The 51,449-nt window shown below is 35.1% G+C and carries 47 protein-coding genes and 1 rRNA gene (1 of these 48 cut by a window edge); 19 read left to right on the forward strand and 29 right to left on the reverse strand.

The annotated features are described in order from the left end of the window. The 10 genes from GOQ17_RS07000 to GOQ17_RS07045 all read right to left on the reverse strand — a co-directional run. Nucleotides 1-197: the start of an NADH-quinone oxidoreductase subunit B gene (locus tag GOQ17_RS07000; RefSeq protein WP_159636577.1), read on the reverse strand. 358 nt of this gene lie to the left of the window's left edge; the window shows 197 of its 555 coding nt (coding positions 1-197); its start codon is at nt 195-197; the stop codon falls past the left edge of the window. Between the two features lie 92 nt (nt 198-289). Then, nucleotides 290-670: an NADH-quinone oxidoreductase subunit A gene (locus GOQ17_RS07005; protein ID WP_159636578.1), complete on the reverse strand. Its 381-nt coding sequence runs from the start codon at nt 668-670 to the stop codon at nt 290-292. Nucleotides 671-778: 108 nt separating this feature from the next. After that, nucleotides 779-2,515, reverse strand: a complete 1,737-nt coding sequence (locus tag GOQ17_RS07010; RefSeq protein WP_236537087.1) for a tetratricopeptide repeat protein — start codon at nt 2,513-2,515, stop codon at nt 779-781. Between the two features lie 25 nt (nt 2,516-2,540). Beyond that, nucleotides 2,541-3,425: a PstS family phosphate ABC transporter substrate-binding protein gene (locus GOQ17_RS07015; protein WP_159636579.1), complete on the reverse strand. Its 885-nt coding sequence runs from the start codon at nt 3,423-3,425 to the stop codon at nt 2,541-2,543. Between the two features lie 311 nt (nt 3,426-3,736). Next, on the reverse strand, nt 3,737-4,618 hold the full coding sequence (locus GOQ17_RS07020; RefSeq protein WP_159636580.1) for an energy transducer TonB: 882 nt from the start codon (nt 4,616-4,618) through the stop codon (nt 3,737-3,739). A gap of 33 nt (nt 4,619-4,651) precedes the next feature. Continuing rightward, nucleotides 4,652-5,212: an ExbD/TolR family protein gene (locus GOQ17_RS07025; protein ID WP_159636581.1), complete on the reverse strand. Its 561-nt coding sequence runs from the start codon at nt 5,210-5,212 to the stop codon at nt 4,652-4,654. A 13-nt stretch (nt 5,213-5,225) separates the two neighbouring features. Further along, nucleotides 5,226-5,882, reverse strand: a complete 657-nt coding sequence (locus GOQ17_RS07030; RefSeq protein ID WP_159636582.1) for an ExbD/TolR family protein — start codon at nt 5,880-5,882, stop codon at nt 5,226-5,228. A 99-nt stretch (nt 5,883-5,981) separates the two neighbouring features. Then, nucleotides 5,982-6,812, reverse strand: a complete 831-nt coding sequence (locus tag GOQ17_RS07035; protein WP_159636583.1) for a MotA/TolQ/ExbB proton channel family protein — start codon at nt 6,810-6,812, stop codon at nt 5,982-5,984. Between the two features lie 402 nt (nt 6,813-7,214). Then, nucleotides 7,215-7,562: a translation initiation factor gene (locus GOQ17_RS07040; RefSeq protein WP_159636584.1), complete on the reverse strand. Its 348-nt coding sequence runs from the start codon at nt 7,560-7,562 to the stop codon at nt 7,215-7,217. Between the two features lie 10 nt (nt 7,563-7,572). Beyond that, on the reverse strand, nt 7,573-8,451 hold the full coding sequence (locus tag GOQ17_RS07045; protein ID WP_159636586.1) for a diacylglycerol/lipid kinase family protein: 879 nt from the start codon (nt 8,449-8,451) through the stop codon (nt 7,573-7,575). Between the two features lie 269 nt (nt 8,452-8,720). Between GOQ17_RS07045 and metK the strand changes: the two genes are divergently transcribed. After that, a complete protein-coding gene (gene metK, locus GOQ17_RS07050) occupies nt 8,721-9,974 on the forward strand; it encodes a methionine adenosyltransferase (RefSeq protein ID WP_159636587.1) in 1,254 nt (417 codons plus the stop codon). A 37-nt stretch (nt 9,975-10,011) separates the two neighbouring features. Here metK and GOQ17_RS07055 read toward each other — a convergent pair whose 3' ends face one another. Genes GOQ17_RS07055 through GOQ17_RS07080 form a run of 6 tightly spaced genes read right to left on the reverse strand, consistent with a single transcriptional unit; the run spans nt 10,012 to nt 16,200 of the window. Continuing rightward, nucleotides 10,012-11,340 carry a DUF58 domain-containing protein gene (locus tag GOQ17_RS07055; protein ID WP_159636588.1) on the reverse strand — a complete coding sequence of 443 codons (1,329 nt, stop codon included), beginning with the start codon at nt 11,338-11,340 and terminating at the stop codon, nt 10,012-10,014. After that, the gene (locus GOQ17_RS07060; RefSeq protein WP_236537088.1) at nt 11,340-12,341 is read right to left on the reverse strand and encodes an AAA family ATPase; all 1,002 of its coding nucleotides are present in this window, start codon (nt 12,339-12,341) and stop codon (nt 11,340-11,342) included. Before GOQ17_RS07060 ends, GOQ17_RS07055 begins: the two co-directional genes overlap by 1 nt. Next, complete coding sequence (locus tag GOQ17_RS07065) at nt 12,338-13,543, reverse strand: DUF4350 domain-containing protein (protein WP_159636589.1); 1,206 nt, start codon at nt 13,541-13,543, stop codon at nt 12,338-12,340. Before GOQ17_RS07065 ends, GOQ17_RS07060 begins: the two co-directional genes overlap by 4 nt. Then, complete coding sequence (locus tag GOQ17_RS07070; RefSeq protein ID WP_159636590.1) at nt 13,540-14,337, reverse strand: DUF4129 domain-containing protein; 798 nt, start codon at nt 14,335-14,337, stop codon at nt 13,540-13,542. Before GOQ17_RS07070 ends, GOQ17_RS07065 begins: the two co-directional genes overlap by 4 nt. Next, on the reverse strand, nt 14,330-15,247 hold the full coding sequence (locus tag GOQ17_RS07075) for an ABC transporter permease (RefSeq protein ID WP_159636592.1): 918 nt from the start codon (nt 15,245-15,247) through the stop codon (nt 14,330-14,332). Before GOQ17_RS07075 ends, GOQ17_RS07070 begins: the two co-directional genes overlap by 8 nt. Further along, nucleotides 15,235-16,200, reverse strand: coding sequence for a stage II sporulation protein M (locus GOQ17_RS07080; protein WP_159636593.1), 966 nt, complete (start codon nt 16,198-16,200; stop codon nt 15,235-15,237). Before GOQ17_RS07080 ends, GOQ17_RS07075 begins: the two co-directional genes overlap by 13 nt. Nucleotides 16,201-16,232: 32 nt before the next feature. On the opposite strand from GOQ17_RS07080, the gene GOQ17_RS07085 reads away from it, so the two are divergent. Further along, on the forward strand, nt 16,233-16,961 hold the full coding sequence (locus tag GOQ17_RS07085) for an RDD family protein (protein ID WP_159636594.1): 729 nt from the start codon (nt 16,233-16,235) through the stop codon (nt 16,959-16,961). A gap of 175 nt (nt 16,962-17,136) precedes the next feature. Here the strand turns inward: GOQ17_RS07085 and fabD are convergent, their stop codons facing one another. The 4 genes from fabD to GOQ17_RS07105 form a co-directional block, all read right to left on the reverse strand. Continuing rightward, nucleotides 17,137-18,027 (reverse strand): ACP S-malonyltransferase, encoded by an 891-nt coding sequence (gene fabD / locus GOQ17_RS07090; RefSeq protein ID WP_159636595.1) that lies wholly within the window; start codon nt 18,025-18,027, stop codon nt 17,137-17,139. Nucleotides 18,028-18,096: 69 nt separating this feature from the next. Then, nucleotides 18,097-19,332, reverse strand: coding sequence for a M16 family metallopeptidase (locus tag GOQ17_RS07095; protein ID WP_159636596.1), 1,236 nt, complete (start codon nt 19,330-19,332; stop codon nt 18,097-18,099). Nucleotides 19,333-19,425: 93 nt separating this feature from the next. After that, nucleotides 19,426-22,251: an outer membrane beta-barrel protein gene (locus GOQ17_RS07100; protein WP_159636598.1), complete on the reverse strand. Its 2,826-nt coding sequence runs from the start codon at nt 22,249-22,251 to the stop codon at nt 19,426-19,428. A gap of 12 nt (nt 22,252-22,263) precedes the next feature. Next, on the reverse strand, nt 22,264-23,007 hold the full coding sequence (locus GOQ17_RS07105) for a hypothetical protein (RefSeq protein ID WP_159636599.1): 744 nt from the start codon (nt 23,005-23,007) through the stop codon (nt 22,264-22,266). A gap of 140 nt (nt 23,008-23,147) precedes the next feature. On the opposite strand from GOQ17_RS07105, the gene rnhB reads away from it, so the two are divergent. Further along, nucleotides 23,148-23,744 carry a ribonuclease HII gene (gene rnhB / locus GOQ17_RS07110; protein ID WP_159636600.1) on the forward strand — a complete coding sequence of 199 codons (597 nt, stop codon included), beginning with the start codon at nt 23,148-23,150 and terminating at the stop codon, nt 23,742-23,744. Nucleotides 23,745-23,788: 44 nt separating this feature from the next. Here the strand turns inward: rnhB and GOQ17_RS07115 are convergent, their stop codons facing one another. From GOQ17_RS07115 to rsgA, 5 genes are all read right to left on the reverse strand, one after another. Further along, nucleotides 23,789-26,245: a YfhO family protein gene (locus tag GOQ17_RS07115; RefSeq protein WP_159636601.1), complete on the reverse strand. Its 2,457-nt coding sequence runs from the start codon at nt 26,243-26,245 to the stop codon at nt 23,789-23,791. A gap of 76 nt (nt 26,246-26,321) precedes the next feature. Continuing rightward, nucleotides 26,322-26,987: a potassium channel family protein gene (locus tag GOQ17_RS07120; protein WP_159636602.1), complete on the reverse strand. Its 666-nt coding sequence runs from the start codon at nt 26,985-26,987 to the stop codon at nt 26,322-26,324. Nucleotides 26,988-27,011: 24 nt separating this feature from the next. Beyond that, entirely contained in the window at nt 27,012-28,799 is a 1,788-nt protein-coding gene (locus GOQ17_RS07125; protein WP_236537089.1) for a TrkH family potassium uptake protein, read from the reverse strand. Nucleotides 28,800-28,836: 37 nt separating this feature from the next. After that, on the reverse strand, nt 28,837-30,663 hold the full coding sequence (locus GOQ17_RS07130; RefSeq protein ID WP_159636604.1) for a hypothetical protein: 1,827 nt from the start codon (nt 30,661-30,663) through the stop codon (nt 28,837-28,839). A 79-nt stretch (nt 30,664-30,742) separates the two neighbouring features. Next, nucleotides 30,743-31,663 carry a ribosome small subunit-dependent GTPase A gene (rsgA, locus tag GOQ17_RS07135; RefSeq protein WP_159636605.1) on the reverse strand — a complete coding sequence of 307 codons (921 nt, stop codon included), beginning with the start codon at nt 31,661-31,663 and terminating at the stop codon, nt 30,743-30,745. Between the two features lie 118 nt (nt 31,664-31,781). On the opposite strand from rsgA, the gene polA reads away from it, so the two are divergent. The 12 genes from polA (at nt 31,782) to GOQ17_RS07195 (ending at nt 45,697) form a co-directional block, all read left to right on the forward strand. Then, nucleotides 31,782-34,571, forward strand: a complete 2,790-nt coding sequence (gene polA / locus GOQ17_RS07140) for a DNA polymerase I (protein ID WP_159636606.1) — start codon at nt 31,782-31,784, stop codon at nt 34,569-34,571. An 11-nt stretch (nt 34,572-34,582) separates the two neighbouring features. After that, nucleotides 34,583-35,701, forward strand: a complete 1,119-nt coding sequence (locus GOQ17_RS07145; protein WP_159636607.1) for a toxin-antitoxin system YwqK family antitoxin — start codon at nt 34,583-34,585, stop codon at nt 35,699-35,701. A 53-nt stretch (nt 35,702-35,754) separates the two neighbouring features. Beyond that, nucleotides 35,755-36,408: a phosphatidylserine decarboxylase family protein gene (locus GOQ17_RS07150; RefSeq protein WP_159636608.1), complete on the forward strand. Its 654-nt coding sequence runs from the start codon at nt 35,755-35,757 to the stop codon at nt 36,406-36,408. A 276-nt stretch (nt 36,409-36,684) separates the two neighbouring features. Continuing rightward, nucleotides 36,685-37,497, forward strand: coding sequence for a sensor histidine kinase (locus GOQ17_RS07155; protein ID WP_317163264.1), 813 nt, complete (start codon nt 36,685-36,687; stop codon nt 37,495-37,497). 68 nt (nt 37,498-37,565) lie between these two features. Next, nucleotides 37,566-38,213: a DUF47 domain-containing protein gene (locus GOQ17_RS07160; RefSeq protein WP_159636610.1), complete on the forward strand. Its 648-nt coding sequence runs from the start codon at nt 37,566-37,568 to the stop codon at nt 38,211-38,213. Nucleotides 38,214-38,246: 33 nt separating this feature from the next. Next, the gene (locus GOQ17_RS07165; protein WP_159636611.1) at nt 38,247-39,257 is read left to right on the forward strand and encodes an inorganic phosphate transporter; all 1,011 of its coding nucleotides are present in this window, start codon (nt 38,247-38,249) and stop codon (nt 39,255-39,257) included. A 246-nt stretch (nt 39,258-39,503) separates the two neighbouring features. Then, the gene (locus GOQ17_RS07170) at nt 39,504-40,883 is read left to right on the forward strand and encodes an OmpA family protein (protein WP_159636612.1); all 1,380 of its coding nucleotides are present in this window, start codon (nt 39,504-39,506) and stop codon (nt 40,881-40,883) included. Nucleotides 40,884-41,048: 165 nt separating this feature from the next. Then, nucleotides 41,049-42,461 carry a tetratricopeptide repeat protein gene (locus GOQ17_RS07175; protein ID WP_159636613.1) on the forward strand — a complete coding sequence of 471 codons (1,413 nt, stop codon included), beginning with the start codon at nt 41,049-41,051 and terminating at the stop codon, nt 42,459-42,461. After that, nucleotides 42,454-43,203 carry a shikimate dehydrogenase family protein gene (locus GOQ17_RS07180; RefSeq protein ID WP_159636614.1) on the forward strand — a complete coding sequence of 250 codons (750 nt, stop codon included), beginning with the start codon at nt 42,454-42,456 and terminating at the stop codon, nt 43,201-43,203. The genes GOQ17_RS07175 and GOQ17_RS07180 overlap by 8 nt, the downstream gene beginning before the upstream one ends. Nucleotides 43,204-43,206: 3 nt before the next feature. Next, nucleotides 43,207-43,785, forward strand: a complete 579-nt coding sequence (gene gldD / locus GOQ17_RS07185) for a gliding motility lipoprotein GldD (protein ID WP_159636615.1) — start codon at nt 43,207-43,209, stop codon at nt 43,783-43,785. 17 nt (nt 43,786-43,802) lie between these two features. Next, nucleotides 43,803-44,447: an MBL fold metallo-hydrolase gene (locus GOQ17_RS07190; protein WP_159636616.1), complete on the forward strand. Its 645-nt coding sequence runs from the start codon at nt 43,803-43,805 to the stop codon at nt 44,445-44,447. After that, the gene (locus GOQ17_RS07195; RefSeq protein ID WP_236537090.1) at nt 44,444-45,697 is read left to right on the forward strand and encodes an ABC transporter permease; all 1,254 of its coding nucleotides are present in this window, start codon (nt 44,444-44,446) and stop codon (nt 45,695-45,697) included. The genes GOQ17_RS07190 and GOQ17_RS07195 overlap by 4 nt, the downstream gene beginning before the upstream one ends. A 2-nt stretch (nt 45,698-45,699) precedes the next feature. On the opposite strand, the gene GOQ17_RS07200 is transcribed toward GOQ17_RS07195, so the two are convergent. Together GOQ17_RS07200 and GOQ17_RS07205 are read right to left on the reverse strand one after the other, a co-directional pair. Next, complete coding sequence (locus GOQ17_RS07200) at nt 45,700-46,356, reverse strand: hypothetical protein (protein WP_159636617.1); 657 nt, start codon at nt 46,354-46,356, stop codon at nt 45,700-45,702. A 78-nt stretch (nt 46,357-46,434) separates the two neighbouring features. Beyond that, entirely contained in the window at nt 46,435-46,704 is a 270-nt protein-coding gene (locus GOQ17_RS07205; protein ID WP_159636619.1) for a NifU family protein, read from the reverse strand. A 208-nt stretch (nt 46,705-46,912) separates the two neighbouring features. Between GOQ17_RS07205 and GOQ17_RS07210 the strand changes: the two genes are divergently transcribed. From GOQ17_RS07210 to coaBC, 3 genes are read left to right on the forward strand one after another with little or no spacing between them, the layout of a single operon-like run. Continuing rightward, complete coding sequence (locus GOQ17_RS07210) at nt 46,913-47,836, forward strand: outer membrane protein assembly factor BamD (protein ID WP_159636620.1); 924 nt, start codon at nt 46,913-46,915, stop codon at nt 47,834-47,836. A 27-nt stretch (nt 47,837-47,863) separates the two neighbouring features. Beyond that, a complete protein-coding gene (locus GOQ17_RS07215; protein ID WP_159636621.1) occupies nt 47,864-48,193 on the forward strand; it encodes a DNA-directed RNA polymerase subunit omega in 330 nt (109 codons plus the stop codon). Between the two features lie 15 nt (nt 48,194-48,208). Next, a complete protein-coding gene (gene coaBC / locus GOQ17_RS07220) occupies nt 48,209-49,432 on the forward strand; it encodes a bifunctional phosphopantothenoylcysteine decarboxylase/phosphopantothenate--cysteine ligase CoaBC (protein ID WP_159636622.1) in 1,224 nt (407 codons plus the stop codon). Here the strand turns inward: coaBC and GOQ17_RS07225 are convergent. Beyond that, entirely contained in the window at nt 49,413-50,780 is a 1,368-nt protein-coding gene (locus tag GOQ17_RS07225; protein WP_159636623.1) for a methyltransferase RsmF C-terminal domain-like protein, read from the reverse strand. The genes coaBC and GOQ17_RS07225 overlap by 20 nt on opposite strands. A gap of 65 nt (nt 50,781-50,845) precedes the next feature. Between GOQ17_RS07225 and GOQ17_RS07230 the strand changes: the two genes are divergently transcribed. Further along, a complete protein-coding gene (locus GOQ17_RS07230; RefSeq protein WP_159636632.1) occupies nt 50,846-51,226 on the forward strand; it encodes an SRPBCC domain-containing protein in 381 nt (126 codons plus the stop codon). A 138-nt stretch (nt 51,227-51,364) separates the two neighbouring features. Here the strand turns inward: GOQ17_RS07230 and rrf are convergent. After that, nucleotides 51,365-51,449: ribosomal RNA gene (rrf, locus tag GOQ17_RS07235) — 5S ribosomal RNA — on the reverse strand; the annotation flags it as partial.

The following is a 51,449-nucleotide window of genomic DNA, read 5'->3' on the forward strand; positions in this document are numbered from 1 at the left end:
CGCTCGGCACCAAATCGCGCTAAATCATATGTCGAACCCATTGTCGCCATAAATTCAATCCCACAACAAGAAGTGGCAAAAGGTAATGGCCATAAGGAATTCGCACGAGCTAATCCAATTGCTTTATCTAAAGTAGTGGCAAAAAATCCGGCTCCTTCCACTCCTGGAGGCGCCTCCGCTAAGGTGACCTTGCTCATAATACAGTTTATTCTTTCCTCGGTTTATATAGTTCTCAATTTAATATTTTTATTCCTTAAATTGATTAAAGGAATGCTATTTAGAATGTTTCTTAATCCCAATTAAGTGCTTTTTTCTTAATCACATAGATAAAACCTAAAAGCAACAAACCCATGAAAATGAACATCTCTATAAGACCTTCAAATCCAAATTCTCTAAAATTAACTGCCCAAGGATACATGAAAATAACCTCCACGTCAAAAATGACAAATAAGATGGCAACAAGAAAATATTTAATAGAAAAGGGTTGTCTTGCATTACCTACGACTTCTACTCCAGATTCAAAAGCAGTTAGTTTACTTTCCGTACGGACTTTTGGACCTATAAGGTGAGTGCCAATAATCGTTGTTATCCCAAAACCTGCAGCAACAATTAATTGAATTAGTATCGGCAAATAATCAACAGGCATATTTTGCCCTTGTAGATTTTCCATAATTAACAGTTTAGTTCTTAGTTGTACTGACAAATATAAAACTTTTATTAAAAAATAAAAGGGCAAACTGAATTCAGTTTGCCCTTTTAAAAGAAAATCTTAAATTTTTTAGATAACGTCTTTCAACGCCTCTAAATATTGAGATGCAACTTCATCATTTGGTGATAATGCGATCGCCTTCTTAAATAAATCACCTGCTTGTTTGTAATCTTCTTTCAAGATATAGTAATATCCAATTACATTATAAACGTCAGTTAATTTAACAATATCATCTTCTGTTAATTGCTCTCCTGCAGCTTGTTTATCCGTAAGAACTTTCGCTAATTGATTGAAAGACTCTAAATATAAACCTTTGTGCAATTCTGGTTGCTCTGGATCGATAACATCTAAGTTATAGTTACTATATCCTTTGATATACAACGCAGGAACTTTGAAATCAGCTGCCGCAGAATCCGTAGAGTTAATAACAACATCTAAAGCTTTGATTGCATCATTGAATTCTTTTGTTGCATCTTCACCAGCTTCTTTTTTCTTATTACCTGCACGGAAGTTTGCGTCACCTACTAAGTAGTTCGCTTCGTAGTACCAAGGCTCGCCTTTTTGAGATGCTGGAACGTTGAAAATTGCTGCTGCTGCTTCAAAGTTTGAAGCATTGAACGCATTTCTACCGTAACCATCAACTTCATTAATTAATTCTTTATCCAATTCTAAAGCTTTACCTAAATATTGTAAACCCTTAGCTTTATCACCAGCTTCGATATTTGCAAAACCACCGAATAAATAGTCAATGGCGATCAAACGATTTTCGTCCGCATTGGCAAATAATTTATCGAAATAACCAACAGCTTTAGCAGCATCCTTATCTTGGTTGATAGAAATCAAACCTAAATAACGATATACTTTAGCATCAACACCTGGTACATTCTCTAATTGAAGAGCAACATTTTTCAACTCATCATATTTTTGACCAAATACCAAGAAATCCGCGTAACGTACTAATGCATCAGATGATTTATCTCCAGTTACTTCTAAGTACTTTTTGTAGCTATCCACTGCTTTCGCCACTTGTGCTTCGTATGCTGCTTTTTCCTCATCTGTATTATCAGGCATACGTTTTGCAATTTGCAACTCAGTTTCTGCTATCTCACGATATACTGGACCGTAAGTCGGATATTCTGCTGCAATTGAATTGTATGATTCCAAAGCTGCATCAAATGCAAATGCACGACGTGTAATTAATGCCTGTTGAACTTTAGCTTTAACTAAGTTTGGATCAATATTCAATGCATCACGGTAGCTAATATAAGATTGACTATTTTCGCCTAAGCCTAAGTAAGCATCACCTAAAGAAACAGGAACTAATGCGTCTTTCGCATTTTTAGCTTTCGCCTGAGATAAATAATCTACTGCTTTTGCATAATCAGGCTTAGGTGCTTCCACGTAAGCTTTACCAATATAATATAGCGGTAAATAATCCTTTTTACCTAATGCAGAAGTTGCTTGTGTAAATTTTTGTTCTGCAGCAGATACATTATTCTTTTGCAAATCAACTATTCCTAATCCAACAGTATTTAATGCTTCTTTAGGCGCATTTGTAAGACCATTATTAAATGCTAACGCTGCGGAATCCAATTTATCGTTAATTAAATACACTTGCCCTAAGTAGAAGTGATTAAGACCATCCTTAGGTTTTTTAGTTACTAAATTTTGCAAGATACCTTTAGCTTTGTCGTATTGCTCTGCATCAATAGCTGCTTGCGCATCTTTCAAACTTTGAGCACTAGCAGTGCTCGCTAAAGCTCCTGCTGCTAATAAACTCAAAAACAATTTACTTTTTGTCATCATTCTATTTATGTTTTTTAGTTATTTACTAATTAATTTTATCTCTTATAATAATTTCTCGTCCTGGCATCTTAGCAGGTAATAAACCTGATTTTAATACAATTCGTTGACCCCTATCTCCAGTTATGAAAGCGGAGAAGCCCAAACCTAAGCCCATATTAGGCTGATAATTCAAGACTTTAACCTCTCTACGCAAAGGATATTCTCCTGTAGCTAATGAGGCTTGTGTAGCTTTCACATACTTTGGAGTAGCCAGCGTGTCATTTAGCACGCTCAAGATACGAATTTTATCCTTTTTTGTAAAGGATCTTTGTAAAGATAAATATTGGTTCAAACTCATAACACCAATACGCTTCTCATCAGACGATACATCTTCAAGTATATACTTAACGCTATCTTTTACTTCTATATATGTATTGGCAATTTTATCCAATTTCCCTAATTCTCTAAAATATCTTATAGAACTAGAATTAGGATTATCTATTAGCAATTTCTCCCCAGAAGATTTTTTACCAGAGAGCAAGTCAATAACTTCTTGTGATTTAATTGTCGAATCACGGTTTGTATTACCAACTAAAACTACTGCATCGTAGGCAAATGAATAAATACGAGGATTGATAGATCGTTGCTCAAATGTTTTTTTCTCTTCATCTGTTAATTCTCTTGAGAGAATAATCATCCCAGCTTCACCCTTTATTAAATCATTCACAGCTTGAATCTCTGGCTTTCCAACCAAGTTTACTTTTGCATTATAATATGAACTTTCAAAGACCTCTTTTTGTTCTACAGCGATTGGTAATAAAGACTCATCGACCAACACTGTAATTTCCCCAGTCAATATATCATCTTTCGAGTTTTTCTTTTCGCCGTCCCTACAAGACACAAGAAAAAGAAAAGCTGAAAATACGTACATAATTTTATAGAACAAATTCATTACCAATATGATTAATTATAGAATAAAAGGATTAAGCCTTAACATTATTTAACGTATAAAATTATTTTGCCATAACCGCGCAAAACGCATGAAGGAATAAACTATTAATAGTATTCCAAACATATTTTTATATGTTTTATCGATTTCAATTGGAAAATCCTTCCAAAAGATTATCAATATGCCTATTATGAAATAAAACAAAAACATGCATAGGCCTAAAATAGACAGAAATCGCTTTGTTGGCGATTTCTGTCTAAATTTGTTTGTATTCATTTCTGAATTTCCACTCATTACATATTTGTTAAGTCCAAACGAATAGGTAGTGAATAAGCTACACGTACTGGACGACCATTTTGAATACCTGGACTCCATTTTTTAGCTTTCTTCAATACGTTAATCGCAGCCTGACCTGTACCGTATGATAAATCACGAGCTACTTTGATATCTGTCAAAGAACCATCTTTCTCTACTACGAAAGTAACTTGAACAGTTCCTTTTACACCAGCATCAATAGCTGATTGTGGATATTGGTAATTGTCTCCGATCCATTTACGGAAAGCGTTCAATCCACCTGGTGGTTCTGGTTGAATTTCTACGGATTGGAAGATCTCTTCTCCAGTACCCGTACCACCTTCAACTCCTTTAGTACTACCAGTTGCAGCACCAGCTACATCTTTTGTACCCCATTTACCTTCAGTAGTGATACTACCACCTTTCATACCTTTCATAGCTACAGGACCGATAAGTTTTTTCTTATCTGTAGCTTCTTCTACAGTTGCCACTTCTTCCTCTACAGCCTTTTCTTTAGGAACAGGCTTAATTTCTGGAAGAGCTACAACATCTAGAGCGGGCTTTGATTCTGCGATCTTTGGTGCCTCTTCTTGTACAGGTGGCTTCTCTTCTTCTGGTGGAAGTTGTTCTGCCAAATCCTCAAGCGTCACCTCTTCAGTAAATGCAATCTCTTCTGTAGGTTTATCAGAACCTTTGAAAAGATCTAAATTTAATGCTTTCGGCAAACTTAACACTGTCACTATTGAAACTACAATAGCTACTGCAGTATTGGTTGCTTTTGGACCTAACTTACGTAGCTCATATGCACCGTAAGCTTTGTTCCTATTTTCGAAGACAACATCAAGCCACTCACTTCTAAATATATTTAATTTTCCAAACATATTGTTATTAGTTTATGAGAACCTATTAAACAATTAATCGTTATATAAGTTTTCTTTTTTCAATAGCTCAATTTCTTCGCTCATGATACGGTTAGATATCATGTAACGTTTGATGTCTACAATCTTCATTTCGTCCAACGCATCGATAATGTTGCGTGTAACAGATTTTTCACTTGGTCGGATCACAACTATAATGTCTTTACCTCCAGCCTGTTGCGGAACAAGCTTTTGCATCCTCATTAATACGCTGCGTAACCCGTCTTCCGAGCTATAGTCAATCACTGTAGGACCCTGAAGAGGTTTTTTAACATCCCCTTGATACCACACTAGCTTGTCGTCAGACCCTAGTACTAGAGTCACACTTCGATGCTCATCTACGTCTACATCTGTTTGTTTATCAGTTTCAACGTTTTTGTCTGGCATCGCTACGTCCATAGCTTGTGGCTTATTCAAGGATGTAGTCAACATAAAGAATGTAATCAATAAGAACGCCAAATCTACCATGGCTGTCAGATCGACTTTACCGCCATCCTTTTTTGATCTTACTTTTCCACCTTTACCCTTATTACCGGAGTCTTGATTTAATTCTGCCATTTAAGTAATATTATTAATCAGTTTTAAGACCAGTCACGAAACTGAACTTATTTTGTTTCTGATTACGTAATGTCTCAATTATTAAATTCAAACTTGGGAACTTTTCATCAGCATCTGCTTTGATCGCAACAGTCATTAATTCAATGTCATCTGGATCTTTACCCTCTTCAATTGCTTTATCTTTCAAAATTTTAGCTGACGCTAAGCGCGCTTGTTTTACCCAAGAGAATAACTCATTCGATAGATTTTGTGTTGAATCTACCGGAATACCTCTTTGCTTTTCTGCTGTTCTTTCAGAATCGTTGGCAGCCAACAAAGTTTTCATTGTCTTTATAGAGACCCCAAAATCTTCTAGACCTTTAAATTTACCGTACTCTTCTGGAGTAAACTCTATGCCGTAAATTGCTGCCATTTGTTGCAATGTCTGCACACGTACGTTAGGGTCACTCATATTGAAGAAAACTTTACCTTCATCACCTACTGTAATCATAACCACGTTACCATCAGGTAATTTAGCTTGAGAGTATGAAGGCGCTGTATCTACGGTTAGAGTCTCAGGCTGTCTAGCAGTTGCTGTAAGAACGAAGAATGTAAGAAGCAAGAAAGACACGTCACACATCGCCGTCATGTCGATCGATGTACTGGCTCTTTTTACTTTTGCTTTACCCATTTCTTTACCTTTTTTATATTAACAACTCTATTCTTTAAACTAATGATGCTTTATTATTTCACTTTCCATAAAAAAAGTTGAAATAATTTTGCAATCATCTTATTTGTGGTTTGCAGCGTACGTTTGTACGATTGAGAAACCAGCCTCGTCGATAGAATAAGTTAATTTATCAATTTTAGCAGTTAAGATATTGTAGAATACAATCGCAAAAGTAGATGTACCAATACCTGTAGCTGTACACATAAGTGCCTCAGAAATACCGTTTGCTAATTTAGCTGAATCTGGTGCACCACCTGTTGCTAACGCAGAGAAAGCTCTAATCATACCTGTTACTGTACCTAATAGACCTGTTAATGTACCAATAGATACTAATGTTGCGATAACATTTAAGTTTTTCTCCAACATTGGCATTTCTAATGCTGTAGTTTCTTCGATTTCTTTTTGAATTGCTAAAGCTGATTTTTCAGCATCTAATCCTGGGTTAGCCTCAACATCTTTGTATTTTAACAAACCTGCTTTGATAACGTTTGCAACAGAACCTTTTTGTTTGTCACACTCAGAGATAGCTGTATCAATACTACCTGTTTTTAATAAAGTTTGTACTTTTCTTACAAAGTTACCTACATTACCTGTACCTGAAGCTTTACCAATCACGATGAAGCGCTCAAGAGCAAAAACAAATACCATTAAAAATAATGCAAGTAGTACAGGGATTACAGGACCACCATGGTACATCATACCCATATAGTTTCCTGGCAATGGTTGATTCGCAGGGTCATTGTCGATAAAATTTGAAGGATTTCCTAATACAAATTTATAAACCGCAATACCTACGATAAAACAAATTACGATTGCTAAACTCGCAAATAAATTACCTGAATTGCCGCTCTCTTGTTTCGCTGGGCTAGTAGTTTTTGGTGCGTTTGCCATTTTTACTAAGTTTTAGATTTTTACTGTTGTTTAATTATTATGTTTAATTCTATTGAAATAATGCAAAATTATTGACATCATTTTGACGTTAGTCAAAACAAATATACTATTTTGATATAAAATTCAAATTTTTCAATCTTTTTTTATCATTCTTTTTTATGGATTACGATAAGAACGATCATCGCGGCAATCCTATTCTTATGCGTGATTATAAATCAATATCCATCTACAGAATATTATGCAATAAAAACCATTTTTTTTTGCATATCCAAATTAATAAATAGTTAATTGCAAAAAATAAGTAACCAAACACTCACTTTAAAAATAGAATCAATATTCAAATTTCGAATGGTTGCTCTACTAAACAATCTTTATATAAACGTGTTAAACTATATTTTAGTATTATCCACCTACAAGTTTTACTTGATAATCAAGATTTTTCAACAGCTCGAATATCTTTTGTTTAAAATCTCCTTGTATCAGAATCTCTCCATCTTTAGCACTCCCACCAACACCACACTTCTGCTTTAATGCTTTGGCCAGGTTTTGTAAGTCTTCATCTGCACCTACAAATCCTTCCACTAATGTAACGATTTTCCCCTTCCTAGACTTTTTATCTAATAAAACTCTTAATTTTTGTTGCTTTGGCGGTAACGTCTCGATTATCTCATCTAATTCATAATCATATTCAAAATTAGAATCTGTTGAAAACACGATACCTTCAAATTTTTGTTTTTTTTGTTTAGCCATAAGTAATCTATTAGCAAATTATTTTTAATGCACTTGATTTAACATTTATTTGCAAATCACCATTCATATTTATTGGCTCCCCATCCACGTGAATAGGTCCATCATCCTTACGTTTGATCAGGATATCTCTACCTGGAATTATTTCAACATATTCTGATTGATCAGCTGAACGATTGAACAAATGAAAGACCATCATAGGCAAAATATAAAGCGGAAACTTATGTACAATACAAACATCCAATATACCATCATTTACCGAAGCATTTGGGGCTATATAGGCATTATTTCCATATTGCGGAGAGTTTGCGACAGAAATCATAAAAGCCTCACGCTCATATTCCACGCCATCTATTGTCAACTGATATTTACTGGGCTTATAATTACTAATTACATTTATAGCAGATCGCAAATAACCAATTGGTCCACGTATAGAATCACTTGCAAATCTATCCGAAACCGAAGCGTCAAATCCCAAGCCTGCAATGTTGAAAAATGGTTTATCATTAATCACACCACAATCTACTCCAACGGTCTCAAATCTATTCAAACGATTGATAGCTGAAGTTTCATTCATTGGAATACCTAAATAAAGCGCTAATCCATTTCCCGAACCTTCAGGAATAATTCCCATTGGTATATCCGAACCAATTAATGCTGAACCTAATTCATTTATTGTACCATCACCACCGACTGCGACGACCGCATCATATCCTTCTTCAATTGCCATTTTACCCAATTCATATGCATGATTGGGCTTAGTCGTCTGTTGGAAAGTTGGTTTAAACTTTTGCATATCCAACGCCTCTAAAACTTTTTTGTTAAAAGCAGTTTTTTTCTTGCCTCCTGATATTGGATTAATAACGAAAAGTATCTTTTTCTGTTCTTGCATAACTAAAATCAACTGAGTAAATATAGGCTAAATTTTCAATAGGCGTAAAAATTAATATAATACCTACCAATTTTTGGGATAATAATAAAAGTGTTGTAACTTTGCGCCAAATATAAATGTGGACTGATTTGCATTTTACAAATCTTAAGTAAAAAGGGAGATTGCAACCACGGAAAAAAAGTGCTAAAAACCATTCATTCATTCGTTTTTCCACTTCTATCTATTGATAGCACCTCCATTTTATTAGTGTTAAAAACAAAAAAATAAATATGGCATACTTATTTACATCCGAATCCGTATCGGAAGGCCATCCTGACAAAATTGCCGATCAAATTTCAGATGCATTAATTGACAATTTCTTAGCTTGGGACGAAGATTCACGCGTAGCAATAGAAACTTTAGTTACGACAGGACAAGTTGTATTAGCTGGAGAGGTTAAGTCTAAAATTTATCTTGATGTTCAAAAGATTACACGTTCTGTAATTGAAAAAATAGGCTATACCAAATCAGAATATATGTTTGAGGCGAACTCTTGTGGTGTCCTTTCGGCCATACATGAGCAATCCGCTGATATCAATCAAGGTGTGGATCGTAAAAGCAAACAAGAGCAAGGTGCTGGTGACCAGGGAATCATGTTCGGCTACGCGAGCAACGAGACTGAAAATTATATGCCTTTGGCTTTAGACCTTTCTCATCGTTTGCTATACGAATTGGCAGAATTGCGTCGTGAAAATAACCAAATCACCTACCTGCGCCCTGATGCAAAGTCGCAAGTAACTTTAGAATATAGCGACGACCATAAACCACAACGTATTGATACTATTGTAATTTCGACCCAGCACGATGAGTTCGACACGGAGCCAAATATGTTGGTCAAGATTACAGAAGATATCAAAAATATATTGATCCCCCGTGTAAAGGCGCAATTAAAGCCTGAATTACAAACTTTATTCAACGATGATATAAAATTCCATATCAATCCTACTGGAAAATTTGTAATCGGCGGTCCGCACGGTGATACGGGATTGACAGGGCGTAAAATCATTGTAGATACATATGGTGGCAAAGGTGCTCACGGTGGCGGTGCTTTCTCAGGAAAAGATCCATCAAAAGTTGACCGTTCAGCAGCTTATGCTACTCGTCATATTGCGAAGAATTTAGTTGCTGCTGGTGTAGCTGACGAAATATTAGTACAAATTTCTTACGCTATCGGAGTAAAAGATCCAATGGGGATTTATGTAAATACGTATGGCACAAGTAAGGTGAATTTTACTGATGGTGAAATTGCGCAAAAGATTTCAGACTTATTTGATATGACACCTTATGGTATCGAAACAAGACTAGGTTTACGTAATCCTATTTATGCCGAAACTGCAGCTTACGGTCATATGGGAAGAACAAATAAGAAAGTAACGAAGACTTTTGACAATACAAATGGCGAAACTAAAACCCTTGAAGTGGAATTATTCACATGGGAAAAATTAGATTACGTCGATAAAATAAAAGAAGCATTTGGCATCTAATACTAAACGCGGAATCTAAAGATTCCGCGTTTAGTATTTAAATCAATCCTCGAGCTTTAATTTCTAAGTATTTATTAATTGATTTAATACTCAAATCCTCAGGAGCCGTATAGATCGTTTGAAGACCGTGTCTATTTAATTCTTGAATGATTAGATTCTTTTCATACACAAATTTCTCCGCAATAATCTTATTATAAATCTCCACTGAAGTCTTTGCATTTTCCTTTGACAATTGGATTAATTCCGTATTCTTAAAAACCACAGCTACGATTATGTGACTCTTAGCCATCATTTTAAGATACGGTAGTTGACGATTCAGCGAATCTAACGTTTCAAAATTACTATACAAAAAGATTAAGCTACGCTTATTAATATGGCGGCGCATAAATGCATACAAATTTCCAAATTCGGATTCTTCAAAATTTGTCTTAATGCCATATAACTTATCTGAAATAAGCTTCATCTGCTTATTATTCCTTTCTGGAGAAATATGATTTTCACTTTTTTTACCAAATGTCAACATCCCGGCTCTATCTTGTTTTAAAATCGCAGCATTCGACAAAACTAAGGTAGAATTGATTGCATAATCCAACAACGTCATATCATTAAAAGGCATACGCATCACTCGCCCAATATCAATAAAAGAATAAATTGGCTGCGATTTCTCTTCTTGGTATTGATTCACCATCAAGCGCTTATGCTTTGCTGAAGCCTTCCAATTCATATGTTTATACTCATCACCTTTCACATATTCACGTATGTGATCAAACTCCATCGTACTACCGATTCTTCTAATACGCTTTACGCCCATTTCTATCAAGCGATCTGTTGTCGCCAAAAGCTGATATTTACGCATTTGAATAAACGAAGGATAACAAGGTATTTCCAATTGTTCTTCCAATATAAATTTACGCTCAAACAGTCCCAAATGGCTGATGAGCACATTACACTTTCCAAATCCATAAACTCCACGTTTTTTTGGATATAAGAAATATTCTACTTTATGCTCTTTGCGCGGATTCAATTCTAACTTAAATTCATTATGTCTTACTTGAAGTTGAAAAGGCATTTCTTCCAATACACGCGCTCGGACTTTTAGAGGGAAAGTGCTTTTCAAAATTATTGCAAGAGGATTTTGATCGCCATTTGATAATTTGTCCGGATATTGACGTTGAATTTTTATTTGATGCTTGGGAAAATATAATAAAAATAAGTCCCATACACATGCCCCAATAAACAACCACAATATTATAGTAGAAAGTACCCGTAAAGGCTCCCAATAAAAGGACAATGCAAAGCATGCTCCTAACAAAAGCAGTATATAAAAGAACCTATTGGCGATATACAACCTACGCAAATGCTTCATTATCTCGGGATTTCTACACTTTCTACAATCTGCTGTACGATGTAAGCTGGCGTAAAGCCCTCCATTTCTTTTTCTGGAGTTAGTTGAATACGATGTGAAAGAATAGCATCAGCAACATACTTCACATCCTCAGGAGTCACAAAATCACGTCCCTGCAAAGCAGCATTTGCTTTAGAGGCTTCCAAGATAGCAAGTGATGCACGTGGTGATGCTCCCAATGAAAGATATGGATTAGTACGTGTCTGTGAAATAATCTGTGCGATATACTTTAACACATCTTCATGCACATAAACTAATTTGACCAAATGTTGAAAATGAATAATTTCATCAACCAAAACCACTTCTTGAACTAAGTCCTCTTTATTTTTAGCCTTTTGTTCGTGATGTTCTTTCAAAATGATCAATTCATGATCGAAATCAGGATAATTTACATCAATTTTGAAGAGAAAACGATCCAATTGTGCTTCGGGTAAGCGGTATGTACCTTCATGCTCAATGGGATTTTGCGTAGCAAAAACAATAAAAGGACTCGCCATCGGATAAGTGTGTCCATCTACCGTAACCTGACGCTCACTCATACATTCAAAAAGAGAAGATTGTGTTTTTGCAGGAGCACGATTTATCTCATCGATAAGAATCAAATTTCCGAAGATAGGTCCTTTGCGGAACTCAAACTCGTTAGTTTTGATATCCAAAATCGTGGAGCCTGTGACATCCGAAGGCATCAAATCGGGGGTAAATTGAATTCTTTTGAAATTACTCTGAATTGATTTTGCGATTAATTTTGCTGTTAACGTCTTTGCTACACCCGGCAAACCCTCAATTAGGGAGTGTCCACCAGCTAAAATAGCTAACAGTAACATGTTAATAACCTTATCTTGACCTATGATAACCTTTTTTACTTCATCACGTACTGCATCCAATTTGGTCTGCAAAACGCTAAGATCTATTCTGTTTTCAAAATCAGGTTGATATCTTTCCATATTTTCTTGCTCCATCATATGAAATTGGCTTTTTGTTTAAAATCTTCAATTTTTTGATTCACTATTTTCACATCTGCAATAGATGCTTCTTTCTTATTTCTATACTGATCGATGAGCTTCAACAAATGTTTAGTCTCATCTATATCGACTGTTGATTTAGAAGATAATTGCTTTATAAAACGGTCGTCATCTAGCTTCAGGGTATCCAATTGGTAATTGTTGCGCACATCAAATAGGAAATACTCAATTTTCTTCTGAATAATATTTCCGGGCGATCCATTTTCGTAATACAAATTACCAATAGTTTGCGCAAATTCTTTGGATTTATTCGGCTCAGGAATGATCACTGGCACCGCACGTTGTTCTCTTTTTGATTTAAATATCATTAACAATAGTAAGCCAATCAATAATAAATACCAAGCTTGTGCAAAACCTGGCTTTTGTAATATTACACGCAATGGAGTATTCGGTCTATCCCAATAATATCCGTAATCGGAAAGCCAAACCTCTTCACTACGCACTGTATTTATCACTTTAGCAGCATAATTATAACTATTTTCCTGCAACATATAATAGTTGCCAAAAACCGCAGGAACTAAGTGAAGATACATTGCACCCTTTCCGCGAGAAACTTTAATAAAGTTTGGCAATGCTCTTCCTCTGCTATTCAGATAACCTAATATGGTAGTATTCTCTGGATTAAGCTTGGAGAAAATTGGTAAATTCGTGACTTTTTCCAGATATAATTTAGCAGTATCATTAACCAAAGTATAATAAACCGAACGAGGATTTGGTGTAAATTTAGCATAGTCTAACAATTCAAAATATAATCCTAAAGTATCTAGGAATTCATCTGAAAATGATTTACCCGACAAAAATACTTCTCCCCCATTTTCCACATATCTTAATAAACTTTTGGTATCATGCTCGTATATGCTGTGAAATTGACTAATATCAATTATTGCGCGTTTATTATATTGTAAGGAATCAAAATTTGCTAATAATTCGTAAGTAGACTCTCCATAATTTGTATAAGATCTATCCTTGCCTAGTATATTTGGCAACTCTTCTCTAAAAACATAAGCACCAAAAGGAATCTTATCTTTGAATAAATAGGTTTCATTCCAGTCAATAGGTCGCTTGGCGCCTGCATCTATAAGCGCAATACCTAGAAAAACGGTAAATAATAATAGAATTCCTAGCCAAGTATTTCTGCTCATGACCACCTCCTTTGAAAAGCTGTGAACTGATTGGAAATTTCCTGAAACTTTGCGTCAGAAATTGCAAAATCACCAAACCAAACGTAATCAAATAATGCCGTGCAATTTTTAAAATCATTTCTCAAATCGCTTTGTAGAATTTCTTGCGTCAGTTCGAGATTAGTCTTGCTTCTATCCCAGTGAATCAAATTCTTTTTGGCTAAAAGCTGAATATTTAATAGCTGATGATAGCGAATTGCTAAAGCAAAGTTTTTTGAGTGCACTGCCTCATTTATATAATTATTGATATCGATATCTAACAAATTTCGCTCAACAAATTCAATTGCTTGCTCCTCATCATTAATATCCTCTTTAGGATTGACAATAAATTGTTTGCCAGATAAAAAGAATTTATACAATAAAAATACAACCAAAACGACGCCTAATATACCCAACAAATCCACCAACCATTCTGCGGGATCAGCATTAACATCAGGAAATAGATCGCGAAAAAATTTATTTATCCAATCTTTAATCGTCGTCCACACGCCCAATTTGTCCGATATACTTTCAATGTATTCAAACTCTTTACTTTGGTAGCGCCCAATCATTTCGTCAAAAGTTTGATTAGTTGGGAAGGCTAAAGAGTCAATCTTGGGAATATTTTTATAATAATCCTTTTTCCAATATTCATATTTAGGTGAACTTTCTACGTGTTCAACACCTTCTATAATTGCTGTTGCAGAATCTTGTTGCGCAGCATAACTATATAGGCATAGAATAAACAAAATTAATGTCAGCAGATATCTAAACATCCTTACCTCCTCCTAATTTCTCAATTCTTTCGAACACATCTTCTCCAAATTTAAGTTCCTTGGCTGTCTCATAAATTATTCCATAACTAATCACCGCAAGCATATAATAGATAATGAATAGTAGGACGATCACTAAGCTTCCAAAAGTAGCGATACCTCTTCCCCAAGCAGATTCAAAAAAATCATTACCAAAGCCAATAGCATTGTAACTTAATATAAATAGGATGACGAATGGAATAATGGTAATAATACTCAAAAGTGCCTGAAAGATGAAAGAAACAATATAAGAAGCAATACCATATTCAAATATTTTGGTGCGCAATAAAGTAAAAGCTCCTCCAAAACAATCTATCAAATCGTAATAGCCCTCTCTATAAAGCATAAAGGCAGCGAAAAACCAAAGACCGACCATAGAAAAGATTATCCCAGTAGCAAATGATCCTACAATAGGAATGAATGCAGCAAGCAAAACAGCTATAATTAATGGGATAGCAATTAATACCGCCACAACAAGCATCACTAAAAAAAACCGTAAGTAATAGGATATATTCCAACGAAACTGCTGCCACACGTCTGTGCTGCTAAAATCAATCTTTTTTCTATTGCGAAGAAGTATGAAGTATTCTATCGTAAATCCGAAAGCAAACATAGAAATCAACAAGATAAGTAATCCCAGGCTTACAAAACTGGCTCCTATATTGAAATAATCAACATTAGTGAAGCTAGCATTGAATCGCATTTGTGTCGTTAGATAATATCCAATTAGTACGACAATACAAATTGGTATGAGGAGTAATCGAAACAATACCGACACCAAATGTCTATTAATAACTTTCAATAAGTTGATAAAATCCTGCACAAATTCACCCAACTTACGTTCTCGCTTGAATTCGAAGTCTATCTGTCCCATGCGTATTTTTGAGCCATTTGTTTAGGTTTTAAAACATATACGTACACAATAGATAGTGCCGAAAGAGCAATAATCGTTAAGCATAGCCAAATAGAAACCTGATAATAACGTGTTACATATCCTTCAAGAGTACCTGCAATGATAAAAAATGGAATAGTACTAATCAGGACTTTTGAAGCGTGTTTTACAGCTTTTTTGAAGGATTCCAATCGCGTATATGACTTAGGAAAAAGAATACTATTACCCATCGCTAATCCACATCCACCAGCTATGACAATAACAGAAAGCTCAATCGTTCCATGAATCCAAATGGCGGTCATAGCTTCCGTTAAAACATCATATTTGAAAAAAAGATAGTGGAATGTTCCGACCATAATACCATTCATCATAAGAATATAGCCTGTGCCAATGCTAAAAAAAATACCGTAAATAAAAGCAAAGAATGCTACCTTAACATTATTAATGGTAATGGCAAGCGCACCTCCCCAATTGGAACCTTGTTGATAAACTCCTGCAGGATTTCCCTCTTTAATATTCTGAACAGTCATATCCACATAATGTGATCCCATTATGAATTTCAGAAAGCTCTCTTCATAAATAGCAGAAATAAAACCTATTATATTTGCCAGAAGAAAGATTAGCAATGAATAAACAAGTTGCTTCCTAATCTTCCATATAGATTCAAAAATTTCGTAAGTGAAAAAATGCCTTAATTTATTACTAGAAGATTTTTGGTCTTTATATATCAATTGATGTGCGCGAATAGACAATTCATTCAAGTAATCTTTTGTCTTACTATCAGGATAAAAAGTCTGTGCATAGGCAAGGTCGTTAGTGAGTTCAATATAGTTTGAAGCTAGAATATCAGGGTCAACATGTATAATATTGAGTAAATTATTTTCAATTGACAACCATTTTTCTTTATTTCGTTCTATAAAGGACGCCTCTCGCATAATTTAAGTTAAATTGACTTTATCTCAAATATATGAATAAGCTGTTAATAAACACACCTCAAAACGTAAATTTTGAATACAAATTAGCGCCAGTAGGCACACGTATCATTGCGTTTGCAATAGATTACGGCTTTATGCTGTTGTATATTTTTGCACTTGTTCTCTTTTTTGATTCTACGAACGTCTTAGAAGGTTTGGATAACTGGTCACTTTGGGGAATATATTCTTTAGTTTCATTACCCGTATTTTTCTATACAATAGGCACCGAAGTATTGATGAATGGACAAACTTTTGGAAAAAAAATCATGAAACTCAAAGTGGTTAAAATTGACGGCACACGAGCTACATTTTATCAATACTTTATTCGCTGGGTATCGAATGCTGTAGATATATTTATGAGCATGGGAGGCATAGGCTTGATGAGTATTATTCTATCGCAGAAGGGGCAACGATTAGGCGACATCGCTGCTGATACTACGGTTATTAGTTTAAAAGAATCGCTGAATCTCAAAGAAACTGTATTCGAAGAACTCACCGTGGAACATACAATTGTATACCCAGAAGTCTATAAAATTTCAGATCGAGAAATCAATGAGATAAAAGATATTTACAACACCGGATATCGCCGCAAGAATTATGAAATTATAAAAGCTTTGGCTGCAAAAGTGGAAGTATTGATTGGAAAAAAGAATGAGGAGCTACCTGAAAAATTTGTCGCTCAAGTCATTCAAGATCATTATTATTCTTTCAAAAATAATTAAATGTTAAATATAGATATCTCTCTGCGACGATAGGGCGAGTTATATTGTGGTCATTTCGAATGAAATAAAAACGAGATGAAAATATCATCTGCTTAAAATTAAATTTTAACTGATATTTAAACAAGACAAGCGACCAAATAGTCGCTTGTTTTGTTATATATTTATTTACAATATTCTATTCTCCTACAGAAGCAGAAGATGTTTGCGCTTGACGATCTACTTTTTTCACCAAACCTTGTAGTACATTTCCTGGACCTACTTCTACAAAAGTTTCTGCGCCATCTGCCAACATATTTTGAACAGTTTGTGTCCAACGAACAGCACCAGTTAATTGCGCAATCAAGTTTGCTTTGATTTCTTGTGGATCTGTATACGCTTTGGCGTCCACGTTCTGATAAATCGGGCAAATTGGAGATTTGATATCAGTAGCTTCGATAGCCGCTTGCAATTCAACTTTGGCAGGTTCCATCAATGGTGAGTGAAACGCTCCACCAACGTTCAATTTCAATGCACGTTTTGCTCCAGCTTCAGTCAATAAAGCACAAGCTTTATCGACACCTTCAATTGAACCCGAAATAACTAATTGACCTGGACAATTGTAATTTGCTGCTACAACAACTTCTTCTACTTGCGTACAGATTTTTTCTACCGTCTCATCATCCAATCCTAAAATTGCAGCCATAGTTGATGGTTGCAATTCACATGCTTTTTGCATTGCATTTGCGCGTTGTGAAACTAATTTTAAACCGTCTTCAAAAGATAATGCTCCTGCAGAAACCAATGCAGAAAACTCACCCAAAGAGTGTCCTGCAACCATTGAAGGTTGAAATTTATCTCCTAAAGCTTTGGCTAAAATTACCGAATGCAAGAAAATAGCAGGCTGCGTAACTTTTGTTTGTTTAAGGTCTTCGTCTGTACCATTGAACATGATATCAGTAATACGAAAACCTAAAATATCGTTAGCTTTTTCGAATAAAGTTTTCGTCTCTTCATTAAGATTGTACAAGTCCTGACCCATTCCTACGAATTGAGCCCCTTGACCTGGGAAAATGTAAGCTGTTTTCATGACGACTTATTTTCTATGTTAAAGGTTATTATCTAATGGATCGGCAAATATACTAATAATGCCGAAAAGCTATTCTTCTTCCGGGACAAAGCTTAGTGATGTCAACTTCGATTCGTCAAAAAATTCATTTGAAAGTGCAAAAATATCCTCTGGAGTCACCGCATCAATTTTGTCAAAAACTTCTTGCAATGGGATTACCTTGCCGTAATCGATGAGATTTTTTGCTTCTGCAATGATCATACTCATGCGACTTTCTTCTGCCAAAGCAATTTGACCTTTGAACTTTTGTTTCGCTTGTTTGAGTTGATAAGCCGAAATAGGCGCTTGCTTGAGCTTATCCAACTCTTTGAATACCAAAGAGACAGCTTTCTTCAATTTCTCTTCGTCCGTACCCAAATAAATATTAAAATGTCCTGTATCCGTGTACATCGTGAAATTAGACTCGATCGTATAGGCAATGCCGTATTTTTCACGAATACCTAGATTCAAAATCGAGCTCATCCCAAAACCACCCAACATATTATTCAACAAGAGCATGCCTGTTTTGCGCTCGTCATAAATACCGAAGGTCTTTACTCCAAGCATATAATGCGCTTGATTAATAGGCTTTTCGATTACAATTTGTTGACCGATATTGTCAAAACTTACCTTATCCTGTCTCGATCTGGTATTAGACTTTAATTTTCCAAAAATCTTATTACCAAGTCGTTCAACTTGTGCTAAAGAATAATTTCCCCCGATTGCAATCACGAGCTCGTTGGTATCATAATTCATTTTCATGAATTCCAACACATCTTCTTTTTGCAAAGATTTTAAGTCTTCTTCAAGGCCCAAAATATTATGACCAAGCCCAGTTCCTTTAAACAATAAATCCTCAAAATCATCCATTATGGACTCTTCAGGACTATCCAAATACGAAGCCATTTCATCCAAAATTACGCCTTTCTCCTTCTCTATTTCATTAGCTGGAAAAGTAGAATGAAACAATACATCTTCGAATAAATCCAAAGCACGTTCTAAATGCGGATTGAGGAACGAAGCATGTAAGCAGGTATATTCTTTAGTCGTGTACGCATTCAAGTCGCCACCAACTTGCTCTAGACGATTAAGGATTTGATTTGTTGAGCGACGCTCTGTACGTTTAAATAATAAATGTTCGATAAAATGTGCTACGCCAAACTTTCCTTCACTTTCATCTCGTGCTCCTGCATTCACTATCATGCAGGTATGGGTGATAGGTGAGTTTTGGTAATGCAACAATATTCTGATACCATTATCCAATTGGATAAGATTGTATTCCTTCATTTATATACTAATGTAAAAGTGATTGCAAAGCTACACAATAAAAACAAAACGGCTGTATGTTGATACAGCCGTTTGATTTATAAGACGTTGATATTACATTCTAGGTCTTCTGTGACCAGGGAATTGGTCTTCACTTTGCATTGGATTTATACCCGAAAATTTTTGCAACTTAAATGTAAACGTTAACATAAAGTATCTTGCAAGACGATTTGTCTGGCTATCTCTCAAAATTTCACCCACAGTACGATTAATATTCGTTTGTTGATTCAATAAGTCAAATCCTTGGAAACGAATAGTTGCGCGCTGATCTTTTAAGAATCTTTGCTCGATGTAAGAGTTTATAATAAATGGATTAGCGTTAGTACGGTATCCTGTATTGAATTCTTTTGATACATCAGCACCAAAAATAGTACTTGGTGTTATATTAACCGAACCAATAATATTTGGAACAATTTTTTGTGTATTTGCTGCTGCAAAATCAGGTAATGTTGAACTTGTCCATGTATAATTATAACGCACTCCTGGATTTATTTCCAAATTCTCTGATGGGTTGTATCTGAAAAATAACATTTGAGTCAATGTAGTATTGTTATTTATACCCTTATCGAATCCTGTAGCAGTTTTATTATTTACTAAACTCGCATTTTGGTCATCTGTCAAGTAAGAAATTGTACGTGCGTAGCTCACACCACCGCCATACATGATATTATATGTTTTTTCTTTGAATGCTCTTGACCAGTGATAGAAAGAGTTAATGTTATAAACAGGATCAGATTCATTGATAAATCCAACATCCTGAATTAAACCTTCGCCTGACGCTGAATAGCGTTTGTTTAATGAAACAATCTTATCTTGAGTTAATTCAGAACGTAACATCGCGAAGAATGACTTGCCTTTTTGGAAATCACCCGTTCTGAATCTTACATTCATGGAATGTCTAAATTCTGGATCCAAATTCGCATTACCGATCGTAGTACTTGTACGGTTTGTACTCACTTCAAATGGAATGATCTGTGAAATACCTGGCTCCGCTGATCGACCTGAATAATTGAAAGTAATATTTGATTGACGTGAAAATTTATATTCAAAACGTGCAATCGGGATAATATTAAAGTTCGAACGATCAATTTCAACTGATTCATCTACTGAACGCGCTGTACCTTTTAGTTGAGAAGGTTGAACTGCCGCTCCTAATGAATATTTGACTTTTTCATTTTCGAACATATAGCTCGCACCAATACGGTGAGTAGTAAATCCGTAATCATAATTGTAATCGTAATTCAAAAATGAGTTTGGAACCGTATTGCCATTTGCATCGACTTGATTTTGTTTGTCATCATTGTCATAATCATTGGTATTATAGTCGTACGACAATTCCAATTTACTCTTATCAGATAATGGCTCTAAGTAAGACAAAGATGCTCCAGCATTCCAGCTTTTGTTGAGCGCCTCACGAATTGTCTGCTCATAAATCTCTCCAATTGGTGTATTTTGATTTGCAGGGTCGAAAGTTAAACGATCTAATACTTGATTATATTCATTCGTAGTAGATGCATTATCATAATTAAAATTCAAAAACAAGTTACGACCTTTATCATTTAATCTTCTATTATACAAACCTGAGAAATTGTACCGTGGACTAGTGGATTCATTATCCGCTAACTGAAGCTGAGTATAGTCTAGTGCACTATTATTGTACAATATAGAATTCGCTGAATTTTTAGTTGAGTTGTCGTTAAATCCAATTTGAGGCGTAATTTTGATATAATCTTTAGCAGTTATATTCCATTCCAAATTACCTTCAAAACGGTGATTTCCACGAATACTATTATTATTAGTCGTATCACCTTGTGTTAAATTTTGACCAATATACTCAGTGAATGAATTTGACAGTGTGTTGTTATCATCACGACCGTAAGAATATGAGCCGTAAGCTTTCAACGTTTCTGAGAAATCATGACGAATATTTACACCAATAGAACCTGTATTTGTAATACCTTCAGCACCACCAAACATACCTCCGCCACGTCCGCCACCGCCACCTTGACGACCACGAGCTCCACCTCCAACTGCATTAAAGTCAAATAATGGCGCATTCATATTATTTAAGTTACCTAAAACGGATACTTGTGACTTTTCTTTAAATCCCATAAACATTCCTGTTGTTTGGAAACGTTCTTCGGTACCTCCACCTAGTCGAATTGTCGTTGCATATCCATTATTATATTTAGGATCAATCTGAATATTTAGGACCTTAGTTGATTCTCCAGATTTATTCCCCGTCAAATTGGCCATATCTCCGAAATCATCTACAACTTGAATTTTCTGAATAATATCAGCTGGTAAATTCTGGGTTGCGGTCTTCACATCTCCACCAAAGAAATCTTTACCATTGATACGCACACGTGTCACCTGCTCACCTTGCGATGTAACATTACCATCCTTGTCGACATCCACGCCTTGTAATTTTTTCAAAGCATCTTCCGCTACCGCGCCTTGACGTAATTTTAGATTGTCCATAGCGTATTCAACCGTATCGCCCTTCACTTGTATAGTCACAACACCAGCCACTACGACCTCTTCGATCATATTTGCAACAGGTATTAGTTGAATGGTAGGCACAAGCATTCTGCTTTCTCCTGCCGGAAAAGTATATTCTTTCTCAAAAGGTTCAAAGCCTAAACTTGCAATTTTGATTTTGAATTTGTCTACTTTGACATTGTTGAAGGTAAAAATACCTCCTACTGATGAGCTAGTACTCAATGTATCTGTCGCAGATATAAATTGAACTGTAGCTCCAGATACAATTCGCGATAGAGAATCACGTAATAATCCTTGAACTACTTTGTCGGATTGAGCTTGTAAGTTAAAATTCAAACTCAAAAAAAACACGGCTATTAAAGCGCTGTAAAACCTCATAATATATTATAACTACTTAATAATTTTATTGTAGACCCACACTTCAGTCTCTCCAGAATAAGGATTTTTCAATGTACTCTGCATGACTGGCCTTCCCATCATTGGGTACATATTTCTATTTTTATTCGCATTTGAAGCTGCCTTTTTGAGCAATGCATATTGTGTGTTAATTCCTAAATTAACCGCTATTTGTTCGCTTTTCAACCCAACTAACTGCAATGGAATTTTGGCTTCATACACCAAGCACTTATTAGTATCTATTTTTACAATTCCATCTATCCCATAATCATTTTGCAAAGCCAATACACCGTCTCTCACTCTTCCAAATCCTGTAAGAAAATAGCCGTTTACATTATTCAGCAATTCCTTTTCTAGATTAGCAGTTTCTTCATGTTGGCCAAGATCTGCTAAAGCCCTTCTACGCTCTCTATCCCAATACGGAAATTGTAAACGCGCGCCTTCCTTCTTTTTACCATCATAGCTAACATCTATAAATAGCCCTCCTCTAAAAGCTTCCCTTTGCAACTGCAAATCCTTGATAACTATTGTAACATACAGATTGTTATTTTGTTCCGTGACGCTAAAAGCCCAAAGTTCATCCCCCACATAAGTCAAGGTATTATCCCAATCTGTTATATTTGCATCTATATTTATCTCTGGTGGGTTAGAAAATAAATAGTTGACCTTTTTGTTTTTCTGAGCAAATGCAAGACAAGGCAGAAGTGAACATAATAAAAGAATAGATAGTTTATTCATTAGTTTTTCTACTTATTTTTACATTTGAATTAGACATTTCAGTCTATAAATAGTTTAATTGAATTACAAAAAAAACAATTACTAATTGTATACTCTACAATTATTTAACTTATCACAGAGAAGTTACAGATAGGTATAGCATGTTATTATCACATTTTCAAGAAGATTTAATCGAAGCGGGCTGCGATGAAGCAGGAAGAGGTTGTTTGGCTGGGCCTGTATTTGCTGCCGCAGTAGTTTTTCCAAAAGGATATTATAATCCAATATTGAATGATTCCAAAAAACTTTCTGAGAAGAAAAGAATGGAGCTCAGACCTGTTATAGAGCGTGATGCTTTGGCATTTGCTGTAAAGACCGTCAGCCCGCAAGAAATTGATAAAATCAATATTCATAATGCGTCATATAGAGCGATGCATCTCGCACTAGATGCTCTCCACGTGAAACCCGAGCTACTGTTGATAGACGGAAACAGATTCATACCATATAAAAATATACAACACCAATGCATCATTAAAGGTGATGGTAAATATTTATCTATAGCAGCAGCATCTATATTAGCCAAAACCTATAGGGACGATTATATGGTCGAAATTGGAAAAGAATTTCCGCATTATGATTGGGCGACAAATAAAGGTTATCCTACAGTAAAGCATCGTAATACAGTAATAGAACTCGGATTTACTCCGCACCATCGCAAAACTTTTACAGTTAGCAAACCACAACTGACTCTATTTTAAAAGAATGAAGGCTTTTCGATCTGAAAAGCCTTCATTCTTTAATGCTATTTTTTCTTTCGCTTGTAGCTTATAAAAATTCCGCCTAAAATTCCCAACACCAATACTATTGAGCCTATCAAAGATATAATACTGCTAATTTTAACGCTCTCTGGATCAAATACAAATTCTACTTTATGGTTACCACCAGGCAACTGTAAAGCACGAAGTATATAATCAGCACGCAAAATTGGCACTTCCTCACCATCAACATACGCTTTCCAACCTTTATCATAGTACACCTCTGAGAATACCGCAAACACATCATTTGGAGCTGTATACTCATACACCATTTTATCAGGATGATAAGATGTCAATTTGATTGACGCATTATTTGCTAAGCCCAACCGTTTATCATCAATTTGACTTTTGAATTCTTCATGGACGAATGCTTCTTTTGATGGATCGAAACTGCTAATAGCTTGCATTTCTTGATTATTGTCCTTTACAAATGTTACTTTATCAACAAACCATGCATTTCCAGCAGCAGTAGAACGTCTTTGAATTCTATCTACATTATTTTGAGGATCTTTCGTGATCAAATATCGAACATTGAACATATCCAACACATCCTCGTTAATCGCTCCATTGAATTGGTGTTCCAAAACCTCTTGGAAACGCATCAGCTTAGCTGCTTGGTACCCTCCAAAGTTCTTATGAAAGAATGATGCCTTCGCATCCGAAAATGGGTTTGTAGTTAAATCAAGTACACGATAACTTGGATCTTTATCCAACTTAATTAATTGATCTACTTCGCGTTCTTCAATTGGGTTTTTAAACGCATTCTTGTCAACAAAAGTATCATTGTTTAAATAACGCTTATCGACTGTCCATAAATCTACTAACGTAATCACTCCAATAGCAATGATCAATGGGGTAGCTGATAATTTCTTCTTAATAAATGCAAAAACTAAAGCAAATATAAGCGCAACAATAAAGAACGATCGCCAAGCGTCAGCTGCTGCCAAATCCGCTCTATCTTTTACTAAAGCTTCTGCCAATTGATTTGCCATACTTGCATCACCTGTTTGTTGACCAAGCATAGCCACAAAATTCTGATGCTGTGCTGTTCTGAAATCCAAAATAGAAGGCATCACAGCAATAATCAAACAGATAGCTGCGACAGAACCGAAGCTGTATAATATTTTTTTATCTAAATCCTTGATTTCATCTTTACGAACAATTAACTCGTGAACCGCTAAGACAGCCAATAAAGGAATTAATATAGATGGAATAATCAAAATAGATTCCGGCGCTCTAAACTTATTGTAAAGAGGTGCATAATTGAAGAAAAGATCAGATATTAATGGGAAATTTTCTCCCAAAGCCAGCAACATTGTCAATACAATCGCCGATAGAATCCACCATTTCAACCTATCTTTAACAATAAACAATCCTAAAATAAATAACGCAATGACCCCAACACCGAAATACCATGGTCCAGAAGTAAATGTTTTGTCGCCCCAATAGGTTGGTAAATATTGTGCAAATGGTAAAGCTTGATTGGATGGAATACCAACGCTTGTTAAAAATTTGTACGTTTGAGACTTATCATCCAATACGCCGTTAGATTTACCCCCATAAGCATTAGGAATTAACAATGTTAAATTTTCACCAATACCTTGACTCCAGGCATAGGCATAATCCTTATCCAACCCATTTGATATTTTACCGTCATCAGTTTTCGCAATATTAGCTTTACCTCTAGTCGTAAGTTTACTGAACTCATAAGTTGGGAATAACACTGTAGCATTTACTGCAACCGCAACAATAACTGCTCCCAATTGAACACTTGTATTTTTAGCAAATTCTGGCAATTTCTTATCGCGAATTGCATAATAAAGTTCGAAACCTACATATATCAATAAAGCAATGAACAGATAATAAGTCATCTGTACGTGATTCGTACGTATTTCAAGGGTTAAAAATAGAGCAAGCAATATTCCTCCCCAAAATTTATCTCCACGATAACACATAATCACTGCACCAATAATTGGCGCCAAATAAGCAATCGCGTAAGACCTATTTAAATGTCCGGCTTCAATATAGATGAAGTTGTAAGACGAAAAAGCTATAGCTATTGCGCCTACCGCAGCAAGCCATGGCCTAATACGTAAGACACTCAACAAAAAGTACCCACCTAATAAGTAAATTAAAATAATATCTGCAGGAACTGGAAAAACTGATTTAATAGCGCGGTTTATATAGGTTGCTACGTTTGTTGTGTGTTCGTACCAAATTTGAAAAGTTGGCATTCCTCCAAACATGGAGTTTGTCCAATTAGGCGCCTTACCATCTTGAGTCCTGTAATCCATTAGCTCCTTTTGGCTTCCTATAGCTTGTACAACGTCATGTTGTGTCAATGTTTTACCTTGCCATACGGGCGAAAAGTAAAAAAACACCAACGCAAAAAATATTGCAATAACGATTAAATGTGAGGAGTTTTCCTTAAACCAATTTTTCATGAATAATTTAGCGGTTATTTTTTGTCAAAGTCCAAAAATATAGAATTGATTTTAATATTTACCTAGACTTTGTTGATTAGTTTCCTTTTTCAATTAACTTTTTAATATCGGACAATTCGCCAAAAAGTACTAATAAATCATTTTCATTCAATAAAGTATTAGACTTAGCGATCCCGGAGGCTTCTTTATGTAACCCTTCTGATACTTTTACGGTAGTTAGAACGATAACTTTGTACTTGTTTGTAAGGTTTGCTTCCTGCAATGTCATTCCTACATATTTGCGGGGAACTTTAGTTTCAATAATAGAATAGCGATCGGATACTTTGAACGAATCGACTATGTCAATATTGTCTAGTCGCATGGCTAGGCGTTCAGCAGCTTCCTCTTCTGGCATAATATATTCATCAATTTGCATTGCTTCCATTACGGTTCGTTGCAAATCAGAAACTACACGTCCTATGATGCGTTTCACACCTAGTTGTTTTACTAACGCTGTTGTCATCAGGGTCGCTCCTTCATCTTCACCTATTGCCACGATCACCGCATCACAATCTTTCAGGGGTAAAGAGCTGACAGCCTCTCGGTCTGTTGTATCTAAACACACGGTGTGTGTAATTTTATCTTTTAATTGTTCAACAATTTGAATATTGAGATCAGCACCAATTACTTCATGACCAAGCTCAGTAAGGTGTATTCCTAATGAACGTCCAAAATGCCCCAATCCCAAAATAATATATTTCATTCTTAAATTTTTTCACGTGAAAAACTAGAAAAGCAACTTCTCCGTAGGGTAAATATAACTTTTGTTTTTTGTATTCTTAATAAATGCAACAAGAAGTGTAAGCATACCTACACGACCAACAAACATTGTTACTATTATAATAATTTTTCCAGCAGCACTAAGAGATTGAGTGACCCCCATACTTAAACCACATGTGGTATATGCTGATACAGCCTCAAAAAGTAAAGGAATCATTTGCTGATTTGGATCCGAGACATTTAATAAAATAAATGATAATGTAATTGTAATAACGGACAATATAATTATCGCAAAGGCTTTATTTGTCGATTCTGCGGCTATTCTTCTTCGAAATATCTCAATAGAATCCTTACCCCTTGCTAATGCTACGATATTCATAAAGGCTAATGCCAATGTAGTCACTTTAACCCCACCACCAGTCGAACCTGGAGCAACGCCAATCCACATCAATGTTGTTATCATGATTAATGTTGGAATATTCAAGAAACCAATATTCACACTATTGAATCCTGCAGATCGCGATGCATTAGCCATAAAAAATGAAGTCACCCATTCTCCTGCAGCTGTTTTGTCTTCTGTAAGTGTATAATTTTGTTCCATGATATAATACGATACGGTAGCCAGAAACAAGACAACCATATTACAAAGCACTATAAATTTGGTATTAAAGGAGAATGGCTGAGCTTTATGTTTATATTTTCCCTTATATAAGATAACTTGAAAAATAGCTTGAATTTGAGATTTCACATACGTGTAAAAATTATAGACTGTTCCAAACCCCATTCCTCCTAGAACGAATATAAGCGCCAGAACAATTTGAAAGCTATAATTGAATCTATAATTGCCATTTCCAATACCTTCGGGAAGAATGGTAAAACCTGAATTACAAAATGACGATACGGAATGAAATACAGAAAAGAAAACCTGTTCTCCAACATTCGAAAAATGAGCTTGATCTAACGAAAAGAAGATAAAAGCTGCTCCAATAAATTCAAAAAGAAGTGTAATGGAAATAATAGTCAACAAGGTAGAAATAACAGAATTCAACTTATTTTCACCCAGAATCTCTCCAAACATCAGTTGATTCTTAAAAGAGAATCCTCCAGAGAAAAAGTAGCCAAAAAAACCCGTGAAGGTCATAATTCCTAGACCGCCAACTTGAATTAAAACCAGAATAACACTTTGTCCAAACAAGGAAAAATTAGTAGAAATATCCGCAACAGTCAATCCTGTAATACATACTGCGCTGGTTGCCATAAAAAAAGCATCAACAAAAGAAAGGGGCGCATGCAAAGTTGTTCTTGGCAACATCAATAACAAGGTTCCAATTAATATCAATCCCAAAAAACTTATTACAAATAATATAGTAGGATTAAAATAAAAATTATCGAAAAACAAACTGCTCTTAGACAATTCGGAGAGAAATATGACTCCAATACCAAAGTAAAGCCATTCTTCACGAGCGAAATACGAGATAAAATCTAGACCACTGAGCCTAGCAAATACAATAAAAAATAAGCTAAACAGAACTACTACTCCAGAATACTGAGAAACATTAATGCGCCGACTTGCATAAATAGATGATCCTGTACGGATTAATTCTAGCAAGAACAATCCATAAAACATGCAAAAAATAGATTTTCTTGTATAAATCGCCACCTCGGGATTGGTGATATAGCCAACATGAATGATTACAGTGAACGCACATATCATGCTCACATAAAACATAACCTTATCGACTAAACCTTTTCGATAACGGAAAACAAATTTTAGAAAACTTGCAATGGATTCCATGATACAAACTTAGTAATATACTTGACTTTACAAGCAATTACTGTTTAGAATCCTCATCGGATTTATCCTTTTTCTTAAATAATCCTTTAATAAAACTACCCGTCTTTTTCCCTACATCCTTTGCGCCCTCGACTATATCCTTACCTTTTTCGACCACATCTTTTCCTGTTTCTGCTGCACCCATCAATTTCGCTTCACGCTCTTTGCTAATCCCCGCACATTGCTTGATCCCATCCAAAAGACTTTGCCACAAAGTTTTGAAGAAAGTATGTTCTGGCACTCTTGTATAATTTACCTTACCCACAGTGTATACCCCTTTATTATCTGGATTACTATCGTTAATGAGCAATTGGTTTATGAGATAAGAAACAACCTTTTTGGAAGACTGTTCACCATTTTCATCTTTTTTATTCAACAGACTGATTTTCAAATCATCGTAATCAAATCTAAACTCTCCCCAATTTTTCCTATCTGTACCTTGCATATTGAAAGCAACTTTTTTAATATTTCCAGAAGCAATTTCAACATTCAATAGAGGTGCTAGGATGCGGTTAAATGCAGTTGCTTTCATAGGCCCCAACGTACCACTATACGTATGGAGTCCCGTCTTACTCAACATATCAAACCCAAACTTGGCATGCAAGTTTCCTGAGTTCATGATTTTAGCACGCAAATCCGCACGCATGTATTTATCTTTTTCTAGAGCTGAAGAATCATTCGTAACATTAGTCAAAATACCAGAGGCATTGTTAAAGCTAATAGAGCCCTCACGAAAAAATTTACCACTCATCTCATGATAGGTCACCGTAACATTATCCACGACAACAGTATCTAAGCTCAATAATTTTTTAAGCTTCAAGAGTTTTTGGTGGGGGGATTCCCCAATTTTTATAATAGGATATTTAGGGTATCGTTTATCCGCATGCAAATCCACTGTTCCATTTTTAAGTTGAACTTTTCGAGCGATGGTTTGCTGATTATCGATCAAAGCTTGAAAATTCAACTGTTCTACGCGCAACGTATCGAATTTTAGAACAGTCATTGTTACATTTTGCTTCTTCTGTTTATAAAAAGCATTTTTATCCATTTTTGGACGAAAATCCACATCAGTAAGTAGCAAGTTCTGATCTCTTGTGTTAATTTTTAGACCATTGAATTTTACTTTATAAAATCCGTCGGGGAGATCGTATTCAAACCCTGGCACATGCACATCAACCATTTTAGTATAGTAAAAGCGTGTCGTATCTTGTAACGAAGTTTCGTCTACTAATACATCGTGTACTTTTATAGTAACTTTATCAAGATCAATGCTACTCTGTTTGCCTTCTTCAAACTTAGAGTATTTGAACTGCACATTATCAATATCCACATTTCGAACATTTATGGAGGTAAAAATATCCTTTATACTTTCATACAATGTCTTCTTGGGAGTTGTACGCAAGGTATCATTAAAAGTATGATATTCACTCATTAAGTGGATATTAGGTTCTTCAAAGGATATAGAATTAATATGGAGTTTCTTATTTGTTAGTACATCCATCAGATTGAAGCGACGTACTTTAAGCTTTTTTAGTTTTATATGGAAACGGTTGTTAGGCGCATCTTTAGATAAGACCATTTTTCTATAAACAGCAGAATCAGGGATTAATTCTGCATTGATTAAAGTCACGTTTCCAAGACCAATATTAAGGTCTAAATCATCATAGCGCAATGAGTAAAGACCATCGGTGGAATTATGGACAACCTCCTTAAGCTTAGATTCAACTATTGGCTTCCAATTATGACCGTAATACCAAACCACAGAAATAATTATAATTAGAAGTGCGGCTATGATACCAAGTACCCATTTCCAAATTGGCCTCATATAAAAATGCTTTGTGTATTGATTTATAAAAAAACAATACACAAAGCATTTTGTTTTCAGGGATTTGCCTTAATGTTAATTAATTTCTATTGTCATCATTATTGTACATGCTGATATAGCTTTCGTATCGAGTGGGCTCTATTGCACCATGCTCAACAGCATCCAATACCACACAGCCCGGCTCATTGATGTGTACGCAATTATTAAATCGACATTTATTCAAATATTTACGCATCTCTGGGAAGAAATGCGATAACTCCTGCTTTTCAATATCTACGATCCCTAACTCTCTTATTCCAGGGGTATCAATCAATTTTCCACCAAAAGGCAAATCAATCATCTCCGCAAAAGTAGTCGTGTGCTTTCCTTTATCCGACCAATTTGAAATTAATCCTGTTCTTAACGCAGCATTGGGCACAATACTATTTATCAATGTAGATTTACCCACACCAGAATGTCCTGAAACCAAAGTCACCTTGTCTTTCAAAAGAGCTATAATATGATCAATATTCGTTCCTTCCATCGCCGAAACTTGATAACATGGATAGCCAATATTTTCATATAATGACTTGTAGTCCTCCAAAATCTCTAACCCTTCTTCACTAAACAAATCTAACTTATTAAAAACCAAAATAGCAGGAATATCATATGCTTCAGCTGTCACTAAAAAACGATCTATAAACCCCATGGAAGTAGGCGGTGAAGCTAACGTCACAACCAAAATAGCTTGGTCCAAATTTGCTCCGATAATTTGAGTTTGTTTAGAAAGATTTACTGATTTTCGGATTATATAATTCTTTCTAGGTTCTAAGTCTGTGATGACACCCGTATTTTGATCTGCTTCTAGCTCAACATTAACCCAATCGCCAACAGCAATTGGATTGGTCGTTTTGATACCTTTAGTCCTAAATTTCCCCTTTATTCGGCAGTCATACTGATTGCCTGACTCATCCTGCACCTGATACCAACTCCCAGTAGATTTTATTACCAATCCTCTCATACGACTAATGATGCTATTCCTTTGCTTTGTATCACCATCTTACAAAAGTCGCAAAAATTTGTTAATATCAGGCTTACTGATTTTATTACCTTTGTAAGTACACATAAATTAATATTCGGTGAAAAAACTATTTCTTCTGGACGGAATGGCTCTCATTTATAGAGCTTACTTTGCATTAAGTAAAGCACCTCGTTTGACATCATACGGCTTGAATACTGGGGCTATTTTGGGATTCACAAACACATTGTTAGATGTTTTGAAAAACCAAAAACCAACACATTTAGCTGTTGTGTTTGATACCGCAGCGCCTACAAACCGTCATATCGAGTTTGAAGCGTATAAGGCTCATCGTCAAGAAATGCCAGAAGATTTAGCCAAATCTATTCCTTACGTATTCAAGTTGATTGAAGGATTTAATATCCCTTTGATTACAAAAGATGGCTACGAAGCGGATGATATTATTGGCACATTAGCCAAAAAAGCAGAAAAAGAAGGATTCACCGTGTACTGTATGACTCCCGATAAAGATTTCGGACAATTGGTTTCGGATAATATTTTTATTTACAAACCTGCACGCATGGGCAATGGCGCAGAAGTTTTGGGTGTTCCTGAAATTTTAGAGAAATGGGAAATCACCGAAGTATCGCAAGTCATTGATATTCTTGGTCTATGGGGAGATGCTGTAGATAATATTCCTGGAATACCAGGAATCGGCGAGAAAACTGCCAAAAAACTCGTTCAAGAATTTGGTTCTGTAGAAGGCTTGATCGCGAATGCAGATAAATTAAAAGGCAAACAACAAGAAAATGTAATCAAATTCGCAGAACAAGGTATTATATCTAAAAAACTTGCCACGATTCTACTTGATGTTCCTGTAGAACTAGAAGAAGAAAAATTGATAGTTGAGGATCCAAACAAAGAAATTCTTGAGCCTTTATTTGCAGAACTTGAATTTAGAACATTAGGAAAACGAGTGTTTGGTGAAGACTTTTCTGTGGTAGAGAACAATAAGCCAGCTACAACTCAAATGGATTTGTTTGCTAATCCAAGTTCTAATGATATTGAAGCACTAGACGAGCCTCAAGAGTCAGCCTCAAACAATATTCACAATACACCGCACGAGTATATTTTAGTAGATGAAATCAGCACTATGGAAGATTTAGCTGCTGATTTGGCGAATCAAACGATATTTTGTTTTGATACTGAATCTACAGGTCTCGATGCCATGACAGCCGATATCGTAGGACTATCATTCTCTTACGAACAGGGAAAAGCATATTATGTACCTACGCCTGCCGATCCTCAAAAAGCACAACAAATCGTCAATATTTTTAAACCTATTTTAGAAAATACAGCCATCAAAAAGGTAGGTCAAAACATAAAATATGACATATTGCTTTTAACAAAATATAATGTAAAAGTACAGGGTGAATTGTTTGATACTATGTTAGCGCATTATTTGATAGACCCCGATACCCGTCACGGAATGGATATTTTGGCCGAAACCTACTTAGGCTACACGCCTGTTTCTATTACAGAATTAATTGGCGGAAAGGGCAAAAATCAAGGTAATATGCGTGATGTCGAGATTGAAAAAATCAAGGAATACGCTTCTGAAGATGCGGATATAACTTGGCAATTGTATGAAAGATTGTCTCCGCTTTTACTTGAAACAAAAACTGATGAATTAGCCCAAAAAGTTGAATTTCCATTAGTTTACACTTTAGCAGATATTGAAAAAAACGGCGTAAAAATAGATGTTGACACGCTGAAAACTTTTTCTGAATCCCTACAAAAAGATATTGCTTCTTTAGAGAATAGTATTTACGAAAAAGCGGGGATCAAATTTAACATTGCGTCTCCAAAGCAATTAGGTGAAGTTTTATTTGATAAATTACAACTTGATCCCAAAGCTAAAAAAACTAAAACAGGTCAATATAAAACGGGAGAAGATGTGCTTTTAGCACTAGCACACAAATCGGATATAGTAAAATATATTTTGGACTTCCGTCAATTTCAAAAGTTAAAATCCACGTATGTTGATGCTCTTCCAACGCTAATAAATCCAAGTACAGGCTTAATCCATACATCATATAACCAAGCTGTTGCAGCTACGGGAAGATTAAGTTCTACAAATCCGAACTTACAGAACATTCCGATTCGTACCGAAAAAGGCCGTGAAGTTCGTAAGGCATTCATTCCAAGATCCCCTGATAACGTCTTGCTTTCTGCCGATTATTCGCAAATAGAATTACGCATCATGGCCGAACTGAGTCAAGACGAAAATATGCTTGAAGCTTTCACTTTGGGGCATGATATACACAAAGCTACTGCTGCACGTGTATACGGGGTCGATATCAATGAAGTTACTTCAGATCAGCGTCGCAATGCAAAGGCTGTAAACTTCGGTATTATCTACGGTCAATCAGCTTTTGGTCTATCTCAAAGTTTGGGTATTCCACGTCGTGAGGCCGCTGAGATAATTGATCAGTATTTTAACCAATACCAAGGCATCAAACAATACATGTCAAAAGCAGTTGAATTCGCAAAAGAACATGGTTATGTCGAAACAATTTTGAAACGACGTCGTTATTTAAGAGACATCAATTCGGCTAATATGACCGTAAGAGGATTTGCAGAGCGAAATGCAATCAATGCACCTATTCAAGGATCTGCAGCCGATATGATCAAAGTCGCGATGATAAATATTCAAAATGATATTACGCAACAAGGTCTTACTGGCAAAATGATCATGCAAGTACATGATGAATTGGTGTTTGATGTACCTAAAAATGAAGCAGATTCGTTTAGAAACATTATATTAGAGAGAATGAAGTCCGCAATCTCTATGCGAGTACCTATAGAAGTCGAAATTGGGGAAGGCACAAATTGGCTTGAGGCACATTAAGAAAAATTATAATGGCAAAGAACCTTTTTATATTGCTTTCATTTATCTTTTTTAGCAAAATCATCCTAGGGCAGGAAATTCGATACAAGGAAAAGGTTAATGATAAATTTACAAGATTTTTTTTCGACGACAACTACTATTTGGTTGATAAAAACTGTGAATTTAAAGCAATTGAACGTGTTGCAGAGTTTGATACGGTAAATTTTAAATTCACAGGAGAATTCCGAGATTATAATCGCCAAGGAAGATTGATTCTACACGGATTTTATAAGGATGGAATTAGAAATGGTACTTTTAAATCTTATCACACCAACGGCCAGCTTAGATGGGAATCTTCTTATCTTAACAACAAAGAAATCGGTGAATGGAAATATTATTATCCTGATGGAAAACCCATGTTAACGCTATCCTTTGATAATGATGATTTCATATTTGTCGACTATTGGGATACTTTTGGAAAACAGAAAATAGTACGAGGAGAAGGTCAATACGAAATGAGTTTCCCCATAAAGGGCTTTACCGAGCATGGATATACCTCCTATATAAAAAAAGGAAAAATCACAAAAGGCAAGCCGAATGGTGTTTGGACAACCTATTTTGTTCAAAATGAAAAAAATAAAACTTATGAGACTGCATTCCAAGAAATATTTAGCGATGGGACTCAGTCTCGATTCATAGAGTCAGAATATTTTGATTATTATTTCATCTCTCAAGATGATTTCTATATCGTTCCTTCCGATTTCTTCGGCAGAGCCGAGTCGTTTTTAGTACATGGTTGTTCTTTTGATGAATACAGTAGCTTTAATAATCATATAGTCAAAAAGTTTAATGCATATTTAAGCGAAGAAAAAATAGACATAGATAATAGCATAATTTCTTTTAAGGCAAGATATTCTGTTACCAATAAAGGAATCGTCAAATCGATGGAGATAATTGAATCTCCAGAAAATCTGTCAAATCCAGCCTTCAAAACTTTTAAAGATTTGTTCGAATCTGTAACATATTTCATTCCTTCAATACAAAATGATAAGCCTATACAAGACAAAATAATTTTGCATGGAACCTTCCTTGTTTCAAATGGAACTTCAATTTTACAACATGTAAATGTGGAAAGAGAGATCGGAGAATAGTATTTTAGCGTTTATTTGACACAGTTGCTTATATTTGCACAAAACAGAGATTCATGAAATTTCATAAAGAAGGATATACAAGCTTAGCTTTAGTGGTTTTATTTATTTTTATAATAAATGCTACTGCAGACTATTTTGATGCAAATCAATATGTTAAATGGTTTTTGTACATTTTATCTGCATTCTTATTTTTAACCATTGCTCAGTTTTTCCGTAGCCCGAAAAAAATCATCACATTGGATGAAAATGCGATTCTTTGTCCAGCGGACGGAAAAGTTGTGGTGATTGAAGAAACAGAAGAAACAGAATATTTCAAAGATAAAAGATTGCAAATTTCTATTTTCATGTCACCTACAAATGTACACGTGAATCGAAACCCAATCTCTGGTATTGTATCTTTTTTCAAATATCATCCTGGAAAATTTTTAGTGGCTTGGCACCCTAAATCTTCTACAGAAAACGAAAGAACCACTGTGGTCGTTAAAAAAGAAAGTGGCGTTGAAGTCCTTTTCCGTCAAATTGCCGGTGCATTAGCTCGTAGAATTGTATGGTATGTTAAAGAAGGAGATAAAGTACAACAAGGTGATGAGTTTGGTTTTATTAAATTTGGGTCGCGTGTAGATGTATTCGTACCAATTGGAACCAAAGTAACTGTCAATATCGGCGATAAGGTTGTGGGTGGAAAAACAGTTATTGCACGCATTTAATATTATCTTAACATTAAATAATTAATTTAGCTTCATCTTTATGAGGCTTTTTTTATGAACTTTAGACTGCTCGTATTTTATATTTCCGCTGTTATCGCGATTTCATTAGCGAGCTTGAGCTACTTCTATGCTCAAAACTGGCAACATTCTTTACCTATTTTAATTATTTCTTTAGTTGTTAGCTTCATTATTCTCACCAATATATTGCATCATCATATAAATAGTAGGATTAGTAATATTTATAAGCTCATCCGGAGCCTAAAATTGGGAAAAGACATGAAAGTCGTATTAGCCGAGCATTCCAGCGAAGACCCCATTCAAAGTACAGAAAAAGAAGTGCGTGATTGGGCAATCCAAAAATCTTCGGAAATTGACCAACTCAAAGCACAAGAAAAATTTAGAAGAGACTTTCTATCCAACATTTCCCATGAATTCAAAACCCCTCTTTTCGCCATTCAAGGTTATATTGAAACGCTAAAAGATGGTATGATCGAAGAAGATGTGGAGATGGCAAACATTTTTTTGAATAAAGCTTCTCGAAATATCGATCGTTTAACTTACCTATTAAATGATTTGGATGAAATCTCAAAGCTAGAAAGCGGCCAAATATCCATTAATCTAGAAAAGTTTGATATCGTAGAGCTAATCTTAGAAACGGTAGATCACTTAATTGATAAAGCACAAAAGCAAAATATCGAGATCGTCATTGATTTGAAAAACAATAACCCCATATATGTCAAGGCTGACAGACAACGAATTCAACAAGTATTAATCAATCTTATAGATAATTCGATCAAATACGGAAGAGATGGCGGCAAGACAAAGGTAAACTTATACCCTCTACCTGATCAGATTTTAGTGGAAGTAACGGATAATGGACAGGGTATTGAAGAAAAATATATTTCTCGTGTATTTGAGCGGTTTTTCAGAACTGAAAAAAGTAGATCTCGTGACATTGGAGGGTCAGGATTAGGTTTATCCATTGTAAAACATATAATTGAAGCACATGAGCAAACTGTTCATGCACGCAGTACAGAAAGTATAGGAACAACTTTTGGGTTTACACTTCAAAAATCGAAATCCACCTAATATAATTTCTAGCAAAACTTAACATTAACTTAACATTAACATCATACTTTTGGTCAAAATATAAGTATATGTCACTAAATAGTATTTTCCAGTACTTTGTCCCAAAGGATAAAAAGTTCTTCCCATTATTTGAACAAGCGGGTGCCAATTTAATTGAAATGGCAAAGCTTTTAAAAGAATGTGTTAACACTTCAAACATTGAAGAAAGAAAATCATTATCGAAGAAGCTTGAAGATTTAGAACATGTGGGAGATAATATAACTCACCAGATACATTTAGAATTAGGTCGTAATTTTATCACCCCTTTTGACAGAGAAGACATTCACGCTTTAGCGAGTTCATTAGACGATGTTGCTGATTTCATCCATGGTGCATCTAACCGTATTCAATTGTATAAAGTAGAAAAACCTACAGAACCAATGATTGAATTGACGGCTTTAATATTAGAAGCAACAGAACACGTAGCGAAAGCCTTATTCGAATTAAAAGACTTAAAAAACATTCGTAACATCACAGACTCTTGTGTTAGAATCAATAGCGTTGAAAATAAAGCAGATTACATATTTGACAGAGCTGTTGCTGATTTATTCGAATACGAAACTGACGCAATCTCATTAATCAAACAGAAAGAAGTATTATCAGCTATGGAAGATGCTACGGATAAATGCGAAGATGTAGCAAATGTATTAGAGAGTATTCTGGTTAAGAATGCTTAATCTTAATTTTTAACCAACGTTAATTCATTCAATATGATAACAACATTATTAGTGGTAGTTATCGTTTTAGCAATAGCATTTGATTATATCAATGGTTTCCACGATGCAGCTAATTCAATCGCCACAATAGTTTCTACCAAAGTATTAACACCATTCATGGCTGTACTTTGGGCTGCAATTTTCAATTTTGCAGCATATTTTTATTTCACAGATCACAAAGTAGCTAATACTATTGCCAAAACTGTAATAGAACAATATATTACATTAGAAGTAATTTTTGCTGGGCTTGTCGCAGCAATATCCTGGAACCTATTCACCTGGTACTATGGAATTCCTTCTAGTTCTTCCCACACGCTTATTGGAGGGTTTGCTGGGTCAGGAATGGCATATGCTCTATTTTTAGGTGCTAATCCCATTGATGCAATCAACATTAGCGCGACTATGAAAATCATTTCTTTCATTGTACTAGCTCCGGTTATTGGTATGACAATATCTATTATTATAACACTTGTCATAATAAATATATGTCGAAACGCTAAACCGCGTGTTGCGGAAAAATGGTTTAAAATACTACAATTAATATCTTCAGCTGGATTAAGTTTTGCTCACGGGGGTAATGATGCGCAGAAAGTAATGGGTATTATCTTCGTAGCTATGATTGCAGGTGGAGCGGCTACTGCCGGAGAACAAATGCCTGAATGGATTCCACTTTCATGTTATGCAGCTATTTCATTAGGTACGATGAGTGGTGGTTGGAAGATTGTGAAAACAATGGGTACAAAAATTACTAAAGTGACTCCATTGGAGGGAGTCAGTGCCGAAACAGCAGGAGCTGTAACTCTAGGAATTACAGAACATTTTGGAATTCCTGCCTCCACAACACATACTATCACAGGATCAATTATAGGTGTGGGAGTTGTAAAAAGAGTATCTGCTGTACGTTGGGGTGTCACCATTAGTTTATTATGGGCTTGGATACTCACTATACCAGTAAGTGCTGTACTAGGGGGTATTACCTTAGCAATTATTCACTATATACTTTAATCCAAAACAAGGCAGATGTAGCTATAAATCCACATCTGCCTTGTTTTTATCGAATTACACATAAATTTTATTAAGAAGATTTGTTAGATTATAGGGAATTAATTACTTTTACACGTGAAATCATGTAAACTTATTTACTTAATAAAATAAAGATTCATAATTTCATTTTTGGCATACTTATTGTTAAGTAATGTTAAATTAAAAAGAAAACAATTAAAAATTTTTATAACCTTAAAAAAAAAGAGTATGAACTATTCTACAATTAAAAAAACAGCTGTTGCCGCTTCTTTAGTAGCCGCTTTAGGTTACGCTGATGTAGCTCAAGCACAAACTCCTACTGTATTCGGTGGACGTTCTCAATACAGAACTTGGTCAATTGGTTTACAAGGTGGTATTACTACTCCTAACGTATTGGTTGGTGGTTCTAATAACTTCGGTAAAAAAGTTGGTTATTTCCAAAATAAAGTTGGCGAGTACTATGGTTTGACTGTACGTAAACAATTCTCTCACTTATTCGGTTTGGAATTAGAAGGTAACCGTGGTTCAATCAAAACTTATAACCATGAATTAGCTTCTCCTAGACAAGAAACTTCAAACGGTGCTATCGCAGCTAAAACTGATGTAAACTGGGCAGCTAGCTTAAATGGTGTGTTCCAATTAGGTACTATCGATTTCTTAAGAAGAGAAAATGCTGTTAATTTCTATGCAAAAGTTGGTTTAGGTGTTTTAGCTAACAACCCAATCCAATACGCAAACGAAGATTTCACTGGTACTCCTGTATACGATAATTCTGGTAAATGGGGTGAGGAAATTTTTGGTGATAGAAGCGCTGTTGGTGACAGAGATTACAAATTAGCAGCTTACGTTCCTGTAGGTGTTGGGGTTAAATTCAAATTATCTGAAGTTGTTGCGTTGAACTTAGGTTACACAATGAACTTCACTGATGATAACTTATTATACGGACCAGGCCGTTCAGATGTTAAAGGTAAATTCTCTAATGTATACGGTGGTTTAGAATTCACTTTAGGTTCTCGTGATAAAGAAAACTTAACTTTTGCTAACCCAGTTGCTACATTATACGACGAGTTAAAAGATCCTTCATTACGTAACGAAGTTGAAGCATTAAAACAACGTGTTTCTACTTTAGAAGGTACTGTTGATCAATTAGGTAAAGATTCTGATGGTGACGGTGTTTCTGATAAATTTGACAAATGTCCTAACACTCCTGCTGGTACAGTAGTTGATGGTTCTGGATGTCCTATCAAATTTCCTGAGCCTGCTAAAAATGAAATCGCTACTGGCGCTTACTATGCTCCTATCGGTTTCGAGTTTGACAGTTCAGTATTGAAAACTGAATCATACGCAACTTTAGATAAATTAGCTAAAGAATTACGTGATTCAAATGGTACAGTTACTTTGGATGGTTACGCTTCTGCTGAAGGTACTGAAGAGTACAACATGAACTTATCTAAAGACCGTGCTAATGCAGTAAAACAATACTTAGTTAACGCTGGTGTTGCTGCATCAAGCATCAATGCAAACGGATACGGTGAAGCTAATCCTATCGCTTCTAACGCTACTGAAGAAGGTCGTGTTCAAAACCGTCGCGTAGAAATCAAAAAATAATTATTTTAGATAATTATTATGATATATTAAGCCGCCACAATATGTGGCGGCTTTTTTGGCAATTAAACCTTTGGCTCTTAAACCAATCCATATATGTGAATATGTGGAAAATAATTTGACATGAATTAAATTAAAAAACGTATTTTTCACTAAATTGGAAAGGTTATGGAAGAGGAATTCGATTTTGAATCATCAGAAGAGCAAAAAAAATCAGTAAATCGTTTTGAAGAAATGATTCGAAACGAGGATCAATATTTTTTTGATGCTGGTACTTTTGAAAGTATTATTGACTATTATTCAGACAAGAACGATTCTGTAAAAGCACTACAAGTAATTGATTTTGCCACGAGTCAACATCCATATGAAGCTGCCTTTTATATTAAGAAAGCTCAAATACTTTCCGCAATGCGTCATTTTAGTTTGGCTATGGACGCTATTGAAAAAGCGGAAACACTAGAACCTTCTGATCCAGATGTTTTCCTAGTAAAAGCTTCGATATATGCTTCTCAAGGCATGCTAGCGAAGTCTGAAGAGTTTCTAAATCTTGCGCTCGAAAATGCAGATAATAAACTTGAAATATATCATCAATTAGCTACTATCTATCAATTACAAGGTGATTTCAGCAAGGCAGTCATATTCTTAAAGAAAACATTAAGAATTAAACCTAATAATCCTGACGCTTTATTGGAGATTAATTTTTGCTTTGATGTATTAGAACTAAATGAAGAGGCTCTAAAATTCTTTTCTTCATTAATTGATGAAGAGCCATATTCATATCATTGCTGGTACTATTTGGGTAATGCATATCATAAATTGGGACGATACGAAGAAGCTATCGACGCCTACGATTACGCAATTTTAGTTAATGATTCGTTCTCTTCAGCATATTACAACAAAGGTAATGCATTAGTAAATCTCGATAGATATACGGAAGCAATTGAAAATTATAAACAAACTTTCGAATATGAACCACCAAATGCAGATACTTATTGTGCAATTGGAGAATGCTATGAGAAGTTAGAATTAATGGATACCGCGAGAGAATATTATAAGAAAGCGGTAAAATTGGATAGTGAATTGCCAGATGCGTGGTTTGGAATTGGCGTTACGTTAGATTTTGAAGAACGATACTTTGAATCTTTACATTTTTATAAAAAGGCTTTAGAGATAGACGATGAGAATCCTGATTATTGGTTTGCTATAGCTGATGCACGCTATAAATTGGGACAAATAGAAGAATCTGAAAAAGCATATAATAAGGTCGTTGAATTAAATCCGACAGATGTTGAAGCGTGGTTAGATTTTTCGTCTATTTATTTTGAGCAAAGTAAAATTGATGAGGCTATTGAGGTAATGTCGGAAGCTATAAAAGTAAATACAGATGCTCCTGAGTTGTATTACCGATTGGTAGCATATTTATTTGCGAATGGTCAATACAACGAAGCTTTGAATTTCTTAGAACTTGCCTTAGCATTTGGTCCAGAAAAGCATCATATTCTGTTTGAATACTTGCCGCAATTACAAGGCAATCAAATCATTTCGGAAATTATTAAAAAGTACACAGAGAAGGATGATTAAATTAGGACTCATAGGATTTCCTTTGGGACATTCCTTTTCCAAAAATTTTTATTTAGCAAAGTTCGATAAAGAAAATATAACGTCAGTAAATTATGATTTATATGCAATTGAGCATGTGAATCAATTTCCAGAACTATTCATTAATGACTCCCAATTCCGTGGATTTAATGTAACTATTCCCCACAAACAAACCGTAATTCAATATTTGGATGAGCTTTCAGAAGAGGCTCAACAAATGAAAGCAGTTAACTGTATAACGATTAAACATATTAACGGCAAATCTATTCTTAAAGGATTTAATACGGATGCATTTGGTTTTCAGAAATCTTTAGAACCACTTTTGAAACCTCATCACGACAAAGCGTTAGTTTTGGGAAATGGTGGTGCTGCAAAAGCCGTGTTTTATTCTCTGGAGAAATTAAATATTCCTTACAAAATCATAAGCAGAAATATTGAAACAGGTGATCTGACATATACTGATTTAACAGAAGATCTAATTTCTGAATATCCAATAATTATCAATTGTTCGCCTATAGGTACCTATCCAAATGTGGATGCTTGTCCAAATATCCCTTATGAAACAATTTCTGAAAAGCATCTGTTGTATGACCTAATCTACAATCCCGAAGAGACTTTATTCTTGAAAAAAGGGAGAGACAAAGGTGCAACAACGAAAAATGGGTACGAAATGCTAGTCTTACAAGCCGAAAAAAATTGGGAAATTTGGCAAAGCAATTTTTAGTATATGTTACGTTTTTTGCTATCCTTAAGTTTCCTTTTCATACTCGTTGGATGTGACAATAACGACTATAGTCCAAAACCTCGAGCCTATCATCGTATAGAATTTCCAATCAAAAGCTTTGAAACGATAAATATCTCAGGATGCCCATTTACTTTTGAAATCCCTACTTACAGTGTCTTAAAGGACGATCTGTCTAAAGGCGCAAAGACATGTTGGAAAAATATAGTTTTTAAAAATTACAATGCGCAATTGCATTTAAGCTATTACTCCATTAGTCCAAAGTCAACCCTTGAACAGCTGACAGAAGACGCTAGATCATTTGTATTTAAACATACAACAAAAGCTACAGCAATAGATCAACAAAACATTTCTTATCCAGAACATAAAGTTTCAGGACTGACATACAATATTCAAGGAAATACAGCTTCCAATTTTCAATTCTACGCAACCGATTCTAATAAAAATTATTTGCGTGGAGCACTATATTTTAACGAAAAACCTAATTTAGATTCTATACAACCAGTTTTGGATTTTCTTAAATCAGACATTCAGCATCTAATTAGTACCATAAGATGGAAATAAATAGTTAAATTTGATCTATGTTAACTATTGAAACTTTTACATTTAATCCTTATCAGGAAAATACATATCTGATTATCGATAGCGCTAACAATCAGTGCATAATTGTGGATCCAGGGATGCACAATGTTCAGGAACAAGCTTATTTTAAAGAACATATAGAAAATAATAAGCTTAAACCAACACTTCTGCTGAATACACATTGTCATATAGACCATGTTCTTGGCAACAATTTCGTATATGAAAACTGGGCGTTAGTTCCTCAATTTCACGAAAATGAAGTTCCTGTATTAGTTTCAGTTGAAAACTATGCTCCACAAATGGGCTTCAGATATGAGACATCACCAATTCCCCAAGCTTTTATTCACGACAAAGAGATTCTAAACTTTGGAGGCTATGAGATTGAATGTATTCTGGCTCCAGGACATTCTCCAGGTCATTTGTGTTATTATATCCCCGGATTGAAATCCTTAATTGGCGGTGATGTATTATTTCGTAATAGCATAGGACGTTCAGATTTACCGGGTGGAGACCATCAAACATTATTGGATAGTATCACTACTCGAATTTTTACTTTAGCAGAAGACACAGAAGTTTTTCCTGGTCATGGCCCATCTACGACTATTGGATTCGAAAAAGAAACAAACCCCTTTGTGAGAGGATGAAAAAGATAAGTGTTCCACTATTTTTTGCTTTACGGTATCTTTTCTCAAAGAAATCTGTTAATGCAATAAATATAATCTCCTTAATAAGCATAGTAGGAATATTTGTAAGTACTGCAGCTCTTGTAATCGTCCTTTCATTTTATAATGGAATGGAGAAGTTCATCTTATCCATGAACAGCACTTTTTCGCCTGATTTACGTATCGAGGCAACTAAGGGAAAAACTTTTGATCCTAGTACTAACAAAATATTTCAAGAAATCGCTCAAAATAATAAAATAGCTAATTACTCCGAAGCACTTGAAGATAAAGTGCTAATCCAACATGAAGGCAAACAAATTGTTGGCCAATTGAAAGGAATTACACAGGAAAGTTTATCAAAACAGTCAAAACAACATATTCTTCATATTGGATCATTTGAGATTGAAGCCGATTCTGTTCCATACGCATTGATAGGCCCTCAAATACAAACAAACCTTCAAGTTCCTATTTCAGAATTTATCAATACTGTTGATTTATTCTTTCCAAGAAAAGAATCATCTGTAAATAACCTTAATCCTCTGGAAGACTTTAACATTCGTCAAGTAGCAGTAAATGGTGTCTTGACTTTTGAGCCTGAATTTCAAAATTTAGTCATTCTTCCGTTAAGCTTTGCGAGAGACATATTAGGTGAAGACAAAGCAATTTCAGCTGTAGAACTTTTTGTGAATAATCCAGCCGATTCGTATCTTTTGCAAAAAGATATTCAAAAGAAGTTAGGCGAAGAATTTAATGTTAAAAACAGAGAGCAACAAAATCCTACGCTGTACAAAACTATAAAATCCGAAAAATGGATTGTGTTCTTTATCCTAACATTCATCGGTATCATAGCCATATTTAATATCATCGGTTCCCTTACTATGTTGGTGATCGATAAAAAGGAAGATATGAAAATTCTACAGCATATCGGCGCTAACAAATCTACCATCGAAAAGATATTTTTCTATGAAGGTATTATGATTGCATTTATTGGCAGCTCAATAGGGATTTTAATTGGTTATATTTTCTGTTTATTACAAGATACTTATGGGTTTATCCGGACTAACAATGTTAATGGTGGCTTTATAGATGTTTACCCAGTTGATATGCGGACACAAGATTTTATATTAGTCTTCTTTACAATAACCACATTATCGATTATCGTTTCTTATTTCTCATCGAAGTTAAGTGTCAGAGAGATTGGCAATATTACAATACTAAAGAGCGAAGAGTAAATCTAGTATTTAAGTTTTTCGCGACTGTAATCGCCTTTCTTAATAGAATTAATAAATTGATACCAGTTGAATGGGTTCAAGAAAGGATTATTCATGCGTTGATTAATATTCTTATTCTGCATGTATTGATGTCTTTGTAATGAATTGAACGTTTGTATTTCCTCAGCACTACGTGGCACGACACGAGCTAATGCAGCTAAAGCATCGGGGCTCAAATTACGTCTAGCTGTAGCAATTGGATCTTCTCCACTACCTAAGCCCATAAATTCTGCCAAATAATCTTCATAACTCGCCCAAGGAAACGGTGTCACTGCAGGTAGTTCTATTATTAACGCTCTCATTTTTACAGAAGCAGTATGTTTGTCTCCTTCCACTTCAGGAATAGTGTAAGTCACTGGATCAAAACCTACACTTGTAAATTGTATCTCATCTCCCACATGTGCTACAAAAGAAAAGTAGCCATCATTATTGGACATAAAAGTTTGATTATTAAACGAAGTATTTTTTATGGTTACGAATCCAACCGGCAAGTCAGATCCTGTAGAAGTTATTAATCCACTAAATTGAAGAATCTTTTTGCTCTGTGCAAACACCGAACTAATTGTGAGAAGCATTACTCCTACACACAGCAAAAGATATTTAGGGGATTTTATAGACATTTAAACAAAAATAAAATTTAAGACTATCCGATCCTGTTAAAATGTGTTAATGACCGAACAACATTTTTGTTACAAAGACTATCCAGGTAATGTAGCGTTCGGATCATTCATATCCGTAATATTAACTGCCTCAACAGCGATAATTTCCGGTACAGCCTTCTTAATAGCTTGTTCAAGACCAGCCTTAAAAGTCATAATACTCATAGAGCAACTTGCACAAGCCCCCAATAATTTCAATTTCACAACTTTATCCTCCGTAATCTCCTCAATACTTACATTGCCTCCATCAGTTTCCAAATAAGGACGAATTGTGTCTAATGCCTGTTCTACTCTCTCGTGTAAGCTCATCTTTTGTATTACTTATTAATCCGTAAATATAATGAATTTTATTCCCATCTAAAATTCAGTCTTCATTATTAGCAAAATAATGACATATTAAATGAATGGTTAAAGTTTGTTAAAGCGTTTTACAAAAATATATTAGTTCCTAAAAATCAAGTAAATTGCGGTTTAAAATTTAATTGAATATTATTGTTAATTGACGTATCTTTGTAAAATGTTTTTGAATAGACGTATCCCTATAATTTTAGCTTTATGCTTGACTACATTGTTTTTTGTAGGCTGTAAAAGCAAGTTTGAAAAACTTCGCAACAGTAACAATATTACAATGAAATATCAAGAAGCTGTCAAGCTCTATGAGAAAGGCAAATATTCTAAAGCACTCATTTTGTTTGATGATTTAGCTGGGAAATATCGCGGAAGAGCAGAAGCAGAGGATTTATTTTACCTTATTGCTAACGCAAACTATAAATTAAGAGATTACACATCAGCACGTTTTCACTTTAAAAACTTTGCCAACACGTATCCAAACAGTCCTCGAGCAGAGGAATGTAGGTATATGGCCGCGTATTGTTATTACGTAGAATCTCCTCGTTCTACATTGGATCAAGAGAATACACGTAAGGCTATTGATGAGCTGCAATTGTTTGTAAATTATTATCCAGAGTCGGAAAGAGCTGAAAAAGCAGGTGAATTAATTCAAGATCTTCGTGAAAAATTAGAGAAAAAAGCATTTGAAAATGCTAAAATCTATTATAATATGGGTGGTCCAGATGATTATCGTGCTTCTGTTATTTCTCTAGAGAATGTATTGAGACAATATCCCGACACGAAATATGCCGAAGAGATTGAATTTTTGATGTTAAAATCTCAATATTTATTTGCGGATAATAGCCGTGCATATCGTCAAGAAGAACGTTTTAATGAAGCTATCGATTATTATAATAGCTTTACAGAACACTTTCCAACTAGTAAATTCAAATCTGAAGCAGATGATTTGAAAAAAAGTGCGGACAAAAAAATTGTTGCTGCTATTCGGCTAATGAATCAGTACAACAAAGAGGTAGAAGAAAGAAATAAAGAATTGGGTATTACTGAAACGAAAAAAGAAGAAGGTAGTGCAGACAATTCATCAAAATAATAAGAAATAAAATAATATTTAGTAAATATGAGTCAAGCAAAAAACAACACCATTCCAAATTCTACAGTAACAAGGGATTTGAGAGAATTGGACAAAGCTACTGACAATCTTTACGAGTCAATCGTAATCATTAGCAAAAGAGCAAACCAAATTGGTGTAGAAGTGAAAGAGGAGCTAAATGCGAAATTGGCTGAGTTTGCAAGTAGCAATGATAACTTAGAAGAAGTTTTTGAAAATCGCGAGCAAATCGAAATTTCAAAACACTATGAGCGTATGCCTAAGCCTTCATTAATCGCTATCGACGAATTTTTGAAAGATAAAGTTTACTTTAGAAATCCTTCTAAAGATCAAGACTAATACATTCGAGGAGCTATGTCTTCGCTAAAAGGCAAAAATATTGTACTAGGAGTATGCGGCAGTATTGCCGCATACAAAATAGCTTCTTTAATACGACTACTCGGAAAGGAGGAGGCCTCTGTGCAAGTCATTATGACGCCCGAGTCTACTCAATTTATTACACCTCTTACGTTATCTACACTTTCTAAAAATCCTGTATTAGTCGATTATTACGATTCTAAAACTGGTGAATGGAATAACCATGTACACTTAGGACTGCATGCAGATTTCATGCTCATTGCACCGGCATCAGCTAATACTTTAGCTAAACTCGCAAATGGTTTTTGTGATAATTTACTAGCTGCAATATACCTATCCGCTAAATGTCCCGTTTATTTAGCTCCTGCAATGGATTTGGATATGTGGAAGCATCCTGCCACACAACATAATTTGTCTTTATTAAAGAGCTACGGGAATATTATTATTCCTCCTGGGAATGGAGAACTAGCGAGTGGATTAGTTGGAGAAGGTCGTTTGGCAGAACCAGAAGAAATTATAGCTTTCCTGCAAGATTCGTTATCAAAAGGTAAACCTTTACTAGGTAAAACAGCGTTAGTTACAGCTGGTCCCACTTATGAAGCTATTGATCCCGTACGTTTTATCGGGAATCACTCTTCAGGCAAAATGGGTTACGCTATAGCAGAAGAGCTAGAATCATTAGGTGCAAAAGTTACACTTGTGAGCGGACCTACTTACCTTAAAGCTTCAGAAGCCATAAAAACGATTTCAGTACGTTCTGCGCAAGAGATGTTCGACGCTTGTAATGGAGTATTCGCTGATACAGATATTATTGTCATGAGTGCAGCTGTGGCTGATTATACACCAAAAGATCCCGCAACCGAGAAGATTAAAAAGAAAGCTGAAGACTTTACTATTGAGTTAAAGAAAACAACAGATATTCTGGGTACACTAGGACAACGAAAAAGTAATAATCAAACACTTATTGGATTTGCTTTAGAAACAAATAATGAATTAGAAAACGCTCAAGATAAACTCAGCCGTAAAAACGCTGATTTCATTGTCTTGAATTCAATGCAAGATGCTGGTGCGGGTTTTGGTACGGACACCAACAAAGTGACTATTCTATCACGTGACAATGCCCCAAAAAATTACGACCTCAAGTCTAAACAAGAGGTCGCTAAAGATATCTGTCAACTAATAGTTGATCATCAACAAAGCCCTATAAATTCCAAATCCTGATTTCTTTCGGATAGTAATTATTAATGCGATTTGGCATTGCTTTTATCCAACCCAGATTTACGCCTTTGTACCTAACAATAATCCAACCCTTTAAATTCTCTGTATTTATTGTAATTGGAAGCTGCTCTTTACGCAAGTAATTTTGTGCTTGCTCCAAATCTAAGTTTATAAAAGGCAAATCTATTCGAACAAGATTGCTTAAAGCTAAATCATGACTAGGTATCAAATCCTTCCCTTTAAGCTCTCCTATCTCCGTGCCAGCATTTTTTAAATACAAAACGTTCTGCAAAGCTTGTAGATCCTGTTCGTATTGTATAGGGAATATATGTAAAAAGTTATGATGTATAAAAGAGTAATGCCCAGTGTCATCGATCCAATTTTTAGCGATATTTTGAGAAGTGCCATTCTTCTCCATCTTAATTTTTTTCATAGAAAAAGTTTCTTGGTATGCCTTTTTTCTCAATATAGCACAAAAGAATCCTTCTCCTTTTAATAAATGCGGGTAAAATCTATACCCAGTAGCTTGGTGAGATTTCGATTCTGTAATTGTAATTCCCCAGCTTGAATCCACTTCTATCGCTACAGATTCCATATCAAATTCTTCGATTAACCAATCTACAATTTCTTCATTCTCTTCATTCGAATAAGAACATGTAGAGTAGAATAAATATCCTCCTGTCTTTAGAGTTGCAATAGATTGACTTAAAATACGCTGTTGTCTTTCACTACATAATTTTACATTAGCCAACGACCATTCATTTACTACCGAATGATCTTTATGAAACATCCCTGAACCTGAACAAGGAGCATCTACTACCATAAAATCAAAATAACCAGGCAATCTACCGTAAGCGGAAGGATCATTATTAGAAATAACGGTGTTTGAGTTGCCCCACCTCACTAAATTATCGGTCAATATATTTACACGTGATTTGATAATTTCATTAGCTAAAAGTAGGCTATCCTTGTGTAACGCTGAATTAATTAAAGTGGATTTTCCACCAGGAGCTGCACACAAATCTAAAGCCTTTATAGGATGAATATTTAGATTCAACTGTCGTATTACATGATCCAAAAACATAGAACTTGCCTCCTGAGAATAATAGCTACCACTATGGAATAATGGATCCAGCGTAAACACAGGGCGCATTTTTAAATAATATGCATTCTCACACCAAGGGATTGCCCTTTCAATATCATAATTTTCAATTGGAAAGTCTTTTAAAGGATTTATTCGAATTGATGTTGTCTTCTGCTCTTTATCATGAACTGCAACAAAAGCCTCATAATCAAAAGATGGATCGCCTTTCAATAGCGACAATAAATCATTAGGAAGTATATTACTCATTTCCAAAAGTAAAAATTCAGATCTAAAAACTGAAATCCTATTGAATTCCATTATCTTTGTTATCAATGAAAAACTTCAAAAAATATTATATTATTCCAGCAACACCTGAAGAAATCTACAAGGCGTTAACGACAGAAATTACGATACGTCTCTGGACAGGTGATACTGTTGAAATAGATCCCCGTGAAGGAGGTGAGTTTTCTTTATGGGACGGAAGTATTAATGGGCGCTTTATAGAACTTGTACCAGATAAAAAGATTGTGCAAGAGTGGTATTTTGGAGATGAGGAACAATCAATAGTTACTATTAAATTACACGATCATAAAAAAGGAACTTCATTTGAGGTAAATCATATTAATATTCCAGATGATGCATTCGAAGAAATTATTGATGGATGGGATAATGAATATGTCGGAAGTCTTATAGATTTTTATACAGAAGAATAATATATAAAAACGGAGCTTAAATTAAGCTCCGTTTAAATTTCTAATCGTAATAAAATTTCAAAATAATTCAAATATCCTATAAACCCTATTAAACCAAAAAAACCCCTTATCATTTTACTGATAAGGGGTTTGTATAAAAAAAGGCACCGACCTACTCTCCCACCTGTTACGGCAATACCATCGGCTCGGGCGGGCTTAACTTCTCTGTTCGGAATGGGAAGAG

The sequence above is a fragment of the Sphingobacterium composti genome, assembly GCF_009829075.1.
In the GTDB taxonomy this organism is placed as follows: domain Bacteria; phylum Bacteroidota; class Bacteroidia; order Sphingobacteriales; family Sphingobacteriaceae; genus Sphingobacterium; species Sphingobacterium composti.

Bases quoted from the DNA above. Each gene is read 5' to 3' on its own strand.
- GOQ17_RS07005 (WP_159636578.1), bottom strand. From the start codon at position 670: ATGGAAAATCTACAAGGGCAAAATATGCCTGTTGATTATTTGCCGATA.
- GOQ17_RS07010 (WP_236537087.1), bottom strand. From the start codon at position 2,515: ATGATGACAAAAAGTAAATTGTTTTTGAGTTTATTAGCAGCAGGAGCT.
- GOQ17_RS07015 (WP_159636579.1), bottom strand. From the start codon at position 3,425: ATGTACGTATTTTCAGCTTTTCTTTTTCTTGTGTCTTGTAGGGACGGC.
- GOQ17_RS07020 (WP_159636580.1), bottom strand. From the start codon at position 4,618: ATGTTTGGAAAATTAAATATATTTAGAAGTGAGTGGCTTGATGTTGTC.
- GOQ17_RS07025 (WP_159636581.1), bottom strand. From the start codon at position 5,212: ATGGCAGAATTAAATCAAGACTCCGGTAATAAGGGTAAAGGTGGAAAA.
- GOQ17_RS07030 (WP_159636582.1), bottom strand. From the start codon at position 5,882: ATGGGTAAAGCAAAAGTAAAAAGAGCCAGTACATCGATCGACATGACG.
- GOQ17_RS07035 (WP_159636583.1), bottom strand. From the start codon at position 6,812: ATGGCAAACGCACCAAAAACTACTAGCCCAGCGAAACAAGAGAGCGGC.
- GOQ17_RS07040 (WP_159636584.1), bottom strand. From the start codon at position 7,562: ATGGCTAAACAAAAAAAACAAAAATTTGAAGGTATCGTGTTTTCAACA.
- GOQ17_RS07045 (WP_159636586.1), bottom strand. From the start codon at position 8,451: ATGCAAGAACAGAAAAAGATACTTTTCGTTATTAATCCAATATCAGGA.
- metK (WP_159636587.1), top strand. From the start codon at position 8,721: ATGGCATACTTATTTACATCCGAATCCGTATCGGAAGGCCATCCTGAC.
- GOQ17_RS07055 (WP_159636588.1), bottom strand. From the start codon at position 11,340: ATGAAGCATTTGCGTAGGTTGTATATCGCCAATAGGTTCTTTTATATA.
- GOQ17_RS07060 (WP_236537088.1), bottom strand. From the start codon at position 12,341: ATGATGGAGCAAGAAAATATGGAAAGATATCAACCTGATTTTGAAAAC.
- GOQ17_RS07065 (WP_159636589.1), bottom strand. From the start codon at position 13,543: ATGAGCAGAAATACTTGGCTAGGAATTCTATTATTATTTACCGTTTTT.
- GOQ17_RS07070 (WP_159636590.1), bottom strand. From the start codon at position 14,337: ATGTTTAGATATCTGCTGACATTAATTTTGTTTATTCTATGCCTATAT.
- GOQ17_RS07075 (WP_159636592.1), bottom strand. From the start codon at position 15,247: ATGGGACAGATAGACTTCGAATTCAAGCGAGAACGTAAGTTGGGTGAA.
- GOQ17_RS07080 (WP_159636593.1), bottom strand. From the start codon at position 16,200: ATGCGAGAGGCGTCCTTTATAGAACGAAATAAAGAAAAATGGTTGTCA.
- GOQ17_RS07085 (WP_159636594.1), top strand. From the start codon at position 16,233: ATGAATAAGCTGTTAATAAACACACCTCAAAACGTAAATTTTGAATAC.
- fabD (WP_159636595.1), bottom strand. From the start codon at position 18,027: ATGAAAACAGCTTACATTTTCCCAGGTCAAGGGGCTCAATTCGTAGGA.
- GOQ17_RS07095 (WP_159636596.1), bottom strand. From the start codon at position 19,332: ATGAAGGAATACAATCTTATCCAATTGGATAATGGTATCAGAATATTG.
- GOQ17_RS07100 (WP_159636598.1), bottom strand. From the start codon at position 22,251: ATGAGGTTTTACAGCGCTTTAATAGCCGTGTTTTTTTTGAGTTTGAAT.
- GOQ17_RS07105 (WP_159636599.1), bottom strand. From the start codon at position 23,007: ATGAATAAACTATCTATTCTTTTATTATGTTCACTTCTGCCTTGTCTT.
- rnhB (WP_159636600.1), top strand. From the start codon at position 23,148: ATGTTATTATCACATTTTCAAGAAGATTTAATCGAAGCGGGCTGCGAT.
- GOQ17_RS07115 (WP_159636601.1), bottom strand. From the start codon at position 26,245: ATGAAAAATTGGTTTAAGGAAAACTCCTCACATTTAATCGTTATTGCA.
- GOQ17_RS07120 (WP_159636602.1), bottom strand. From the start codon at position 26,987: ATGAAATATATTATTTTGGGATTGGGGCATTTTGGACGTTCATTAGGA.
- GOQ17_RS07125 (WP_236537089.1), bottom strand. From the start codon at position 28,799: ATGGAATCCATTGCAAGTTTTCTAAAATTTGTTTTCCGTTATCGAAAA.
- GOQ17_RS07130 (WP_159636604.1), bottom strand. From the start codon at position 30,663: ATGAGGCCAATTTGGAAATGGGTACTTGGTATCATAGCCGCACTTCTA.
- rsgA (WP_159636605.1), bottom strand. From the start codon at position 31,663: ATGAGAGGATTGGTAATAAAATCTACTGGGAGTTGGTATCAGGTGCAG.
- GOQ17_RS07145 (WP_159636607.1), top strand. From the start codon at position 34,583: ATGGCAAAGAACCTTTTTATATTGCTTTCATTTATCTTTTTTAGCAAA.
- GOQ17_RS07150 (WP_159636608.1), top strand. From the start codon at position 35,755: ATGAAATTTCATAAAGAAGGATATACAAGCTTAGCTTTAGTGGTTTTA.
- GOQ17_RS07155 (WP_317163264.1), top strand. From the start codon at position 36,685: ATGAAAGTCGTATTAGCCGAGCATTCCAGCGAAGACCCCATTCAAAGT.
- GOQ17_RS07160 (WP_159636610.1), top strand. From the start codon at position 37,566: ATGTCACTAAATAGTATTTTCCAGTACTTTGTCCCAAAGGATAAAAAG.
- GOQ17_RS07165 (WP_159636611.1), top strand. From the start codon at position 38,247: ATGATAACAACATTATTAGTGGTAGTTATCGTTTTAGCAATAGCATTT.
- GOQ17_RS07170 (WP_159636612.1), top strand. From the start codon at position 39,504: ATGAACTATTCTACAATTAAAAAAACAGCTGTTGCCGCTTCTTTAGTA.
- GOQ17_RS07175 (WP_159636613.1), top strand. From the start codon at position 41,049: ATGGAAGAGGAATTCGATTTTGAATCATCAGAAGAGCAAAAAAAATCA.
- GOQ17_RS07180 (WP_159636614.1), top strand. From the start codon at position 42,454: ATGATTAAATTAGGACTCATAGGATTTCCTTTGGGACATTCCTTTTCC.
- gldD (WP_159636615.1), top strand. From the start codon at position 43,207: ATGTTACGTTTTTTGCTATCCTTAAGTTTCCTTTTCATACTCGTTGGA.
- GOQ17_RS07190 (WP_159636616.1), top strand. From the start codon at position 43,803: ATGTTAACTATTGAAACTTTTACATTTAATCCTTATCAGGAAAATACA.
- GOQ17_RS07195 (WP_236537090.1), top strand. From the start codon at position 44,444: ATGAAAAAGATAAGTGTTCCACTATTTTTTGCTTTACGGTATCTTTTC.
- GOQ17_RS07200 (WP_159636617.1), bottom strand. From the start codon at position 46,356: ATGTCTATAAAATCCCCTAAATATCTTTTGCTGTGTGTAGGAGTAATG.
- GOQ17_RS07205 (WP_159636619.1), bottom strand. From the start codon at position 46,704: ATGAGCTTACACGAGAGAGTAGAACAGGCATTAGACACAATTCGTCCT.
- GOQ17_RS07210 (WP_159636620.1), top strand. From the start codon at position 46,913: ATGTTTTTGAATAGACGTATCCCTATAATTTTAGCTTTATGCTTGACT.
- GOQ17_RS07215 (WP_159636621.1), top strand. From the start codon at position 47,864: ATGAGTCAAGCAAAAAACAACACCATTCCAAATTCTACAGTAACAAGG.
- coaBC (WP_159636622.1), top strand. From the start codon at position 48,209: ATGTCTTCGCTAAAAGGCAAAAATATTGTACTAGGAGTATGCGGCAGT.
- GOQ17_RS07225 (WP_159636623.1), bottom strand. From the start codon at position 50,780: ATGAGTAATATACTTCCTAATGATTTATTGTCGCTATTGAAAGGCGAT.
- GOQ17_RS07230 (WP_159636632.1), top strand. From the start codon at position 50,846: ATGAAAAACTTCAAAAAATATTATATTATTCCAGCAACACCTGAAGAA.